Source organism: Kribbella sp. NPDC048915, from assembly GCF_040649595.1.
Taxonomy (GTDB): Bacteria; Actinomycetota; Actinomycetes; order Propionibacteriales; family Kribbellaceae; genus Kribbella.
This window is the reverse complement of the sequence record NZ_JBEZFT010000046.1, coordinates 1-53,976: the sequence shown is the minus strand read 5'-3', so window position 1 is coordinate 53,976 and position 53,976 is coordinate 1. Positions and strand designations below refer to the sequence as shown.

56 protein-coding genes and 1 riboswitch are annotated in these 53,976 nt (G+C 68.7%); of the genes, 34 read left to right on the top strand and 22 right to left on the bottom strand.

Features of this window, described 5'->3' with window-relative positions:
* Positions 1–174: 174 nt before the first annotated feature.
* Complete coding sequence (locus tag AB0B82_RS22550; RefSeq protein ID WP_360171711.1) at positions 175–681, bottom strand: GNAT family N-acetyltransferase; 507 nt, start codon at positions 679–681, stop codon at positions 175–177.
* Between the two features lie 65 nt (positions 682–746).
* Between AB0B82_RS22550 and AB0B82_RS22545 the strand changes: the two genes are divergently transcribed.
* Positions 747–1,850 (top strand): ionic transporter y4hA, encoded by a 1,104-nt coding sequence (locus AB0B82_RS22545; protein ID WP_360171708.1) that lies wholly within the window; start codon positions 747–749, stop codon positions 1,848–1,850.
* Here AB0B82_RS22545 and AB0B82_RS22540 read toward each other — a convergent pair.
* Both AB0B82_RS22540 and AB0B82_RS22535 read right to left on the bottom strand, forming a co-directional pair.
* Entirely contained in the window at positions 1,816–3,258 is a 1,443-nt protein-coding gene (locus AB0B82_RS22540; protein WP_360171705.1) for an ankyrin repeat domain-containing protein, read from the bottom strand. The genes AB0B82_RS22545 and AB0B82_RS22540 overlap by 35 nt on opposite strands.
* A 141-nt stretch (positions 3,259–3,399) precedes the next feature.
* Entirely contained in the window at positions 3,400–3,759 is a 360-nt protein-coding gene (locus tag AB0B82_RS22535; RefSeq protein WP_360171702.1) for a nuclear transport factor 2 family protein, read from the bottom strand.
* A gap of 122 nt (positions 3,760–3,881) precedes the next feature.
* Here AB0B82_RS22535 and AB0B82_RS22530 point away from each other — a divergent pair, with 122 nt between their 5' ends.
* Genes AB0B82_RS22530 through AB0B82_RS22520 form a run of 3 tightly spaced genes read left to right on the top strand, consistent with a single transcriptional unit; the run spans position 3,882 to position 5,377 of the window.
* Entirely contained in the window at positions 3,882–4,313 is a 432-nt protein-coding gene (locus tag AB0B82_RS22530) for a hypothetical protein (RefSeq protein WP_360171699.1), read from the top strand.
* A gap of 13 nt (positions 4,314–4,326) precedes the next feature.
* The gene (locus AB0B82_RS22525; protein WP_360171696.1) at positions 4,327–4,749 is read left to right on the top strand and encodes a DCC1-like thiol-disulfide oxidoreductase family protein; all 423 of its coding nucleotides are present in this window, start codon (positions 4,327–4,329) and stop codon (positions 4,747–4,749) included.
* A complete protein-coding gene (locus AB0B82_RS22520) occupies positions 4,709–5,377 on the top strand; it encodes a TetR family transcriptional regulator (RefSeq protein WP_360171694.1) in 669 nt (222 codons plus the stop codon). Before AB0B82_RS22525 ends, AB0B82_RS22520 begins: the two co-directional genes overlap by 41 nt.
* Before the next feature lie 3 nt (positions 5,378–5,380).
* Here the strand turns inward: AB0B82_RS22520 and AB0B82_RS22515 are convergent, their stop codons facing one another.
* Positions 5,381–5,890, bottom strand: coding sequence for a DinB family protein (locus AB0B82_RS22515; RefSeq protein ID WP_360171691.1), 510 nt, complete (start codon positions 5,888–5,890; stop codon positions 5,381–5,383).
* Between the two features lie 205 nt (positions 5,891–6,095).
* On the opposite strand from AB0B82_RS22515, the gene AB0B82_RS22510 reads away from it, so the two are divergent.
* The 9 genes from AB0B82_RS22510 (at position 6,096) to AB0B82_RS22470 (ending at position 13,991) form a co-directional block, all read left to right on the top strand.
* Positions 6,096–7,775, top strand: a complete 1,680-nt coding sequence (locus AB0B82_RS22510) for a DEAD/DEAH box helicase (RefSeq protein ID WP_360171688.1) — start codon at positions 6,096–6,098, stop codon at positions 7,773–7,775.
* A 179-nt stretch (positions 7,776–7,954) separates the two neighbouring features.
* A complete protein-coding gene (locus AB0B82_RS22505) occupies positions 7,955–8,866 on the top strand; it encodes a hypothetical protein (RefSeq protein ID WP_360171685.1) in 912 nt (303 codons plus the stop codon).
* 16 nt (positions 8,867–8,882) lie between these two features.
* Positions 8,883–9,248, top strand: coding sequence for a DUF1304 domain-containing protein (locus tag AB0B82_RS22500; protein ID WP_360171682.1), 366 nt, complete (start codon positions 8,883–8,885; stop codon positions 9,246–9,248).
* Between the two features lie 38 nt (positions 9,249–9,286).
* On the top strand, positions 9,287–10,651 hold the full coding sequence (locus tag AB0B82_RS22495; protein WP_360171679.1) for an MFS transporter: 1,365 nt from the start codon (positions 9,287–9,289) through the stop codon (positions 10,649–10,651).
* 95 nt (positions 10,652–10,746) lie between these two features.
* Positions 10,747–10,813, top strand: a riboswitch (cobalamin riboswitch).
* Positions 10,814–10,870: 57 nt separating this feature from the next.
* The gene (locus AB0B82_RS22490; protein WP_360171676.1) at positions 10,871–11,068 is read left to right on the top strand and encodes a CbtB-domain containing protein; all 198 of its coding nucleotides are present in this window, start codon (positions 10,871–10,873) and stop codon (positions 11,066–11,068) included.
* Between the two features lie 4 nt (positions 11,069–11,072).
* Positions 11,073–11,834: a CbtA family protein gene (locus tag AB0B82_RS22485; protein ID WP_360171673.1), complete on the top strand. Its 762-nt coding sequence runs from the start codon at positions 11,073–11,075 to the stop codon at positions 11,832–11,834.
* The gene (locus AB0B82_RS22480; RefSeq protein ID WP_360171670.1) at positions 11,831–12,385 is read left to right on the top strand and encodes a histidine phosphatase family protein; all 555 of its coding nucleotides are present in this window, start codon (positions 11,831–11,833) and stop codon (positions 12,383–12,385) included. The genes AB0B82_RS22485 and AB0B82_RS22480 overlap by 4 nt, the downstream gene beginning before the upstream one ends.
* A gap of 56 nt (positions 12,386–12,441) precedes the next feature.
* Positions 12,442–13,626: an alpha/beta hydrolase gene (locus AB0B82_RS22475; RefSeq protein WP_360171667.1), complete on the top strand. Its 1,185-nt coding sequence runs from the start codon at positions 12,442–12,444 to the stop codon at positions 13,624–13,626.
* Positions 13,623–13,991 (top strand): hypothetical protein, encoded by a 369-nt coding sequence (locus AB0B82_RS22470; protein WP_360171664.1) that lies wholly within the window; start codon positions 13,623–13,625, stop codon positions 13,989–13,991. Before AB0B82_RS22475 ends, AB0B82_RS22470 begins: the two co-directional genes overlap by 4 nt.
* Before the next feature lie 11 nt (positions 13,992–14,002).
* Here the strand turns inward: AB0B82_RS22470 and AB0B82_RS22465 are convergent, their stop codons facing one another.
* Genes AB0B82_RS22465 through AB0B82_RS22450 form a run of 4 tightly spaced genes read right to left on the bottom strand, consistent with a single transcriptional unit; the run spans position 14,003 to position 16,636 of the window.
* Positions 14,003–14,380 (bottom strand): VOC family protein, encoded by a 378-nt coding sequence (locus tag AB0B82_RS22465; protein ID WP_360171661.1) that lies wholly within the window; start codon positions 14,378–14,380, stop codon positions 14,003–14,005.
* 34 nt (positions 14,381–14,414) lie between these two features.
* Positions 14,415–15,023 carry a class I SAM-dependent methyltransferase gene (locus AB0B82_RS22460; protein WP_360171658.1) on the bottom strand — a complete coding sequence of 203 codons (609 nt, stop codon included), beginning with the start codon at positions 15,021–15,023 and terminating at the stop codon, positions 14,415–14,417.
* Positions 15,024–15,061: 38 nt separating this feature from the next.
* The gene (locus tag AB0B82_RS22455) at positions 15,062–15,913 is read right to left on the bottom strand and encodes a fumarylacetoacetate hydrolase family protein (protein WP_360171655.1); all 852 of its coding nucleotides are present in this window, start codon (positions 15,911–15,913) and stop codon (positions 15,062–15,064) included.
* A 15-nt stretch (positions 15,914–15,928) separates the two neighbouring features.
* On the bottom strand, positions 15,929–16,636 hold the full coding sequence (locus AB0B82_RS22450; protein ID WP_360171652.1) for a GntR family transcriptional regulator: 708 nt from the start codon (positions 16,634–16,636) through the stop codon (positions 15,929–15,931).
* A gap of 111 nt (positions 16,637–16,747) precedes the next feature.
* Between AB0B82_RS22450 and AB0B82_RS22445 the strand changes: the two genes are divergently transcribed.
* From AB0B82_RS22445 to AB0B82_RS22435, 3 genes are all read left to right on the top strand, one after another.
* Positions 16,748–17,839 carry a mandelate racemase/muconate lactonizing enzyme family protein gene (locus tag AB0B82_RS22445; protein WP_360171649.1) on the top strand — a complete coding sequence of 364 codons (1,092 nt, stop codon included), beginning with the start codon at positions 16,748–16,750 and terminating at the stop codon, positions 17,837–17,839.
* A gap of 59 nt (positions 17,840–17,898) precedes the next feature.
* A complete protein-coding gene (locus AB0B82_RS22440; protein WP_360171646.1) occupies positions 17,899–18,738 on the top strand; it encodes an amidohydrolase family protein in 840 nt (279 codons plus the stop codon).
* Positions 18,739–19,005: 267 nt separating this feature from the next.
* Positions 19,006–19,992, top strand: coding sequence for an aminoglycoside phosphotransferase family protein (locus AB0B82_RS22435; RefSeq protein ID WP_360171643.1), 987 nt, complete (start codon positions 19,006–19,008; stop codon positions 19,990–19,992).
* 30 nt (positions 19,993–20,022) lie between these two features.
* On the opposite strand, the gene AB0B82_RS22430 is transcribed toward AB0B82_RS22435, so the two are convergent.
* The 5 genes from AB0B82_RS22430 to AB0B82_RS22410 all read right to left on the bottom strand — a co-directional run bounded on the left by AB0B82_RS22430 (position 20,023) and on the right by AB0B82_RS22410 (position 24,889).
* A complete protein-coding gene (locus tag AB0B82_RS22430) occupies positions 20,023–21,024 on the bottom strand; it encodes an Abi family protein (RefSeq protein WP_360171640.1) in 1,002 nt (333 codons plus the stop codon).
* Positions 21,025–21,141: 117 nt separating this feature from the next.
* Positions 21,142–22,221 carry a DNA polymerase IV gene (locus AB0B82_RS22425; protein WP_360171637.1) on the bottom strand — a complete coding sequence of 360 codons (1,080 nt, stop codon included), beginning with the start codon at positions 22,219–22,221 and terminating at the stop codon, positions 21,142–21,144.
* Positions 22,222–22,239: 18 nt separating this feature from the next.
* Complete coding sequence (locus tag AB0B82_RS22420) at positions 22,240–23,061, bottom strand: ABC-2 family transporter protein (RefSeq protein WP_360171634.1); 822 nt, start codon at positions 23,059–23,061, stop codon at positions 22,240–22,242.
* On the bottom strand, positions 23,058–23,870 hold the full coding sequence (locus AB0B82_RS22415) for an ABC-2 family transporter protein (protein WP_360171631.1): 813 nt from the start codon (positions 23,868–23,870) through the stop codon (positions 23,058–23,060). Before AB0B82_RS22415 ends, AB0B82_RS22420 begins: the two co-directional genes overlap by 4 nt.
* A complete protein-coding gene (locus AB0B82_RS22410; protein WP_360171628.1) occupies positions 23,867–24,889 on the bottom strand; it encodes an ATP-binding cassette domain-containing protein in 1,023 nt (340 codons plus the stop codon). Before AB0B82_RS22410 ends, AB0B82_RS22415 begins: the two co-directional genes overlap by 4 nt.
* A gap of 327 nt (positions 24,890–25,216) precedes the next feature.
* Here AB0B82_RS22410 and AB0B82_RS22405 point away from each other — a divergent pair, with 327 nt between their 5' ends.
* The gene (locus tag AB0B82_RS22405; RefSeq protein WP_360171625.1) at positions 25,217–25,663 is read left to right on the top strand and encodes a PaaI family thioesterase; all 447 of its coding nucleotides are present in this window, start codon (positions 25,217–25,219) and stop codon (positions 25,661–25,663) included.
* Positions 25,664–25,913: 250 nt separating this feature from the next.
* Here AB0B82_RS22405 and AB0B82_RS22400 read toward each other — a convergent pair whose 3' ends face one another.
* The 3 genes from AB0B82_RS22400 to AB0B82_RS22390 form a co-directional block, all read right to left on the bottom strand.
* Positions 25,914–26,249, bottom strand: coding sequence for a zf-TFIIB domain-containing protein (locus AB0B82_RS22400; protein ID WP_360171622.1), 336 nt, complete (start codon positions 26,247–26,249; stop codon positions 25,914–25,916).
* Between the two features lie 215 nt (positions 26,250–26,464).
* The gene (locus tag AB0B82_RS22395) at positions 26,465–26,764 is read right to left on the bottom strand and encodes a hypothetical protein (protein WP_360171619.1); all 300 of its coding nucleotides are present in this window, start codon (positions 26,762–26,764) and stop codon (positions 26,465–26,467) included.
* A gap of 150 nt (positions 26,765–26,914) precedes the next feature.
* Positions 26,915–28,819, bottom strand: a complete 1,905-nt coding sequence (locus AB0B82_RS22390) for a penicillin-binding transpeptidase domain-containing protein (protein WP_360171616.1) — start codon at positions 28,817–28,819, stop codon at positions 26,915–26,917.
* A gap of 636 nt (positions 28,820–29,455) precedes the next feature.
* Here AB0B82_RS22390 and AB0B82_RS22385 point away from each other — a divergent pair.
* The gene (locus AB0B82_RS22385; protein ID WP_360171613.1) at positions 29,456–29,908 is read left to right on the top strand and encodes a hypothetical protein; all 453 of its coding nucleotides are present in this window, start codon (positions 29,456–29,458) and stop codon (positions 29,906–29,908) included.
* 55 nt (positions 29,909–29,963) lie between these two features.
* Here the strand turns inward: AB0B82_RS22385 and AB0B82_RS22380 are convergent, their stop codons facing one another.
* From AB0B82_RS22380 to AB0B82_RS22360, 5 genes are all read right to left on the bottom strand, one after another.
* Positions 29,964–30,815 carry a DUF6042 family protein gene (locus AB0B82_RS22380; RefSeq protein ID WP_360171610.1) on the bottom strand — a complete coding sequence of 284 codons (852 nt, stop codon included), beginning with the start codon at positions 30,813–30,815 and terminating at the stop codon, positions 29,964–29,966.
* A 918-nt stretch (positions 30,816–31,733) separates the two neighbouring features.
* The gene (locus tag AB0B82_RS22375; RefSeq protein WP_360171607.1) at positions 31,734–32,552 is read right to left on the bottom strand and encodes a mycofactocin-coupled SDR family oxidoreductase; all 819 of its coding nucleotides are present in this window, start codon (positions 32,550–32,552) and stop codon (positions 31,734–31,736) included.
* A gap of 25 nt (positions 32,553–32,577) precedes the next feature.
* Complete coding sequence (locus AB0B82_RS22370) at positions 32,578–33,069, bottom strand: nitroreductase family deazaflavin-dependent oxidoreductase (protein WP_360171604.1); 492 nt, start codon at positions 33,067–33,069, stop codon at positions 32,578–32,580.
* A gap of 46 nt (positions 33,070–33,115) precedes the next feature.
* Entirely contained in the window at positions 33,116–34,603 is a 1,488-nt protein-coding gene (locus AB0B82_RS22365) for an NAD-dependent succinate-semialdehyde dehydrogenase (RefSeq protein ID WP_360171601.1), read from the bottom strand.
* Positions 34,600–35,112: a VOC family protein gene (locus AB0B82_RS22360; RefSeq protein ID WP_360171598.1), complete on the bottom strand. Its 513-nt coding sequence runs from the start codon at positions 35,110–35,112 to the stop codon at positions 34,600–34,602. The genes AB0B82_RS22365 and AB0B82_RS22360 overlap by 4 nt, the downstream gene beginning before the upstream one ends.
* A 131-nt stretch (positions 35,113–35,243) precedes the next feature.
* On the opposite strand from AB0B82_RS22360, the gene AB0B82_RS22355 reads away from it, so the two are divergent.
* Together AB0B82_RS22355 and AB0B82_RS22350 are read left to right on the top strand one after the other, a co-directional pair.
* The gene (locus AB0B82_RS22355) at positions 35,244–37,421 is read left to right on the top strand and encodes a thiamine pyrophosphate-dependent enzyme (protein WP_360171595.1); all 2,178 of its coding nucleotides are present in this window, start codon (positions 35,244–35,246) and stop codon (positions 37,419–37,421) included.
* Positions 37,422–37,423: 2 nt separating this feature from the next.
* A complete protein-coding gene (locus tag AB0B82_RS22350) occupies positions 37,424–38,818 on the top strand; it encodes a dihydrolipoamide acetyltransferase family protein (protein WP_360171592.1) in 1,395 nt (464 codons plus the stop codon).
* 10 nt (positions 38,819–38,828) lie between these two features.
* On the opposite strand, the gene AB0B82_RS22345 is transcribed toward AB0B82_RS22350, so the two are convergent.
* Positions 38,829–39,509 (bottom strand): GntR family transcriptional regulator, encoded by a 681-nt coding sequence (locus tag AB0B82_RS22345; RefSeq protein ID WP_360171589.1) that lies wholly within the window; start codon positions 39,507–39,509, stop codon positions 38,829–38,831.
* A 310-nt stretch (positions 39,510–39,819) separates the two neighbouring features.
* On the opposite strand from AB0B82_RS22345, the gene AB0B82_RS22340 reads away from it, so the two are divergent.
* The 14 genes from AB0B82_RS22340 to AB0B82_RS22275 all read left to right on the top strand — a co-directional run bounded on the left by AB0B82_RS22340 (position 39,820) and on the right by AB0B82_RS22275 (position 53,885).
* Positions 39,820–41,394 carry an ABC transporter substrate-binding protein gene (locus tag AB0B82_RS22340; RefSeq protein WP_360171586.1) on the top strand — a complete coding sequence of 525 codons (1,575 nt, stop codon included), beginning with the start codon at positions 39,820–39,822 and terminating at the stop codon, positions 41,392–41,394.
* Positions 41,395–41,404: 10 nt separating this feature from the next.
* Positions 41,405–42,439, top strand: a complete 1,035-nt coding sequence (locus tag AB0B82_RS22335) for an ABC transporter permease (protein WP_360171583.1) — start codon at positions 41,405–41,407, stop codon at positions 42,437–42,439.
* Entirely contained in the window at positions 42,436–43,320 is an 885-nt protein-coding gene (locus AB0B82_RS22330) for an ABC transporter permease (protein ID WP_360171580.1), read from the top strand. The genes AB0B82_RS22335 and AB0B82_RS22330 overlap by 4 nt, the downstream gene beginning before the upstream one ends.
* 3 nt (positions 43,321–43,323) lie before the next feature.
* Positions 43,324–44,142, top strand: a complete 819-nt coding sequence (locus AB0B82_RS22325; protein WP_360171577.1) for an ABC transporter ATP-binding protein — start codon at positions 43,324–43,326, stop codon at positions 44,140–44,142.
* Positions 44,139–45,203, top strand: a complete 1,065-nt coding sequence (locus AB0B82_RS22320; protein WP_360171574.1) for an ABC transporter ATP-binding protein — start codon at positions 44,139–44,141, stop codon at positions 45,201–45,203. Before AB0B82_RS22325 ends, AB0B82_RS22320 begins: the two co-directional genes overlap by 4 nt.
* The gene (locus tag AB0B82_RS22315) at positions 45,175–46,566 is read left to right on the top strand and encodes an alpha-L-fucosidase (protein ID WP_360171571.1); all 1,392 of its coding nucleotides are present in this window, start codon (positions 45,175–45,177) and stop codon (positions 46,564–46,566) included. Before AB0B82_RS22320 ends, AB0B82_RS22315 begins: the two co-directional genes overlap by 29 nt.
* Positions 46,567–46,604: 38 nt before the next feature.
* Positions 46,605–47,303 (top strand): SDR family oxidoreductase, encoded by a 699-nt coding sequence (locus AB0B82_RS22310; RefSeq protein ID WP_360171568.1) that lies wholly within the window; start codon positions 46,605–46,607, stop codon positions 47,301–47,303.
* A gap of 31 nt (positions 47,304–47,334) precedes the next feature.
* Positions 47,335–48,513: an SDR family oxidoreductase gene (locus AB0B82_RS22305; RefSeq protein ID WP_360171566.1), complete on the top strand. Its 1,179-nt coding sequence runs from the start codon at positions 47,335–47,337 to the stop codon at positions 48,511–48,513.
* Positions 48,510–49,406, top strand: a complete 897-nt coding sequence (locus tag AB0B82_RS22300) for an amidohydrolase family protein (RefSeq protein ID WP_360171563.1) — start codon at positions 48,510–48,512, stop codon at positions 49,404–49,406. Before AB0B82_RS22305 ends, AB0B82_RS22300 begins: the two co-directional genes overlap by 4 nt.
* Positions 49,403–50,146, top strand: a complete 744-nt coding sequence (locus AB0B82_RS22295) for an SDR family NAD(P)-dependent oxidoreductase (RefSeq protein ID WP_360171560.1) — start codon at positions 49,403–49,405, stop codon at positions 50,144–50,146. Before AB0B82_RS22300 ends, AB0B82_RS22295 begins: the two co-directional genes overlap by 4 nt.
* Before the next feature lie 91 nt (positions 50,147–50,237).
* Positions 50,238–51,260: a sugar ABC transporter substrate-binding protein gene (locus tag AB0B82_RS22290; protein ID WP_360171557.1), complete on the top strand. Its 1,023-nt coding sequence runs from the start codon at positions 50,238–50,240 to the stop codon at positions 51,258–51,260.
* On the top strand, positions 51,257–52,300 hold the full coding sequence (locus tag AB0B82_RS22285) for an ABC transporter permease (protein ID WP_360171554.1): 1,044 nt from the start codon (positions 51,257–51,259) through the stop codon (positions 52,298–52,300). The genes AB0B82_RS22290 and AB0B82_RS22285 overlap by 4 nt, the downstream gene beginning before the upstream one ends.
* Positions 52,297–53,106 (top strand): ATP-binding cassette domain-containing protein, encoded by an 810-nt coding sequence (locus tag AB0B82_RS22280; RefSeq protein ID WP_360171551.1) that lies wholly within the window; start codon positions 52,297–52,299, stop codon positions 53,104–53,106. Before AB0B82_RS22285 ends, AB0B82_RS22280 begins: the two co-directional genes overlap by 4 nt.
* Complete coding sequence (locus AB0B82_RS22275) at positions 53,103–53,885, top strand: SDR family NAD(P)-dependent oxidoreductase (RefSeq protein ID WP_360171548.1); 783 nt, start codon at positions 53,103–53,105, stop codon at positions 53,883–53,885. Before AB0B82_RS22280 ends, AB0B82_RS22275 begins: the two co-directional genes overlap by 4 nt.
* Positions 53,886–53,976 lie beyond the last annotated feature (91 nt).

Here is a 53,976-nt window from a genome sequence, read left to right as displayed (position 1 = left end):
GCCTCCGGGGTGTGTCAATCAGCCCGCCCGCGAGCTCCTGACCAGCACAAACGCGAGCCCGACCTCGAAAACTCCGTCAGGTGGCACGAGTCAGGCCTGACGCGTCTCCGGCGCGAAGTAGGTGAGCGCGTGGTACGGCTCGAGCGCCTGCCACATCCGCCGCGCGGGTCATCGTCACGGGAGCGGGCGATACATGACGTGCAGGCCGACGTACCCGAGCTTGGGGTGGTCGAAGGCCTCCGGGACGGTGCCGGCGATCCGGAAGCCGAGCGACTGCCACAGGCGGACGGCCGGCCCGTTCGTCTCGACGACCGCGTTGAACTGGATCGAGCGGAACCCGGTCCGGGTGGCCCATGCGATCATGTCCTCGCAGAGCAGCCGGCCGACGCCGCGGCCGCGCGCTTTGGCGTCCACCATGAAACTCGCGCTCGCCACGTGCGCGCCGGGCCCCGGGCGGTTCGGGTACATGTTCGCGCTGCCGAGAACGGTGCCGTCGGCATCGACGGCGACCGTGGTCCGGGCCAGCGGTGATGCGGACGGCGACATCCACAGCGCCCGGGCCTGCTCCTCGGTCAGGTCGGGGTCGTACGTGTAGGTCTCGCGCGCGGTGACGATCTCACGGAAGAACGGCCAGATCGCCGGCCAGTCGTCCGCAGTCGCGTCTCTGATCTCGACAGTCATGTTAGGAGAAGCATCACCCGCCGGCTGCGGCTTGCCAAGCGGATTGCCCGATAGGCTGTCTGGGGATGACAAACTCCGTGATCCAAGGGCTGCCGCGCTGGACCCTGGCCGTGCCCCCGCTCGCTTTCGTCGTCCTGATCGCTACCTGGAAGCGTGACCTCGGAACGATTCTGCTGGTCCTGGTCTGCCTCGGTCTGGGCGCCGCGGTGATCGCGGCGGTGCACCACGCCGAGGTCGTCGCGCACCGCGTCGGGGAGCCGTTCGGCACGCTGATCCTGGCGCTCGCGGTGACGATCATCGAGGTCGCGCTGATCGTGACGTTGATGGCATCCGGCGGTACGAAGGCCGCGTCACTGGCCCGTGACACAGTGTTCGCGGCGGTGATGATCACGTGCAACGGGATCCTCGGGTTGTCACTGGTGGTGGGCTCGCTGCGGCACCGCGTGCAGGGGTTCCGCGTGCAGGCGTCGTACTCCGCGCTGTCGGTGATCACCGCATTGGTCACCCTGAGCTTGGTCGTCCCAACGTTCACGACGAGCGCCGCGGGGCCGCAGTTCAGCGGGCCGCAGTTGGCCTTCGCGGGCGTGATGTCCCTGGTGATGTACGGCGTGTTCGTGTTCGTGCAGACGATCCGGCACCGGGACTACTTCCTGCCGGTCACGCCCGACGGGGAGATCGACGAGGACGAGGACCATCACGCGGCGGGGCCGAGCACCAGGACCGCCCTGGTGAGCCTCGGCCTGCTGTTCGTCTGCCTGATCTCGGTCGTCGGCCTGGCGAAGACGGTGTCTCCGAAGCTGGAGGCCGCGGTGGAGTCGGCCGGCGCCCCGCTCGCGGTGGTCGGTGTCCTGATCGCGTTGCTCGTGCTGCTGCCGGAGACGGTTGCCGCAGTGCGCGCGGCACTGCGGAACCGTCTTCAGACCAGCGTCAACCTGGCGCTCGGATCGGCACTCGCCAGCATTGGCCTGACCATCCCGGCGATTGCGGTCGCCTCGATCTGGCTGAGCGGTCCGCTCGTCCTCGGGCTGGACAGCAAAGACATGGTGCTGTTCCTGCTGACCGTCGTGACCGGGCTGTTCACCCTGTCGACCGGGCGGGCCACCCTGCTGCAGGGTGCCATTCACTTGGCGGTGTTCAGCGCGTTCCTGTTCCTCGCGGTAAGTCCCTGAGGTAGTCGATCACGGCCTGCTGCCGGCTGTGTTCGGCCCAGCTCAATGCGTTGCCGCCGTACGTCGGGTCGCGGACCTCGGGGTCGGCGCCCAACTCGACGAGCTTGCGAACCGTTTCAACATGACCGTTGAGCGCGGCTCGGTGGATCGGCGCCGCGCCGCCGGAGACCGCGCCGAGGTCGTAACCCAGGCGTTGCAGCGCTTGCATCGCCTCCGTACGGCCGATCTCGGCGGCGCGGACCGGCAGGTGCGGCAGGCGAGCCAACGCGCGGGCAGCCAAGGCCGCGTCGACATCCGGCGTTTCGCCACGCATCGCTGCGGCGTACACCTCGTGCACCTCGTCCAGCGGCGCGGCGCCCTTTTCGCGAAGCAGTTCGGCGATCTCGGTATGTCCTTGCACGGCTGCGAGCTCGTACGGACGCTGCCCACCGAAGACGGGGTGCCGGGTGCCGACGCCTTCCGGGTCGGTGCCTTGGGCAAGCACCAGCTCGGCTCGGTGCAGCAGACCGGCCCAGGACGCGAAGACGAGTTCGTCCTCCAGCAGTTGCCGCGGCGTCGGATGGGCCGCGGTCAGTCGGGCATGCCACGGGCCGCCGTCGCCGCGCCCTAGCCCGTACTCCAGCAGGAGCTCCAGGTGGACGTCGTCGTACGGCGGCGGGCACCCGGGCCCGCAGTTGTACATCGTTTGGCTGTCGTTCGGATCGGCGCCGGCCTCGAGCAGGAGCCGCGCGAGCTCGACGCGGTGGCGATGCGGCGGTTGATCACCTTCGCCGCGGCCGAAAACGCCGGTGAGTGCGGTGAAGGGCGACGGCAGGCCGGACCACAGGTACCCGGCGTTGGGATCGGCGCCGTTGCCGAGCAGGAGCTGCGCGATCTCGAGCTGGTTCGGCGCGTCGAGGCGGCTGTAGGTGAGGTAGAGCAACGGTTCCCAGCGGTACGGTCCGCCTTCGACGCCCGCCTGATCGAGGTTCGCCCGGACGCCGTCCACGTCGCCGGCGACCACCTGCGTGTAGATGTTGCTCCGGGCAACCTCGGGAAAGCGCTGGAGGAGCGCGACGGCGGACCGTTGACGAGCCGGATCGTCCTGCCCGTAATGCAGCGTGGCCAGACGCAGGAACTCGTCGGCGCGCTGCTCGGGCGTGTCCAACGGGCCGCCGACGGGCTGCTGATGCGGGGAACGGCTGTACCGGTCGACCAGCTCGAGATGACGCACGAGCCGCGGCCAGCTGGGGAACCCGTAGCTGCGCGCGATCACCAGCTGGGCGTCGGCCAGCGTGCTGACCGGATGAAACTCGGCAGCGAGGGCAATCGCCGCGCTCGAGCCCGCGCGCACGCCTTTGAGCAGGGTTTTGGCCTGACCACGCAGGTGATCCAGGTGCGGGTCGTTCGGAAGGTTCCGGGTCGGCATCGCCGACCTCCTCTCTACGAGCCTGCTGTCCGCGTCGTCAGGCGAGAAAGGAGGTCGAACAGTGCAACGCCTTCGCTCTCAGGTGGGCTGAGCCCTTCCCGCGGACCGGTGGCACCCTGCGTGCCTACCGGCGAGGGTAGCTCACCGCGGCTTCTCCATCCACCATTCGGTGAACTCGTACGCCCGGTCCTTGACCATCCGGATCACCCACAGGTTGCTGAACTCGCCCGGCGGATTCGTCAGGTACGTCGTCCAGCCACGGACGAACCCGACGCCGTCGCCGAAGCCGAGTACCTCGTACTCGAACGCGGTCTCGCCCGGCGCGTCGGCCACCTCGAGCCAGGCCGCCACGATCGCGTCCCGGCCGACCACCGGGTCCTCGTCGGGCCGCCGGTACCAGCTCGCGTCCTCGGTCCAGAGCGCGGCGATGTCCTTGGGTGCGTTGCTCTCCCACGCCTTCCGGTACCGCTCGACCCACCGGTCGAGGTCCTTCTCCCTCATTCGGTCATTGTTGCGCCGGGCGAGACCCAGATCACGGAAGCGGCTACTTGAACACGTTCAAAAGATCGGCGTAGCGTGCGTGCCAGGACGAATTGAACGTGTTCAAGAAGTGGGGACGAAAAATGGACATGACCGTCACGACGTACCTGGCGTACCTGCTGATCGCGGTACCGCTGACGATCTGGGTGGCGCGCACGCTGAGCCGCAACGGCCGGGTCTTCCTGGTCGACGTGTTCCAGGGCAACGCCGACTTCGCCGATGCGGTGAATCGGCTGCTGGTGGTCGGGTTCTACCTGATCAACCTCGGGTTCGTGACGCTGTTCCTGCGCAGCGGCCGGCCGGTGCTGGCGGCCCGCGGCGTCTTCGAGCAGTTGAGCGTGAAACTCGGCATCGTGATGCTGGTGCTCGGCGTGGTGCACCTGACGAACGTCTGGATCTTCAACAAGATCCGCACCCGCAGCCGCCTTGACACGACCCCGCGGCCGCCGGTCCCGCCGAACGACAACGTCCAGCCGATCGCTGCGGCCGAGCAGACCGCTCGCTACGGCTACTGAAGGCTGCCGGCCCGTGCGTGAACTGACGGTGCTGTACGACGCGGGGTGCGGGCTGTGCCGCCGGTTCAAGGACTGGCTCGCCGCGCAAACCCCGGCGCCGGACGGGTACGGCGGGGTGGTGCGGTTGCGGTTCGTCGCGGCGGGGTCGACGGACGCGCGGGCGCTCTATCCTGCCCTCGACCACGCGGCGACGCTGCGGGACGTGACGGTGGTTGCCGACGACGGGGCCGTGTACGTCGGCGATCGCGCCTGGATCATGTGTCTGTGGGCGACCGCTACGCACCGGCACACCGCCGAACGGCTGGCGAATCCGGTGCTGCGGCCGGTTGCGCGAGCTATGGTCCAGGCCGCGGCGGGGCTGAGGAAGTTGAGTGGGGGTGATTACGCTGACGAGTGTGACGGACGGTGCGACCGCGAAGGGCGAGCAGACCCGTGAGCTGATCCTGTCGACCGCGTTGCGGTTGTTCCGGGAGCAGGGGTACGGCAAGACCACGATGCGCGCGATCGCCAACGAGGCCGGCGTGTCGGTGGGGAACGCGTACTACTACTATGGCTCCAAGGAACACCTGATGCAGGCGTACTACGACCTGCTGCAGGAGCAGCACCGCGAGGCGGTCGAGCCGATCCTCGCCGGCGAGCGGGCGTTCGTGCCGCGGTTGTCCGGCGTACTGCGGGCCTGGCTGGACGTCGCCGCGCCGTACCACGAGTTCGCCGGGACGTTCTTCAAGACGGCGGCCGATCCGCGCAGTCCGCTGTCGCCGTTCAGCGCCGACTCGCAGCCGGCGCGGGCCGCGAGTATCGACGTGTTCCGTCAGGTGGTCGAGGGTTCCGACCTGAAGGTCCCGGCCGACCTGCGAGCCGAGCTGCCCGAGCTGCTCTGGCTGCTGCAGATGGGCGTCGTGCTCTTCTGGGTGCACGACCAGTCCGACGACCTGCGCCGTACCCGGACCCTGATCGACCGCGCCGTACCGCTGGTGGACCGGCTGCTGCGCCTGACCCGCATTCCGGGGGTACGCGGTGTCACCACGGATCTGGTCGGGCTGATCCGCTCGATCAAACCCTGACAGTCACTCGCCGGTCGCGCCGTCGATCGCCTGCCGGAGCAGGTCCGCGTGGCCGTTGTGGCGCGCGTACTCCTCGATCATGTGCAGGTAGAGGTAACGCACCGAGTGCGGCGTGTCGTAGCCCGGACGGTCGAACGTGTGGTCCAGGTCGTACTTCGCGGCGAGCTCGTCCGAGGTCTTGATGATGGCGCGGAAGTCCTCGAGATCCTGCGCCGCGAGGGCCGGATCCACATGGTCGAAATCGCCGTCGGGGAACTCCCGGCTCCAGTACTTCGGCGGCGAGTCGTGATCGGCCAGCGTGCGGTGGAACCAGTACTTCTCCACCTCGCTCAGGTGCCGGACCAGGCCGATCAGCGAGATGTCGGCCGGCGGTACGGCGCGTTGGACGAGCTGCTCGTCGGTGAGCCCGGAGAGCTTCCACAGCAAGGTCCCGCGGTGGTAGTCGAGGAAGCTCTGCAGGAGGACACGTTCATCCGCGGCCGTCGGCGGATCGACCCGAAACTGTTCCGTCACGGAGGTGAACCTAGCCTGTGTGACGAGTATCCCGCGAGCCTCGGCCGTGTCGTGCCGTACACTGAGGTGGACGGCCCGCCCAGTTCTGCCTCGGGCCGGAGAGCGCAGCGACCGGCAACCGGTCGGGCGCCGGCAGTCGACCACCACGCGCCGCGGCCCTCGGCCGCGCCGGGCAGGACGACCCCACGATCTTTGGAGTACTGCTATGGCGGCCCGCCGCCCCACGTCTACATTCACGCCCAAGCAATCCCGTCAGTCCGCCGGCGGCACCACCAGCCGGCCGCAATCCCCCTCGCAGGCGCAACCACAGTCGCAACCACAGTCGCAACCACAGGCGCAACCACAGTCGCAATCGGCATCGCAGGGCCGCTCCCGGCGGCGGCGCCGGTCCGGTGCCGGTCGCGCCGCAGCGCTTGAGCTGACCGCTGTTGCCGAGGTCACCGATCTCGACGACCTCACCGAAGTCGCTGAGGTCACTGAGGTTGCTGAGAGCAACGAGAGTGTTGCTGTTGGCAACGGCACGTTCGCCGAGCTCGGCGTCCCCGATCGCCTCACCGCCGCGCTGGCCGCTGCCGGGGTGACCACGCCGTTCCCGATCCAGGCGGCCACGCTGCCGGATTCCCTGGCCGGGAAGGACGTTCTCGGACGCGGGCGCACCGGGTCCGGCAAGACCTACGCCTTCGTACTGCCCGTCCTGGCCCGGCTCGCCGCCGGCCGTGGCGACCGGCGGCCGAACCGTCCGCGCGCCCTGATCCTGGCGCCGACGCGTGAGCTCGCCACCCAGATCCAGGCGTCGATCACGCCGCTCGCGGACACGCTCGGGCTGCGATCGATGACGATCTTCGGCGGCGTCGGACACGGCCCGCAGATCAACGGCCTGCGGAAAGGCACCGACATCGTCGTCGCCTGCCCGGGGCGGCTCGAGGACCACATCAAGGCCGGTCACGCGAAGCTCGACGCGGTGGAGATCACCGTGCTCGACGAGGCCGACCACATGGCCGATCTCGGGTTCCTGCCCGCGGTACGGCGGATTCTCGAGGCGACCCCGGCGCGCGCGCAGCGGCTGCTGTTCTCCGCGACGCTGGACGCCGGTGTCGACGTCCTCGTCCGGCGGTTCATGAACGACCCGGTCACGCACAGTGTGGACTCGGCGCGTTCGCCGGTCGCGCGGATGACGCACCACGTGCTGCACGTCGACTCCGACGCCCGGCTGCCGGTGCTGCTCGATCTGACCGCCGCGCCGGGACGGTCGCTGGTGTTCACCAGGACGAAGTACGGCGCGAAGGCACTGACCAAGAAGCTGATCGCCCAAGGTGTGCCCGCGGTCGAGTTGCACGGCAACCTGTCGCAAGGCGCCCGGACGCGGAACCTGGAGGCCTTCGCCGACGGTACGGCGCGGACGCTCGTGGCGACCGACATCGCCGCCCGGGGAATCCACGTCGACGGGGTCACGCTGGTGATCCACGCCGACCCGCCGGTCGAGCACAAGGCGTACCTGCACCGCTCGGGCCGGACCGCCCGCGCCGGCGCCGAAGGCACCGTCGTCACGTTGATGACCGACGCCCAGGTCCGCGACGTCCGGGACCTGACGCGCAAGGCGGGCATCAAGCCCACCATCACCAAGCTCGACGCCACCCACCCGCTGCTGTCGGAGCTGGCGCCAGGCGAGCGCACGTACGTCACCCCGCCGCCGAAGGAGACGTCCGAGAAGCAGCAGACCTCGCGGAGGACGTCCGGCAAGCGCGGGACGGGCCGGCGGAATTCGGGTGACGTGGTGACGCGCGGTGCCGGTGCGCGGTCGGACGACGGCCGGGTGAACACTTCGTCCCGTCGTCCCTCCCGCCGCCGCGGTCGCCGCCGCACCCCCGGCCAGCACGCGGCCTGACACCCCGCACGCTCGACCGACACGCCGACTGACCGACACGCCGACTGACCGACACCAGGCCCGCCCGGCGCCACACCTTGGCCACCAGGGCTGTTCGAGACCGCGCCGCAGGACCGCAGGGGGTTCTGCGGCGCGGTTCGTCGGTCGGGATACGGTTCTGGTGTTCGGGAGGGGGAGTGATGCGGGTTCGGACGGTGTTGGGGGACGTGGCGCCGCAGGCGCTCGGGGTGACCGACGCGCACGATCATCTGTTCTTCCGGTCGGCCATGCTGCCGGGGCAGGATCTCGACGACGAGGTAGCGGCGACCGCGGAAGCGCAGGCGTTCGCCGCGGCCGGTGGCCAGGCGATCGTGCAGTGGACGCCGCACGGGCTGAACCGCCGCGCCGCCGCACTGCAGCAGATCTCGACCACCACCGGCGTGGCGATCGTCGCCGCCACCGGCCTGCATCGCCGCGAGCACTACCCAGATGGATATGTCGACAATGTCCGCGACCGGCTGGCCGAGCTCTTCGTCCGTGAGCTGACGACGGGCATCGCTGAGACCGAGGTGAAGGCCGGGCTGATCAAGGTGGCCGGCGGGTTCCACATCCTCGACGCGCACGCCGAGTTCACGCTGCGCGCCGCCGCCGAGGCCCACCACGCGACCAACGCGCCGATCGCCATCCACCACGAGCTCGGTTCTGCCGCGGACGCCGTACTCGATCTGCTCGTCGACACGCTCCACGTCCCGCCGACGGCCGTGGTCCTCGGCCATCTCAACCGCTTCCCCGACCATCGCCTGCATCGGGAGCTGGCGAACCGCGGCGCCTGGCTGGCGTTCGACGGCCCGTCGCGCGCCAACAACGCGACCGATCCGCGGCTGACCGACTGCCTCGCCGCGCTGGTCGACGCCGGGTACGCGGACCGGCTCCTGATCGGCGGCGACACCACCACGGCCCGCGCCCGCGCCGCGACCGGCGAGGGCCCCGGCATCCCGTACCTGCTGACCCATCTCAGACCGCGCATCACCCGCTACCTCGGCGCCGATGTCGCCGGCGCGATGTTCGAAACCAACCCGGCGCGCGCCTTCGCCACGGAATGGCGGGCGTAGCTGTACGTTCCGACGCATGAGCGTGATCGCGCAGGTCTTCGTCGTTCTTGCGGGTGTGTTCCACGTGGCCGTCTTCGTGATGGAGAGCGTGCTGTTCCGCAAGCCCAGTACGTACCGGCGGTTCCTGGTCAAGGACTCCGAGGTCGAGGCGGCGCGCCCGTGGGCGTTCAACCAGGGCTTCTACAACCTGTTCCTGGCGATCGGCGCGCTCGGCGGGCTGGTCTGGGGCGGTGACAAAGGCCACGCCATCGCGCTCTTCGCGTGTGCGTGCATGGCCGGCGCGGGCCTCGTGCTGGTCGCGTCGGACCGCCGGATGCTGCGCGCCGCGGCGACCCAGGCAGTGCCCCCGATTCTCGCGCTCGTCCTCGCCGCATTGCTGTAGTTGACTTCAAGTGCACTTGAACAGCGATGGTCTGACGCATGACCGTCGTTGCCGAGCCGACCGCTGAGACAGGCGGCGTCCTCTCCCCCCAATACCGCGCCCTGACCGTCGGAATGGTCGCGTTGATCACCCTCGTCGCTTTCGAGTCCCTTGCGGTGGCGACGGCGATGCCGACCGTCGCGCAGGCGCTCGACGGCCTCAACCTGTATGCGCTCGCCTTCGGCGGCCCGCTCGCGTCCGGTGTCGTCGCGATGGTGGTGTCCGGCACCTGGAGCGATCTGAAGGGCCCGACCCGCCCGCTCTGGCACGGTACGGCGTGGTTCCTGGGCGGACTGCTGATCGCCGGCCTGGCGCCGTCGATGGAGATCCTGGTGGTCGGGCGGATCATCCAGGGGTACGGCGCCGGGCTGCTCACGGTCGCGCTGTACGTCGTCGTCGGACACCTGTATCCGGCCCGCCTCCGGCCGCCGATCTTCGCCGCGTTCGCGGCCGGCTGGGTGGTGCCGTCGCTCGTCGGGCCCGCGATCGCCGGCCTGATCGTCGAGCACGCGAGCTGGCGGATCGTCTTTCTCGCAGTACCGGTGATCGCGGTTCCGGCCGCGCTCGTGATGCGGCCGGGGCTCGCGCGCGGCACGACGTACGACGTCCGCGACGGCAAACTGTGGGACAAGCGCGCCATGTGGTCGCTGGCGGCTGCGGTGGGAGTCGGGCTGCTGCACTACGGCGGCCAGCAGCGTGGCGTCGTCCAGATCGCGCTGCTGGTGGTCGGTCTGGCGGGTGTGGTGGTGTTCGGTCCGAAGTTGCTGCCGTCCGGAACCTTCACGTTCGGGCGCGGGCTGCCGTCGGTGATCGCGCTGCGTGGACTGGTCGCGGCCGCCGGGTTCGGCGCGGAGGTGTTCCTGCCGTTGATGCTCACCCGGGAACGCGGTCTGTCGCCGGCGCTCGCCGGTCTGGTCCTCACGATCAGCGGAGTCAGCTGGAGCGCGGCGAGTTGGTACCGCGGCCGGCCGAAGCAGCCGTTCTCGCACGCGGTCTTCCTGCAGGCGGGCATGCTCGCGATCCTGCTCGGCATCGCCACGGCGGTGCTCACGCTCCATCCGAACGTCCCGGTCGTCGTCGGCGTCCTCGGTTGGGCCCTGGCGGGTCTCGGCATGGGCACCGTGTTCCCGACGCTGTCGGTTCTGGCTCTGGAGTACTCCGAACGCGACGAGCAGGGCGCCAACAGCTCGGCCCTGCAACTGAGCGACTCGTTGTCCACCGCAACCATCCTCGCGATCGGCGGGTCGTTGTTCGCCGCGCTCGAGCCGCACTCCGCGGTCACCGCCTTCCTGGTTGCCTTCGGACTCCCCGCGCTGCTGGCGCTGCTCGGCGTACCCGCCGGACGGCGCACCGCCAGGGCCTGAGTCGGATGAGGGATTGGTCACCGGCGCGCCGGGATGCGTTGACCCCGGCGGGCTCGGGACCGTACGGTTCGGAGGTCAACCTGCGGTGCCATGAGGGAAGCCGGTGAGAGTCCGGCGCGGCCGCGCCACTGTGATCGAGTTTCGGCTCGTCAGTCAGGACGCTCGGGCACCAGCAGCCTTTCGAAGGGGACGCGCACTTCCCCAGGAGGTTCAGTTCTGATGGCAGCTCCTGCCCGGTCGGCCGCCGTACCGGCACTTTCCCCCAAGCTCTTCGCCGTCGCGCTGCTCAGCGTCGGCCTGATGCTGATGCTCGCGTACCTGGTCGCGTTCGACCAGGGTGCGGTCTCCCGCTCCGGGATGTTCCTGCACGAGTTGATGCACGACGGACGTCATCTGCTCGGCGTGCCCTGCCACTAGACCGATGCGCACCTTCGGGCAACTCCTGGTGCGCGGACTGATCGTCGGACTCTTCGCCGGCCTGCTGGCCGGAACTGTCGCCTACGTGCTGGGCGAGCCGCGTGTGGACGCGGCCATCGCGATCGAAGAGTCGGCCGGTCACGCGCACACCCATGACCACGGCGACAGCGCTGAGCCGCAGCCTGCCGCCGAAGCGGACGAGCCGCTCGTCAGCCGGGACGGCCAGCGGGCCGGCTTGTTCCTCGCGACCAGCCTGTACGGCGTAGCGCTCGGCGGACTGTTCGCCGTCGCGTTCACGCTGCTGCGCCGCAAGCTCCGGACCGGGAACGATGCGTACGCCGCGCTCGGACTCGCCGCCGCGGGCTTCGTCGGCGTCGTGCTGATCCCGTTCCTCAAGTACCCGCCGAACCCGCCGGCCGTCGGCGATCCGGACACGATCACGCGGCGCACGATCACGTACCTGCTGACGCTGGTGATCGGCCTGCTCGCGGTTTGGGCGGGCGTCGCGCTGTCGCGCTGGGCCGCCCGGTACGGCGAGGTCGCGCGACTCGCCGGCGGTGTCGCGGGCCTCGTCGTCACGGTTGTCGCGGCGTACCTGATCCTGCCGCGAATCAGCGAGGTTCCGGAGACGTTCCCCGCTACGCTGCTGTGGCAGTTTCGGTTCGCCTCGCTCGGTACGCAGGCGACGCTGTGGCTCTTGCTCGGATTCGGGTACGCGGCCGCGGTGGATCGCCGGCCGATCCGATCGAAGGTGGCGACCGCTTGACGGCTCTGACGCTGATCGCGCATGCCTTGACTCCCGCGCTGCGCGGCCTCGTGCTCGGTGGGGACGCCGAGCCGGATCCGGCGAGTGTCGAGGCGGCGCGCGAGGTGAAGCTGTCCGCCGACGTGGCGTACGCCGGTCCGGAGCGGGCCGCGGTACGTACCGCCGCCGCGCTCGGGCTCGACCCGGTGGTGGAGCCGGCGCTGCGCGACCGCGAGTACGGCGAGTGGACCGGACGCGGACTGGAGGAACTGCTCGGGTCCGATCCGTCGCAGGTCGGGGCCTGGCTCGAACGCCCGCACACCGCCACTCCCGGCGGCGAGACCGAGAACGACGTCCTCGCGCGGGTCGCGGACTGGCTCGGTGACCTGGCGGATCGCGACCACCGCTCGGCGGTCGCGGTGGTTCATCCCGCGGTGGTCCGCGCGATCGTGCTGTACGTCGTGGACGCACCGGCGGAATCACTGCGGCATGTCGACGTCCGGCCGCTGGCCACGGTCCGACTTACCCACAGCTCGCGCGCCTGGTCCCTTTCCTTGACCTCGTCGGCCTGACAAACTGCCTCTGGCCCGGTCACGCGCCCAGGTGACCGCTGTCACGGGGAGTCACGATGATCGATGCCGACCAGTTGGCCGAGCGGTTCCGTGCCAATCACGCCCGGCTGCTCGGTGCGCGCGACCGCCTGCAGGCGGCGGTCGACGCCGGGACAGCCGGTCGGGGCGACCAGCAGCGGCTCGACACGCTGAACGAGCTGCTCACCCCGGTCACGGTCTCCGAGGTCGATGCCAACGGCAACGTCGTCGAGGTGCAGCGGCCGCGGCAGTTCTACTCGGTGAATCCCGAGGGGCAGGGGCGCGCGGTCGAGGTGCTCGGCGATCTCCAGCAGGCGCGCAACGTCGCCGTCCTCGTCCCCGGGATGGGCAACAGCCTGGACACGTTCCGCGGGCAGTCCGACCGCGGCGACCTGATTCGTGACGAGGCCGGTCCGGGGACCGCAGTGGTGGTGTGGATGGACTACGACTCGCCGCACGGCCTGGTGCAGGCCGCGAGCAATGACGCGGCGATCGCAGGCGGTCCTCGGCTAGCGGGTTTCCTGAACGAGCTCAACGACCTCAAGGCGGAGGACGCCGACGTCACGGTCGTCGCGCACTCGTACGGTACGGACGTGGCAGCCCGGGCGGTGATGGCCGGAGCACACCCGACGCGGCTGGTGATGACGGGGTCGCCGGGCATCGCGAAGTACGTCGACGAGGCCGCGGACTTCGTCCAGCCGCCGACCCGGCTGTACACCGAGCGCGCGCCGCGGGACTACGTGTCGTACTCCGAATGGCACGGGCCGGATCCGGCGACGTTCCCGGATGCGGTCCGGATGGCGACGAGCGACCCGCGGGTCGACGACGATCCGGTGTCGGTGCACTGGCACAACCAGTACTACCGGCCGAACAGCGAGGCGCTGCGCAACATCGGGCGCGTCGTCCGCGGCGATCTGACGCGGATCACCACCACGAACACCAGCCGGTCGGCCGAGACGCAGCTCCTGCTCGGCGCATCGTGGGGCGATCCGCTGAACAAGGTCGCGAGCACGGCCTCGAAGGTGTACGACGGAGTTGCGGCGCTCACCAATCCGACCAAGGAATCGGCCGGTGCCGCCGCTGGGCAGAACGGTGCAGTGCATCCGGACGCGGCGACGCAGTCTCCGGCCGCACGGGCGGCGACGGGACGGACTGGGGCGGGGCGGGCCGGCGCGCCGCGGTCACCGGGAGCAGCGCGAGGAGCGGGAGGACGGCACCGATGAGCGACGACCGGGAGTTCCTGCGGAGCGAGCTGCTGGCGGTGGCGGCAGCCGTCGTACCGGACCAGCGGCCCGTGGTGACGCACGATCCGGGGCCGATCGCGCCCGGCGTCCTGTTCGACGGACGTGGGCCGGCCACGGTCGCGCGGGTGACCGTGCAGACCGGCAACCCGCGCTCACCCGACCCGGCGGCCGAGGTCGAGGCCGCCGCGAACGCGTTGCGAGCGCGTGGCTGGACCGCGGAGGTGGTCCCCGAGGAGGACGGGCACTACCGGGTCGCGGCGACGCGCGAGGGGTTCGACGTCGCCGTGCACGCGTGGTCGGCGGACTGGCGGATCACCTTCACCGGCGAGACCCCGGCCCCCTGACACCGACCCGGTCAGCTGGTGGCGGCGCGTTCCGACGCGCTGCGCAGTACGCAGAACTCGTTGCCTTCCGGGTCCCGCATGGTCACCCACCCGGTGCCGTCGGGTTCGCGGCGGTCGTACGCGATCGTGGCGCCGAGGGTGAGCAGCCAGGCGACCTCCTCGTCCCGGGTGGTGTCCGGCTCGAGGTCCAGGTGCGCGCGGTTCTTCACAACCTTCTCGTCGTCGTTCTTCTCGAACAGCACCGTGAGCCCGTCCGTGGGTACCGCCGCGTACGGGTCGCCGGGGTGGTCGTCGTCGGGGCGCTCGGCCCGCAGGACCTGCAGCCAGAAACCGGCCAGCTCGTACGGGTCGTGGGCATCGAAGGTCACCGTTCGCACGCGAGAAGTCATGCGCAGAGCGTACTTTCGGGACCCGTCTCCGGCCTCAGGAATTCTCCGTACTCACGAACAGCAACCGGTCCTCGGGAAGACCCGACCGGTACGGCGTGAGTCCCACGGCGAGCGCGATCTCGGTCAGCGCCGCCGCCGTCCACCGATGGACGTGGACGTTCATCGGGTGACCGCCGTAGCCGGACGTCTTGTGCGTCGTCTCGGTGCCCAGGTGGAAGCCGATCAGGAGCACACCGTCCGGCGCGAGCACGCGGCGGAACTCGGCGAACGCGCGCGGTACGACGTCGCGCGGCAGGTGGATGATCGACCACCAGGACACGATGCCTCCGACCGCGTCGTCCGGGAGATCGAGTGCGGTCATCGAGCCGACCCGGAAGTCGAGCTCCGGGTGATCGCGGCGGGCGACGTCGATCATGCCCGGAGACAGATCGATCCCGATGACGGGCAGGTCGCGGGCGGCCAGCAGGGCGGTCGTCCGCCCGGGGCCGCAGCCGACATCAAGCACCGGACGCCCCGCCGGGACGAGCTCGGCGAGCAGGTCGAACGAGGCGTCCTCCTCGACGGCGCCGTCCACGACGCGCTCGGCGTACGAGATCGCGACCGTGTCGTAGGACGTCCTGATGTCGGCGAGAAAGTCGGTCACCCGGCCGACCCTAGAGCCGGCCGGGGACAGTTTGTCGGCTACGCCTTGCCGAGGGTCTGGCGCTGGCGGCCGAGGCCGTCGATCTCCAGCTCCATCACGTCGCCGGGCGCCAGGTACGGAAAGCGGCCGGACAGTGCGACGCCCTCCGGCGTGCCGGTGTTCAGGATGTCGCCGGGGCTCAGCACCATGAACTGCGACAGGTCGCGGATCAGCGCCGCCACCGAGAAGATCATGTCCTGCGTGGTCGAGTCCTGCCGCGGCTCGCCGTTCACCCAGGACTTCAGTCGCAGGTCCTGCACGTCGGCGATCTCGTCGGCCGGCACCAGCGCCGGGCCGAGCGGGTTGAACGTCTCGCAGCACTTGCCCTTCGACCACTGGCCGCCGGAGACCTCGAGCTGGAACTCGCGCTCGGACACGTCGTTCGACACCGCGTATCCGGCAACGCAGGCGAGTGCTTCCTCGTCGGTCTCGACGTACCGCGCCTGCTTGCCGATCACGACCGCGAGCTCGACCTCCCAGTCGGTCTTCGTCGACCCGCGCGGCACCAGCACGTCGTCGTCCGGGCCGACGACCGTGTTCGGGTGCTTGAAGAACACGATCGGCTGCTTCGGGGGCTCCGCGCCGCCCTCGGCCGCGTGCGCCGCGTAGTTCATGCCGATGCAGACCACGGCACCCGGCCGTGCGACCGGAGCGCCGACGCGCAGTCCCTCGGTGTCGGCGACCGGCAGTTCGCCGGCCTCGAGCGCGGCGCGTGCCCGCGCGATGCCGTCGGCGGCCAGGAACGCGCCGTCGATGTCCGCGGTCAGCGGGCTCAGGTCGTGAACGGTGCCGTCGGCGGCGCGCACGTACGGGCGCTCCTCACCGACCGCGCCGAGGCGGAGCAGTTCCACAGGTGTCTCCCTGGATCAGTCAGTCGTGGGCGAGGCGTCGAACATCGGCCGCAGCCGAGCGCGGGAGGCCTCGATATGCGCCCGCATCGCCGCGGTCGCCTCCTCCGGATCGCCCTTGCGGACCGCCGTCACCACTGCCTTGTGCTCTCGCAACGCCTTCGTCGCGATGCCGCCACCGTAGTACAGCCGGAACAGGTGCAGGTGGCAGTGTGTCCGCTGGAAGGACAGCCGGGCGGTTTCGTTCCCGGACAGCTCCAGCACCAGGTCGTGGAATCGCTGGTCGTGCGCGGCCATCGCCCGGTAGCTCTCGTACGACGGCCGGTCCGGCACGTCGGTGTAGCTGAGCATCTCCGCCTTCAGCCGGGCCAGTTCGTCGGTGCCCGCCCGCTCGGCGGCCCGTCCGGCTGCCCACGGCTCGATCACCAGCCGGTACTCGAAAAGGTCCTCGAACTCCTCGCGGGTCAGCCGCGAGGACACCCGGTAACCCCGCAGTGGCTCCTTGATCACCAGACCGTCGGACTCCAGCCGGGCCAGCGACTCCCGGATCGGAGTTTGGGAGATGCCCAGTTCCCGCGTCAGGGCATCGATGTTCAACCGGGTCCCGGGCTCGACCACACTGTCCATGATCAGGCCCTTGACGGTCTCGTAGACGTCGTCGCTGAGCACCTGACGCTGGGGCAGGCGGGTGAGCTGCCCGGCCAGACCTACATGCGCATCTGTCACCTTTGCTCCTCCCGGAAGCATTCTGCCCGAGGTCGAGGTCCGTCTTGACGCGTCCAGTGTGAAGCGGGAGCATCAGGATGCGCAATATCCTATAGGATCGTTGGAGGCACTGTGAGTACGGCGATCGTCCGGGCCGAGGCCTATCTGGTCGACCTCGAGGTGGAAACCGTCCGTACCGACGCCGTCCAGGCGTTCCTGAAACAGGAGACGATCTTCGTCTCGCTGTCCACGGCGGACGGGCTGAGCGGCCTCGGGTACGCGTACACGATCGGTACCGGTGGCACCGCCGTCCTGGCGTTGCTCCGGGACCACCTGCTGCCGCGCCTGGTCGGTGCGGACGCGCGGAACGTCGAGGCGCTGTGGTCCGACCTGTGGTGGTCCACCCACGCCACGACGGTCGGGGCCATCACCTCGCTGGCTCTGGCAGCGGTCGATACGGCGTTGTGGGATCTGCGGTGCCTGCGGGCGGGCGAGCCGCTGTGGCGGCTGGCCGGCGGGTACCGGCAGCGCGTGCCGCTGTACGACACCGAGGGTGGTTGGTTGCACCTGTCGACCGACGAACTCGTGGCCGGTGCGCTGGCATCGCAGAAGGCCGGCTGGCCGGGGGTGAAACTCAAGGTCGGCAAGCCGCGCGTGCACGAGGACCTCGAGCGGCTGCGCGCCGTACGGGATGCTGTCGGGCCGTCGATGGACATCATGGTGGACGCCAATCAGTCGATGACCTATCCGGAGGCTCGGCGGCGGGCTTCGGCTTTCGAGTCAGTGGATCTGACGTGGCTGGAGGAGCCGCTGCCGGCGGACGATGTTTCCGGTCATGTGCGGCTCGCTGCGGGGACGTCGATTCCGATCGCCGTGGGGGAGTCGTTGTACTCCGTGTCGCAGTTCCGCGAGTACGTCGCGGCCGGTGGTGCCGGGATCGTACAGGCGGATGTGGCACGGGTCGGTGGGATCACGCCGTGGTTGAAGGTCGCGCATCTGGCGGAGACCTTCAACCTCGAGATTTGCCCGCACTTTCTGATGGAGTTGCACGTCAGCCTGACCGCCGCGGTACCCAACGGCCGGTACGTCGAACACATCCCGCAACTGCGCGCGATCACGTCGAGCGAGATGGATATCGTCGACGGGCATGCGGTCGCCCCGGACACGCCCGGGCTCGGCATCGACTGGAACCACGACGCCATCGACGACCGCCGGGTCGGATGAGTTGGGACGAGTTCGGGCGAGGCGGAGAGTCGGATGAGTCGGTTGAGGAGGCAGCTGTTGTGAGCAGGGTCGACGCACATCACCATGTCTGGGATCTGTCCGTCCGGGAGCAGTCGTGGATGGTCGGCCCCGCGATGGATCCCATCCGGCGGAGCTTCTCCTTGTCCGATCTGGAGCCGCTGGCCGCTGCGGCCGACGTTTCGTCGACCGTCCTGGTGCAGACCGTTGGTTCGGTCGACGAGACGGTCGAGTTCCTGGAGCTTGCTGCGGGCAACGAGCTGGTCGCCGGTGTGGTGGGCTGGGTCGATCTCACCGCTGCCGACGTGGCCGATCAGCTGGCGGGATTGCTGGCTCGGCCGGACGGGTCGTACTTGAAGGCGATCCGGCATCAGGTGCACGACGAGCCGGATGTCGATTGGCTGCTGCGTCCCGACGTACAGCGCGGTCTGGCTGCTGTTGCCTCGGCCGGGTTGGCGTACGACTTGCTCACGAAGACGCCGCACCTGCCCGCCGCCATCCGGACGGCTCGGGCGTTGCCGCAGCTCACCTTCGTCGTGGACCACATCTCGAAGCCCGTCATCGGCGAGCCGCTGTCACCGTGGGCCGATCACCTCCGCGAGCTGGCAGCGCTGCCGAACGTCACCTGCAAACTCTCCGGCATGGTGACCGAGGCACCGTGGTCGACCTGGAAACCGTCCGACCTCCAGCCGTACGCCGACGTCGTCCTGAACGCCTTCGGCCCCGACCGCGTCATGTTCGGCTCCGACTGGCCCGTCTGCCTCCTGGCCGCGACGTACGCCGAGGTCGTCGAAACCGCCGAAACCCTGACCCAATCCCTCACCCCCACCGAACAACAGTCCATCTTCACCACCACCGCCACCCGCACCTACAACCTGTAACCCCACCGCGTCGACAGTTCCTCGCGCGGTGGGTTCACCCACCGTGTTGTGGGTTCCGGACCGGTGTGAAGGGTGGGGAACCCACAACACCGTGGGTGAACCCACCTTCGAGCAGACATCTGGGTACTCCGACGACGGCGGTACCACCGTGCCGCACCACCACGTCCGCAACACGAGCGGATGTACGAGGGGTTCACACATCGTGGCCGGCGGGCTGGTGCCGACAGGCGGGCCGGGGAGGACCTGGGTCGGCGACAGAATGCGGGCATGGAGTTTCGGATGGTTGAGCGGGAGGTGGATGCCTTTCAGCGATCCCTCAGCGTGGAACAGGCGAATGCGATCTGTCGGCGGGCGTTCGGCGCGGACGTCGTACCGGTGGTGGCTGTTGAGTTGGGGTTCGGCGCGTACAACAGCGTCTATCGGATCGAGCTCGCGGGCCGGGACGAGTCGGTCGTACTGCGGGTTGCGCCGGAGGAGGGTCGGCAGTTCGGGTCGGAGCGGCGGATGATGCGGAACGAGTACGCCACCATGCCGTGGCTGGCGGCGATCGCGCCGCTGATGCCGCGGGTGCTGGCCGTGGACTGGTCGCACGAGCTCGTCGACCGCGACTGGATGATCCAGAGCTGCCTACCAGGGATCCCCGCGCCGGAGCACCTCGACCGGTATCCACGCTCGGGGCGTACGACGTTCTTCCGGCAGATCGGTGCGATCACCCGAACCGTTCACGACGTCCGTGGTCCGTACTTCGGCCGCGTCGACGGACCCGGGTGTCCGACATGGAGTGAAGCCTTCACCGGCACGCTCACGCAGATCGCCGACGACCTCGAGCAAGCGGGTCTCGACGCGGCCGACGTACGCGAGGCCGCCGCCATCGCACATCGGGGACGGGCGACACTCGACGAGATTCGGGAACCGCGACTGCTGACGGGCGATCTGTGGACGGTGAACTGCCTGCTGGACGCAGCCGCGCCGGAGCCCTGCATCACTGGGGTGCTCGACTTCGACCGGACCGAGTTCGGTGATCCGGCGGCGGACTGGACGATCCGGATGGCGCAGGCGAAGGACGATGAGCGGAAGTCGTTCTGGGAGACGTACGGCATCCTCGACCGCTCGCCTGCCGCGACGTGGCGGTCCGCGGTCTACGAGACCCGCCACATCGCGTCGATCCGCCTCGAGCGGCACCGCCTCGGCAAGCACGACGCCGTCCGCAACAGCTACACCGACCTGGCAACAGTCCTTTCCCGACTGACCTGAGCATGACTCTCGCCAGTCTGACCTCAGGGGCTATGTCGATCTCATCGTCCAGAGCGGCAGATCCGACCATTCCAGTGGAAATCCCATGTCTTTCACCGGGGAGACGCTAGGGATGTCGGGGAACTTCTTGACGAGTGTGCGGAGCGTCAGCGGCCAGTTCTGACGCGGATCGAGAGCTCGGACCAGGTACGCGAGCACGGCGAGGTGAACGTAGATCTTGTGACGTGGCTCGAGCTGACCGGCGTGGCCAAGGGAGGGGCCGACCTGTGCAGGGTTGAACTTCCGGGGCTTGTACGTCGGCTGCCGATTCCACAGGCGCGCATGATGCGCGCAGAGGTTCCGGATGTAGTTCATATCCCGCAGCCAGGCTGCCAGGAGCACGCCGCTGTGGACACCGACATCTCTCGCGATTGAGTTCTGATCCTGCCTGGTCAGCAGCGCGAACAGGCGGCTCAGCGCTCCGAAGTCGAAGAACTCCACAGCGATCCAGATTGGCAGAGGGCCGTCGTACTTCTGCTTGTGGTGGACGACGTAATCCTCGCTACGCGCCCCGTGCTCTAGTGTTTCGTACTTGGCAAGCCATTGCTCGAACGCATTGCGGTACCGGAGTGCCCCTGAAGGGTCTATTGGTCGAGCGCACGCGTCGGCGTCGAGGCTCTCACGGCGCACGTGACCGAGCCGGTCCCGGAGTCCGAGCACGTACGCCAGTCGACTGCGAAGTCCGATCTCGACCGTCTCGATCGCGTCGAGGCAGACCAGCCGGAGCTTCCGGTCGAATCTCCACAGGGACTCAATGTGGTCGAACGTGATGCCGTCGCGAATTCGGTCAGTGCGGTACGGCGCCGAGCGGCCGACGTTCAAGTTGTCCGGAATCAGCTCACGGAACGGATAAATGTATGCGCTTAACCGGTAGTAGCCGACGGTTTTCAGCAGTTCGATCGCTGCCGGTTCGTCAGAGCAGCCCAGCCCGCGCCCAACCAGCTGGCCGAGCTGCTGCTCATGCGTCAGGTGCGGTTTCGTGTACGCCACCACGCGCGTAGACCCCCAGGAACAAGAAAACCGACCCTTGTGGGCAAAGGCCAACAGCGGGGTCGGTGTTGATGCTTTGAGCTTACAGGCTCTCATGCGCCTACGTAAAGTTACTGAGGTTCAGGGCTCGGTGCCGGGGACGAATTCGACGCGGACGCCGAGGAGGCGGATGGGGCGTTTGAGGTCGAATTTTTCGAGGATGGTGAGGGCTGTGGTGGCGACCACCTCGGGGTCTTGGGTGGGTTGGGGGAGTTTGCGGCTCTTGATCGGGGTGTAGAAGGTGCTGAAGCGGACCTTCACCGAGACGCGTTGGACGGTGCGGCCCTCGGCGACGACCTCGCGGGTGACTTCTTCGGCGATGCGGCGGAGTTCGCGTTCGACGTCGGCGCGGTCGACGAGGTCGGTCTGGAACGTTTCCTCGTGGCTGCGCGACACGGGTTCGCGGGGGACGTCGGTGACTTCGGTGTCGCCGAGTCCGCGGCCGAGGGCGGCGTACCAGGTGCCCATTTTGGGGCCGAAGCGTTTCTTCAGGACTTCGAGGTCGGCGGCGGCGAGTTCGGCGACGGTGGTGATGGCGAGTTCGTTGAGGTTGCGTTCCATCCGGGGACCGATGCCCCACAGGTCGCGGACCGGGCGGTGGTCCATGACTTTGCGCCAGTTCTCGGCGGTCAGGCGGTAGATGCCGGTTGCCGGGCCGGCGCCTTCGAAGGGTTCGGCGTGCGAGCGTTCGTGTTTGGCGAAGCCGGTGGCGAGTTTGGCGCGGGTCTTGTTGTCGCCGATGCCGACCGAGCAGGTCAGACCGGTCCGCTCGACGACCGCGGCGCGGAGTTGGACGGCCAAGGCCTCCGGATCATCGGTCTCGGCGCCGACGAAGCACTCGTCCCAGCCCCAGACCTCCACCACGACGGGGAACGAGCGCAGCGTGTCCATCACCTCGGCCGACGCAGCGTCGTACGCGGCCGGGTCGGACGGCAGGAAGACCGCGTCCGGGCATTTCTTGTACGCCGCCCGGATCGGCATCCCGGAGCGTACGCCGAACGCGCGGGCCTCGTACGACGCGGTGGCGACCACCTGGCGGGGCTGGGTGGGGTCGCCGGACCCGCCCACCACGACCGGGAGGCCGCGGAGTTCAGGTCGGCGCCGGATCTCGACGGCCGCGATGAACTGATCCATGTCCACGTGCAGGAGCCACCAGCCCATAGCTGACAGGTAACCACATCAGCTCGACGCGCTGGAGTACGTCAGCAGCCCGCGTCGCCACATCAGCCGGGCCAGTCCCTGCGCCACGAGTGCCAGTACGACGCCCAAACCGACCGTGCCCCACCCCAGCTCACCCGACAGTGCCTGCACCGGGAACGTCGTCGCGAACGCCACCGGGAACGCGAACGTCAGGAACGTCCGCACCGCGAGGGGAAAGAACACCAGCGGGTACCGACCCGCCTCGACGAGGTTCTGGAACACGTAACCGATCGGCTCCACCGACTGCAGCCAGAACGCCAGGAACGCCAGCAGCGACCACACCGCCGTCAGCAGCACCAGACCGCACGCGACGAGTACGACGGCCTGCACAGCCTGAGCCGGTCCGAAACCGATGCCGGCCTGCATCAATCCGATGGTCAACACAACGATGCCACTGGCAACGTTGGTGAGCTCGGCGACATTGATCCACCGTAACGTCAGGTAGAACTGGCTCGACACCGGCCGGAGCAGAACGCTGTCGAGCTCGCCCTCGGTCAGGTACGACGTCATCCGGTTAAGGTTCGGCGCGACGAAGGTGGCGATCAACCCGGTGACGATCTGGAAGACGCCGACCAGCGCGATCACTTCCGCCCGCGTCCACCCGTGCAACTCGTCGGTGAACCCGAACAACAGCAGCGTCGGCACGATCCCGAGCCCGAGCTGGACGAGCCCGACGAGCAACGTGGTCAGGAAGTGCGCGCGGTAATGCGTCTCCCGGACGACGGCCTGCGCGAAGAACCTTCGCCACAACCGCAGGTGCCGCCACTGCTTGTGGAACCAGGTCCGATCCAGCGTGCTCATGCGCCCACCGCCGAGTACGAACGGATCCCCGCCAGCCACACCGCACGCGCGACCCCCGCGAACACCACGACGTACCCGCATTGAATCCCCAGCCCCGCCAGCAGTTCCGGCCCGCTCAACGAGCCCGCGACGATCTCGACCGGGAACGACACCGTGTACCGGAACGGCTGGTATTCGACGAATCCCTGCGACCACGACGGCATCAGCGCCAGCGGTACGACGGAACCCGACAGCACGCTCGCGATGATCGCGCGCGCCTGGACGAGCGCGCTGACATCGTCCATCCAGAACGCCACCGACGCGATCAGGATGTCGATCGTGAAGACCAGTATCGCCCCGAGCAGGATGCTGACCGCGAACAGTGCCCACTGCCCCGGGCCGGCCGGGATGTTCATCGAGTCGCGGAAGATCCACCACACGATGCCGATCATCGGCACCAGCGCGACCAGCTTCAGCAGCTTCTCGGACAGGTTGTTGGCGACGAATGTGACGAGCAGCGACGCCGGCCGGATCATCCAGGTCGACAGCTTGCCGAGCCTGATGTCCTGCGCGAGAAAGCCCGCCATCCACGACGACGTCGCCATCGTGACGAAGCCGAGCAGGACGAAGTACGTCGTTACGTACTGCTCGTCGATCGGCAGTTGCGCGCCGCTCGCGAGCGCCGTCCGCCAGATCAGCAGCGAGATGATCGGCATCGTGATGTTCGCCAGCATGAAGATGATCCAGGCGCCGCGGTAGACCGACTGCTGGGCGATCTCGGCCGCGGTCATCCGCCGCAGAACGCGAAGGTTGCGTACCGTCGTACTCACGATGCGCCTCCCAACGTGCTGCGGCGCAGGAACAGGTCGCGCATGATGTCCTCGACGTCCGCGTCGGTGACGTCGAGGTCGACCAGCGGGCCGATCCGGATCAGTTGCTCCATCACGACGCCGGCGCGTTCCCGCTCTGCTTCGAGCTCGACTGTCTGGCCGGACACCTCGACCTCGGTCACGCCGTCCAGTTCGTTCAGCGCGCCGGCATCGACGGTCGCCGCGTACGTCGCGCGCACCAGTTTGCGCGGTCGCGCCGTACGGACGAGGTCGTCCAGACCGCCGTCGAACTGCATCCGGCCGTGGTCGATGATCATCACCCGCGAGCAGAGCGCCTCGATGTCGTCCATGTCGTGGCTGGTGATCAGGATCGTCGTACCGCGCAACCGGTTGACGTCCGCGAGGAACGAACGGACGCGCGCCTTCGCGACCACGTCCAGCCCGATCGTCGGCTCGTCCAGGAACAGGATCTCCGGGCCGTGGACGAGCGCGGCCATCAACTCGAGCTTCATCCGCTCGCCGAGCGAGGTCTTGCGGACCTGGACGTCCAGTAAATGCTCGACCTCGAGCAGCGCGGCGAGTTCGCTGATGTTGCGGTCGAACTCCGCCGTCGAGAGTCCGTACATGTCCTTGTGCAGCAGCAGGCTCTCCATCGCCGGGACGTCCCACCAGAGCATGGTCTTCTGGCCCATCACCAGCGCGATCCGGCGCAGGTAGTCGGGTTTGCGGTCGGACGGGGTGTGGCCGAGGACCTGCAGCTCGCCCGACGTCGTGTAGAGCAGACCGGACAGCATCTTCAGCGTGCTCGTCTTCCCGGCGCCGTTCGGGCCGAGCAGGCCGACGACCTCGCCGCGTCCGACGGTGAAGCTGACCCGGTCGACCGCGAGCCGGGTCTGGTACGTGCGTTTCACCAGGCTTTTCAGGGCGCCGCCGAGACCGGCACGCTGCTGGTGGAAGGTGTAGGTCTTGGTCAGATCGTGTGCCGCGATGACCGGCGGCAGGTCGTGAACAGTCGTCACGGAATGCACCGCTTTCGAAAGATGTGTCGGACCGGGCAGCGTCCACGCGCAAACGCGCAGAGCGCAGGCCGCTCACGTCAGGTGAGATCGACCGGCGAACCTCGAGGTCCGTCCCGGCTACGCGGCCCGGTCCGACCGCGGGGGTTGAACGGATATCAACCCTTATCTCGACGACGTGTCGGCATCGCTCCCTGTGGGTCCTTCCGACGTGCGGCTGCCACCGCCCACGGTATGACGAACCGGAAAGCGTCGTCCAGCGCGTTTCGAAGGGCGCGCCACCGCCCGTGTCACACCGCGCCGCGGCCTCTGAGCGGTTAGTTTGGGCGGATGGAGTTGACTTTCGAGCTGGCCGAGAAGGTGCTGGCCGCGCAACCGTTCAGCGTGCTGCTGGGGACCCGGCTGACGGCCTTCGGTGACGGTGCGGCGACACTGGAGCTCACGATCCGCGAGGATCTCCTGCAGCAGAACGGTTTCCTGCACGGCGGCGTACTGAGCTACGCGGCCGACAACGCGATCACGTTCGCCGGCGGCGCGGCACTCGGGCCCGACGTACTGACGGGTGGCTTCACCATCAGCTACCTCCGCCCGGCGCGCGGTCGTTTGCTGCGCGCCGAGGCAACAGTCGTGCACGCAGGCAGCCGGCAGGCCACCTGCACCTGCCGGCTCCTCACGTTCGCCGGCGCCACCGACGGCTTTGATCACAGCGCTGACGGCAGCACCGACAAGGGCACCCTGTGCGCGATCGCGCAGGGCACCGTCGTGGCCCGCCGCTGAGGACCAGCCAGCCGACGAGCGGTTCAGGACGAGCCGTCGACGCAACACTCAGAGGCGGGTTCACCGCAGCGTCGCTGAGAACAGGCTGCCGCCGCGCGGTGCGGGCGAACTGGCACGAGGCCGTTCAGAACGAGTCGCCGACCCAAGGTCCGGGACGAGTTGCCGACCCGAGGTCCGGGACGAATCCTCGGCGCGATGCCGGCGACCGGTCGTCGCGGGATCTGCTGTCGCGGGATCTGCTGACGCGGGATCAGTCGAACAGTTCCTCGAGGAACGACTTCTTGCGCTTCTTGTGCGAGTACTGGTTGCCGTACCGCGGGTCGTAGCGGCGGTCGTCGTCGTACCGCTTCTCCTCGTACCGCTTCTCGTCGTACCGCCGGTTGTCGTCGTACCGGCCGTCGTCGTACCGCTTCTCCTCGGTCCGCTGCTGCGGTGCGTTGAACCGGAGCTCGGCGTCCACCAGGTGCTCGAGCTCACCCCGGTCGAGGAAGATCCCGCGGCACTCGGTGCACTGGTCGACGGTGATACCGCTGCGCTCGTACGTCCGCATCGCGCCGCGGCACTTCGGACAGATCAGGCTCTCCATCCGGCAACGATAAGTGACGAAATGCCACCGATCCGCCCTCCTCAGCCAACTCTCAGGAACTCCTTGCGTGGCGTTGAACAGGAACCCGGAGGTCTGCACACGAAATAACCTGTCCAAGCCCACCACGACCACCGAAACCCCCCGACTTCTGGCCCGCTGTGTATGGCGGGCCGGATCGTCCGCTGTCGCGTGGGGAGCTCAGCTGGACAGGCGGTCTACGGTCGGCGGGTGTAGTTCGGCCAGGTGTTCGCGGCCGGGGGTGGGGCGTACGGTTCGGGCCAGAAGTCGGTGATGTTCGTGACCAGCCGGTCGTGGAGCTCGAGGGACACCAGCGCGACCAGTCTTTGCTCACCGACGGTGAAGTTCAGCGAGCCGACGGCGCTGGTGCCGTCCACGGTCAGCCGGGTGAGCGTCGCCGTCCAGTCGCCTGGGTACTCGCGATTGAACTGCAGGTACTTCTCCCCGGCCGGTGATCCGCTCGCCGGTCTGCGGGAGCTCGTAACAGACGTCCGCACTGAGCAGCGCGCCGAACGCGTCCCAGTCGCGCGCCACCATCGTCGCGAAGTACCGATCCGCAACGTGCCGCGGCCAATCTCCGCCCGATCCGTCCATACCCCGAACAGTAGAGCGCCCGGCCGACAGTTTCGGCCGGGCGCACGCGAGGATCACTTAAAGCTGGACAGGAACGTTTTCAGGATCGGCCCCGCGGTGTGCGAGCCGGACTCGCCGCCCTCGACGATGACCGCGAACGCGACGTCACCGCGGTAACCGGCCATCCAGGCGTTCGTGGCGACCTTGCCGTTCACGACGACCTCAGCGGTACCGGTCTTGGCTGCCACCGCACCGTTCCCGGCGAGCACCTTCGCCGTACCGCCGGTGACCGTCGTCCGCATGAACGTCCGCAGCGCCGCAACAGTTGCTGCGGGCAACGGAGAGGCGGCCGGGCCAGCGGCGTCCTTGCCCGGGACGAGCACCGGCTTCATCGCCGTACCGTGGTCGACCGTCGCTGCGACCAGCGCGATCGCCAGCGGGCTCGCGGTGACGGTGCCCTGACCGATCATCGACGCGGCCTCTTCGACGTCGTCCTTCGGCGCCGGGACCTTGCCGCCGTACGCCGGGATCGACAGGTCGAGGTCGCGCCCGATACCGAACAGCGCCGCGGTCTTCGTCATCGCGTCCTTCGGCAGCCGCCCGTGCTGCGAGATGAACGCGGTGTTGCAGGACTCGTTGAACGCCTTCTGCATCGTGCCGTTGCCGTACGCCGCCAGACCGTCGTAGTTCTTGAACGTCTTGCCGAACACGTTGATCGTGTTCGTGCACGGCAGCGGGGTGGTCGTGGTCTCACCGCTGGCCAGCAGCGCGGCGGAGGTGACGATCTTGAAGGTCGATCCCGGCGCGTACCGGCCCTGGAAAGCACGGTTGTAGCTGGTCACCTCGGGCCCGTTCGCCGCGGCCAGGATCTGGCCGGTCGACGCCTGGACGGCGACCAGCGACGCCGGCAGCTTGCTGGTCGCCAGTGCGGCCTCGGCCGCCTTCTGCATGTTGGTGTCCAGCGTGGTCTTCACCGGCTTGCCGGCGGTGCCCTTCTGGCTGAACACGGTCTTGATCGTGAGCTTGGTGTTGCCGTCCCGCAGCGTGACCGTGCCACCCGGCGTACCGGCAAGCTGCTGCTGGAACGCGTACTGCAGTCCATTCGCACCGACCTGGTCCTGGGTCGACGCGGTCGGGCCCGCGTTCTTCAAGGTCTCCTCGGTTGCGGTCTTCATGGTGCCGAGGATCGAGCGGGCGAACGACGAGGTCGGCGGCAGCGACTGGGTGCCGCCCATGGTCAGTACGCCCGGCAGCTTGCTCATCGTCGGCCGGAGCGCCTCCCACTCCTCGGCGCGGATCGTGATCGCGTCGACGAACTGCCCGGCCGGTGCCGCCTTCGCGCGGGCGGCGAGCTTCGCGCCGTCGACGTCGAGGTACTTCGTGAATGCCGCGTACGTCGCCGGAGTGGCCTTGTTGCCCGACGCGACACCGACAATCACGACCGGGCGGTTCGCGGTCAAGGCGACGCCGTTGCGGTCCAGGATCGAGGCCCGGGCCGGCAGCGCACGGACCCGCTTGAGGTAGTTGTTCTCGCCGAGGCCCGGGTAGATCGTGTCACCGGACGCCTTGATCTTCCACGCCTCGCCGGTCTTCACCGCGGTCGCCGTACTGGTCCACTTCATCGCGCCGATGCCGCGCAACTGCGCCTCGACGGCGAGCTCCTGCGTGCAGTTGTTGTCGTCGGTGCAGTTCGGCCGGCCCTGCGGCGCGACCGTCACGGTATTCGCCACTAGTGCACTGTCGACATCGTCGAGCCGCTTCGCGAATGTGGTCGGGTCGTCGGTGAGCGCGCCGGCCGCATCCGGCTTCCCGTCCGGCGCCCACGCCTTCACCCAGGCATCGGCGAACTGCTTGATGACCGCACCGGCCGCCTGCTGCTCCTTGCTCCCGGAATCCTCGCCACCCCCGGACTTGCTGTCCGAACAACCGGCGGTGATCAGCAGACTACTGAGACAGACGATGGCAGTGGTTCGCTTCACGTTCTCAACTCTCGCACGTCGACGGATGGACACCGGGCACAGTCTTCGGCGTGTGACTGGCTCGCCACGAGGGCGAAACTACTCAACCCACCCAAGTACGACGCGCCCACCCGCCGCCGAGTTGGCACGAGTCTGCGCGTGCGCGCGGACTCGGGGATGGCCCGGCGGCACCCGTCCAAGCCCCGCCACCTGACGCCGGCACAGGCCGCGAACCTGGCGATTCTGGTGGGTGTGGACAGGTTCTGGTGGGTGTGGACGGGTTCTGGTGGGTGTGGACGGGTTCTGGTGGGGTGGCACAGGTAGTAACGGGTCTCCACGCACTGGTACCTGTTCACGCCCACGGTTTCTGGCGCTGGCGCTGCGCGCTGGCCTGGGCGGTTCCGGTGGGCGTGGACAAGGTCCGGTGGGGTGGCACAGGTAATAACGAGTGTCCACGCACTGGTACCTGTTCACGCCCACAGTTTCTGGCGCCGCGCTGCCCGTTGCTGGGGCGAGTCCGGTGGGCGTGGACAGCCTCCGATGCGCGTGAACAGGTCCTGGTGGCCGTGGACAGGTGGGCCTGATCACTGACGAAAAGGTCAACGGCGACAGCGGCATCCGGGCCAGCGACGAACTGTTCGACCCGAGAGGGCCGCGATGAACCCGCCGTTCCCCAACCTCCCACCACCGGGTGACCTGATCGTCGACGAACCCTTCTGGCAGTACCAGCCCCTGTACGTCACGAGTGGGGGAGCGGCGCACCTGCGGATCTGGGCGACCCCGGCGAGCCGCAAGCAGCTGCTCGCGATGGTCACCGAACTCGGCCTCGGACCGTCGATCACCAACAGCATCGAGCACATCTGGCGCGTGCTGGCAGGCCAGCACCCGGAGTCCGAAATCATTCTGCTCGAGCACTACCTCGCCGCCGAGAGCCTGGGCGAGGAACACCTCGACCAGGTCGTCGTCCACCAGGGCACACCAGACTGGCGCCGGATCTGGCCCACCTCACCGATCAACGCCAACGCCGCTGCGTTCAACCGGTGGATGACATCCTTCGGCCCGCTAGCGGGCATCCCCGCATTCCAAGCGAAACCCAGCGGTGGCCACTAGACCCAGGGGCGCCTCGCGATATGGACCAACCTGCCGGATCCGGACCGCAGGCGTTTCAGTCGTGAGATCCGTGCACGATGGTGATGCGCGAGCTACGGAACTTCTCCCAGTCGACAGTCAGCTCGAACACCTGGTGATCAAGCAGCCGCTCGACATCGACCGAGGCGGTGAAGTCGCCGTCGTTCAGCAGGTTCAGGACTCCCGCCCGCACGGACTCCACCGCGAGATCGAGCTGCCGCGCAAGCCGCTGCAAGCTCGTCGTCAGCGTCGTCGTCGACGCCTCGCCGGGGACGAACAGATCGATCAGCGCCTGAGCTGTCGACTCATGGAGTTGCTGCCAGCGCAGGTCGTCGTCGAAGCGACGATCCTCATCCGACAGCGTCAAAACCTCGCCCGGCAGGGGCGCGGTCTCGTTGAGCTGGACGAGCGCCCCCTCGCCGGTGCCCGTGGTAGTTAAAACGCCGGCAGCGATCAGAAACTCGAGCAGATGGCGCAAGGTCCGGACCGGCTCAACGCCTAGCTCCCGGCTCCACCGGTCGATCTCGTCCATGCGCTCCTGCCGGAGCCGGGCTTCTTCCGCCATCACGCCCTCGGCCGTGTCCGGCTCGTCAGGGCCGGTAGCGAATGGCGTGTCTTCAAACTCGGCGCGCAGCTCCTGCAAGCTCTCGTCGGTATAGACCTCGAGCGGTTCCCACGCCGTCGACTCCCATCCCAGATCCGGGGCCTGCGGCGATGGAATCAGGTGCCGTCCCAGCTCCTCCACGGACAACGGTCCGTGGAGAACCAACGGCTGAAGGACCGCGAGCCCTGTGGCCGGCACATGACGCGACCAGCCCAGATTGAACCAGGTCGTCGTGAAGAGGCTTGCCCGAGCTTTCCTGCTCGAGTTGTCATTCGCAGCGCTCATGCGCAGAGCGTATGTCCGGTGCACCGCCCGCGCGGGATGCCTCGCGGAGGCCGGCCTGGCCGGCGGGCCGCTGGCGCCGGAGCTCGTGCGCTCCACGGCGGCCACCACTGCTTCAACATCAGACCGGGTCGCGAGGTCGGCCAGCTCGTACGTGGCATGGCGCGCGGCTGTGAATTCTTCGCCGCAATCATGCCGCGTTGTGGTGGCCGTGACCGTGCTGCCATCGGCACCCATCTGAACCGGACACGGCAGGCGGTGACCGAGCCCGCACCGGGAGCAGGTACGCGGGCCGGCGTCCCACACCACCACGATCACCGAATGGGCCGACGTCCTCGCGGGCGAGCTCATGCACGCCCGCCAGTCAACGTCCTCACCTGCAGTGGCCGCGAGCCAACGCCAGACCTGTTCCAAGGAGGCGATCGCGCCGGCGGAATGCCCGGGGCGAACCGGTGAGCTCGTCACGATCACCTCTTCGATCGGCGGAGCTGCAGCTCCGCTCTCCCGGCCACGTTCTCCACGATGCACAGACTCTTCCAACAGCTCGCGGCCGCCGCGCCGAAGGACCTGCCGAGCGAGGGAGACCAGCGCTCGACCCCCCACTCAAATATCGTGAACCGCGTTCAGTACATCGTCGGGCAGTAAGGCAGGTAGCGGTTCGCGATTCCGAGGCCGACAGCAGCCGGCGCCCTCCGAGGCGCTGGACAACCTGCTGTGGCCGATCCCGCAGTTCCTCATCACTGGCGGTGGCCGTAGCGAGGTACTCGTTGTTGACCTACGGATCGAGACTCGCAAACGGTGGCTTCGTCGCTTCGGCAGCTCGCACGCCGGCCATCCGGTCGATCCGAAGACCGGGCTGCCGCGGGCGGTGTAGGCCAGTGAGCGTCGGTGAGATACCACGCCGGGTGATGCGAAACCGGATCAGGAGCCCGAGGCCCGACTGCCGAGGAGCAGGTTGCCCGCGTCGACGGGGAGGGCGGCGCCGGTGATGTAGCGCGCCTCGTCTGAGGCCAGGAACGCAACCAGCTTGCTGACGTCGGCCGGCTCGACCCACGGTACCGGCAAGGCGTTGAAACCGAGGTAGCGACCGGCGAGCTCGTCCTGACTCAGCTGCGGAGAGATATCGCGAAGCATGTCGGTCAGGACCGTCGTCGGGTGTACGGAGTTGACGCGGATGGAGTGTGGCGCCAACTCGACCGCGAGCGCCTTCGCGAGGCCGAGGAGCCCGTGCTTGGAGGCCGTGTATGCGACGGCGGTGCCGCTCGCGCGGATGGCGTAGATCGAGCCGACCATGATGATCGAACCTCCCCGGCCGCCATGGAGCAGATGTGGCAGAGCGGCCCTGCAGGTGTTCCACGCGCCGGTCAGGTTGACGTCGAGAGCCCGCTGCCAGTCGTCCTGGCTGGTCTCGAGAGTCGAGCCGGTGCTGATCACTCCGGCGTTCGCGACGACGATGTCCAGCCGGCCCAGCTCCTGCACGCCGCGGTCGACGAGATCGCCGATCGCGGTCGGGACGCGAACGTCCGCCGGTCCGGCCACGACGCGAGCACCGAGCTTCCGGGCCAGCTCGGTGGTTTGCACGAGCCGATGACTCTGCGCGTCCGTCGCGCCGAGGTCGGTCAGGATCAGGTCGGCGCCTGCATTGGCCAGGTGCAGTGCGTGGGCACGCCCCTGGCCGCCTCCCGCGCCGGTGATGAGGGCGACCCGGCCGTGCAGCTGTGACTCGGGGACGGTGTTCAACGCAGATCTCCGATCGATGCGGCTTTCAGGTTGTGGGATAGAGGAGGACGAGCGGGATCACCCTGTCCGTCGACGCCTGGTATTCGTCGTACCGGGGGAAGATCGACGTCATCAGCGGCCACAGGCGGTCGCGTTCGTCATGGGTCGCCGTCCTCGCCCATGCGACGAACTTCCGGGTTCGCACCTGGACATGGGCTACCGGCTCGGCAGACAGGTTGCGGTACCAGTGCGGATGGTTCGCGGAGGCAGCGTTCGAGGCCACGAGGACGTAGCGACCGGCGTCCTGGCCGTAGATGAGCGCGGTGCGGCGCCACAGACCGGATGTGCGCCCGCGCGTGGTCAGCAGCAGCGTCGGGAAGCCCAGAAAGTCATGGCCGTCCTCGCCGTCGGTCTCGAGGTAGCGGCGGATGTGTTCGCTCACCCATCCCGTCGGGGAATCGAGCACCGCACTGGTCTCGGGATCCGGCGCCTCGCCTGTTCTGGCGCCGGCGGAGACGTCGTCAGGTTCAGTGGTCATCCGTGCCTTCTTCCTGCCACGCTGGTCGGCGCGGCAATCGCTGCGTTCATTCCCAGTCGACGGAGAGGTACTGGACCTCGCAGAATTCGCGGATGCCTTCGCGGGCGCCTTCGCGACCGAGGCCGCTCTGCTTCACGCCGCCGAACGGCGCCGCAGGGTCCGAGACGACGCCGCGGTTCACGCCGACCATGCCCGCCTCGATCCGCTCGCCGAGGTGCAGTGCCCAGGCGAGATCCGTGGCGTACACATAGGCTGCAAGGCCGAGCTCGGATGCGTTGACCTGCTCGAGGAGGTCCTCGTCCGAGGCCCAGGAGACGATCGGGGCCACTGGCCCGAAGATCTCGTCCCGCAGGATCGATGCGTCCCCCGGTACGTCGGTCAGCAGCGTGGGCGCGACGAACGATCCCCCCGAGCGCGGGGCCGCAGCCATGTCGGCCAGGGTAGCCCCCTCGGCCAGCGCACCGTCGACCAGCGAGCCGATCCGGTCCGCCGCGCCGAGGCTGATCACCGGGCCGATCTCGGTACCCGGATCGAACGCGTGTCCAACCTTCAAAGACCGGATGGCTTGGCCGAACCGGGCTGTGAAGTTCCCAAGGACCTTCTCGTGGACGTAGAACCGGTTGGCAGCCGTGCAGGCTTGCCCGCCGTTGCGGAACTTCGCCACCAACGCCCCGGCGACCGCGGCGTCGACGTCCGCGTCGGCCGCGACGACGAACGGCGCGTTGCCGCCGAGCTCCATCGACGAGTTCACGACTCGGGCCGCGGCCTGGGCCAGCAGGGTCCGGCCGACCCCGGTTGATCCGGTGAACGAGATCTTGCGGACTCGCTGGTCCGACAGCCAGGCGGAGACCACGTCGGCGGGTCTTGTCGTGGGCACCACGTTCACCACGCCGGGCGGTGCACCGGCCTCGGTGAGGATATCCGCGACCGCCAATGCGGTCAGCGGTGTTTCCGCGGCCGGCTTCAGTACGACGGTGCAGCCGGCGGCGAGGGCCGGGCCCAGCTTCCTCGTGGCCATCGCGGCCGGGAAGTTCCACGGCGTGACGAGCGCCGCGACGCCCACCGGCCGGCTGGTCACCACGATGCGCGCGCCACCGTCGGGGGCCGGTCCGTAGTGCCCGTCCGGCCGGACCGCCTCCTCGCTGAACCAGCGGAAGAACTCTGCGGCATAACGCACCTCGGCACGCGCATCGGGTAGCGCCTTGCCGTTCTCCAGTGAGATCAGAGCCGCCAGCGTCTCGCTCCGGGAGACAAGGAGTTCGTAGGCTCGCCGCAATACCTCGGAGCGTCGTCGCGGTGGCATGGCCGCCCACGCCGGAAACGCGGCCGCGGCCGCATCGACCGCGGCGAGGGCGTCGGCCTCGTCGGCGTCCGCAATCTCGGCGACCGATGTGCCGGTGCCGGGATCCACGATCCTGGACGTCCGGCCGGCCGCCGCGCTGCGGCGTTCGCCACCGACGCGCACCCCATGCTCGGGGGCGAGCGAGGACAGGAGCCCGAGGACAGGCTGGGGGACGGCGGGATGCAGAGTCATGACAGAGCCTGACGACGCGGGCCCTGCTGCTGGTCGAACGCCTTGCCGCTGGGGTAGGAGACCAGTTCGAACTGCATCCCCCACGGTGCGAGGAAATACACCCACCGCTGGCCTTCGGAAGGTCCCCGGCTCGACGTGGGGTCACCGAGCACCGTTACGCCGCGACTCCGCAGATAATCCACCGCGCGATCGAGCTCCTCGACGTAGAGCGCGACGTGGTGGCCGCCGACGTCGCTGTTGCGAGGCGGGAGCGGGTGTTGCAGTGTCGCGTCGTACTGGAAGACCTCGAAGACGGCCTGCTCGCCGCAGCGCAGGAAGTCCAGTTTCCGCATCACTGTTCCGGGTGGCACGTTGAGGTGTCCCGCCATCCACTCGTCGCCGGCGTCGAACGGTCCGAGCGAGTAGAGGTACTCACACCCGATCACGTTCACCAGCCAGTCCCGGGCCGCTTCGAGGTCGGGGACGGTGAAGCCGACGTGATCGAGGCGGGCGAGACCCGGAATACTCATAGATAAGTCCAATCGGATCCGAAAGTGCTGGAGATCGCCGTCTTGGCGCGAGTTCTGGCCACCTCAGGATTGCCTTTGGATCCAATTCGTGTCAAGGTCGGCCCCGTACGCCATCACGGAAGGACCGGCCCATGCCAGAGAACCGCCGCCTTGACCCGGCCACCGAGTGGACTGAGTTCACCGTCGATCAGAACGACTGGGACCGCGCGCCCGCGCAGCTGCTGACGTCGATGTTCAGCCAGCTGGTCCTGATCCGTGCCTTCGAGGAGCTGGTCCTCCAGCTCGCTGGGGAGGGTCTCGTGCACGGCCCCGCGCACTCGAGCATCGGTCAGGAGGGCGGGGCGGTCGGATCCTGTATCGCTCTCGGCACACGGGACACCGTGAACGGCTCGCATCGTGGTCACCACCAGTTCTTGGCCAAGGCGCTGACTCACCTGCACCCCGACGGCATCGACCCGACGAAGGCCTGGTCTGGTGACGTTCGCACGCTGATGCTGCGCACCCTGCGCGAGATCTGCGGACTCGACGGCGGCTTCAGCCACGGTCGCGGCGGAAGCATGCACCTGCAGTGGCATGAAGCCGGCGCCATCGGGACGAACGCGATCGTGGGAGGTGGCGTACCGCTTGCGGCCGGCTCTGCCTGGTCGCACCGCGCCGCGGGTACGGATGCCGTCGCGGTGACGTACTTCGGAGACGGGGCGATCAACATCGGCTCGACGCTGGAGACGCTCAACCTTGCCGCGGCTTGGTCGCTCCCGCTCTGCTTCTTCGTCGAGAACAACCAGTACGCCGTCGCCACGCACGTCTCCGAGGTGACCGGCGAACCTCGTCTCTCCGGCCGCGGACCGGGCTTCGGCATTCGTAGCTGGAGGGTGGACGGGATGAACCCCCTTGCCGTCCACCTGGTCATGCAGGACGCCCTGAAACACATGCGCTCGGGCCTCGGCCCCACGCTGATCGAGGCGGACGTCTACCGCTACTTCCACCAGAACGGCCCGTTCCCCGGCTCCGCCTTCAGGTACCGGACCAAGGAGGAGGAAGCCCGGTGGCGCGAGCGCGACCCGATAGACACGACCGCCGCGCAGTTGCGCCGCCGGGGCCTGCTCGGCGAGCGCGAGGCCGACGACGCCGTGGCGCGCGCCAAGGCGCTGATGTCGGACCTCGCGTCGACGATCCTGGAGCCGAAGCCGAACGGCAAACCGCGCGAGCGGCGGATCAAGCCGGCCGAGTGGCCCGCCCCCGGCTTCGTCGACGAGGGGATCCGCGGTGATCTCAGCGAGCTCGCGGATCTGAAGTTCTCCGATACCGAGGACCACGCCGATCGGCTCGAGGAGGTGAAGTTCATCAACGCCGTCGCCGGAGTCATGCTGCGCCGAATGGAGTCCGATCCGCGCGTCGTCGTACTGGGCGAGGACATCCATCGACTGAACGGCGGGACGAACGGCGCCACCCGCGGGCTCAAGGAGACGTTCCCCGACCGGGTGCTGGGGACCCCGATCTCGGAGAACGCGTTCACCGGTCTGGCGGGTGGGATGGCGACCGACGGGCGCTTCCGGCCGGTGATCGAGTTCATGTACGCCGACTTCATGTGGGTCGCCGCCGATCAGTTGTTCAACCAGATCGGGAAGATGCGGCACATGTTCGGGGGCACCGGTGCCGTGCCGCTCGTCCTGCGCAGCAAGGTGGCGATGGGTACTGGCTATGGCTCGCAGCACTCGATGGATCCGGCGGGCATCTTCGCGACCGCTCCGGGGTGGCGGGTCGTCGCACCGTCAACGCCGTACGACTATGTCGGGTTGATGAACACCGCGCTCGCCTGCAACGACCCGGTGGTCGTGCTCGAGCACGTGGACCTCTACACCTCGTCGGGTCCGGGGATTCCTGACGAGTACGACCACTACCTGCCCGTCGGCCGGGCTGCGGTCCGTCGGCAGGGGAGCGAGCTCACCATCATCAGCTACCTGGCGATGACCGGTCACGTTCTCGAAGCGGTGGCGGCGGTGGGCACGGATGCCGAGGTCATTGATCTGCGCTGGCTGGACAGGGCAAGTCTGGACTGGGAGACGATCGAGGCCAGCGTCCGGAAGACCGGCCGGGTGCTGATCGCCGAGCAGGGGGCGAGTGGAACGTCGTACGGCGGGTGGCTGGCGGACGAGATCCAGCGTCGGCTCTTCGACTGGCTCGATGCGCCCGTGCACCGGGTCGCCGGAGGCACAGCGTCCCCGAGCATCAGCAAGGTTCTCGAGCGGGCGGCGTTCGCCGGGCGCGACGAGGTCGTCGCCAAGCTCCATGAGATCGCGGGTGAGTGAGGATGGGTGAGATCCTGCGCATGCCCGAGGTCGCGGCCGGAGCCGTCGAGGCGCTGCTGTCCAGCTGGGCGGTATCGCCTGGCACGCCGTTCCGCGCGGGGGATGTAATCCTTACCGTGGAGACGGAGAAGGCAGTCGTCGATGTCGAGGCGGAGTCGGACGGCGTTCTCCTGCTCACCCTCGCTGAGCAGGGTACGGTCGTCGAGGTGGGTGGCCCGATCGCGGTGTACGGCGCCGACGGTGAGTCGGCTGCCGATGCCGAGGCCCTGCTCACGTCAGCCGGCCTGACTGCCTCGCCGGCCAACGAGCGGGCCGACGAGCCGGTCGAGGGGCGTGCCGAGAGGCTGGGCGAGGGGCGGGGCGTGCGGATGGATGGACCGGTCCTGGCCAGCGGGGATGAGACTCGTCCCACCGCGGGACCCGCTACCCCGCGCGAGGGCGAACGACTGTTCGCGTCTCCGCTCGCGCGTCGGCTCGCTCGGGAGGCAGGGCTCGCGCTCACCGACATCCGTGGCACCGGTCCTCGCGGACGAATCCGCCGGCGAGACGTCGAGGCCGCGGCGGCTGCCCTTTCCGCCTCCGAGAAGCCGCTGCCAGCCACGACTACGACGCCGCCTCAGCCGGTGGAGTCTCTGGAGACGCTGGAGCCGCGGGAGAAACACGAAACGCAGGGGACCAGGCCGCACGACACCACGCTCACACCTCTCACGTCCTTGGCGCGAAGCCACGAGGACGTCCCGAGCTCCCGTCTGCGCCAGGCGATCGCGCGACGGCTGACCGAGAGCAAACAGAACACACCGCACTTCTACCTGCGCGGCTCGGCCCGGGTCGACCGGCTGCTCATGCTGCGTCAGGAGATCAACCGCGGCGGTCGTCGGGTGTCGGTGAACGATCTGGTGATCAAGGCCGTGGCGGGAGCGCACAGGGCGGTGCCGGCGATGAACGTCGAGTGGCGCGACGGTGCGATCCGGTGGTTCCGGCACGTCGATGTCTCCGTCGCGGTTGCCATCGACGACGGACTGGTCACGCCCGTCGTGCGGGATGCCGACGAACTGGACATCGCCCGGCTGGCGGCGGTCACCCGTGACCTGGCCGGCCGGGCCCGCGAACGCCGGCTTCGGCAGAGCGAGCTCGAGGGCGGTTCGATCTCGGTCACGAACCTCGGCATGTACGGCGTCGAAGATTTCGCGGCGATCATCAACCCGCCGCAAGCAGCAATCCTGGCGGTAGGCGCCGCCCGCGAGGAAGCGGTGGTGTCAGAGGGGCAGGTCAGCGTGGCGACCGTGATGCGGCTGTGCGTGGCGGTCGATCACCGGCCGGTGGACGGCGCGACCGCCGCGAAATGGCTCCAGAAGCTTGTGGACCTGCTCGAGAATCCGGTGGAGTTGCTTGTGTGACCGGCAGGGATCACCGGTTGAACAGGTCCCGGTGGTGGGCGAGCCGGAAGCGCGAACGTTCGATGTGCATCCGGATCAGATCCTCGCCCCGCCGGACCGATCCGTTCAGGGCCGCCTCGGCGATGAGCCGGTGCTCGAAGTTGTTGAGCTCGTAGTCGTCGGGGCTGAACGTCGCGATGAGGATGCGGCGATAGCGCTGCGTGGTGTTCCAGAAGTCGACGATCATCTTGAGCAATCGCGGTGTCGCCACCCCCGCGTAGCAGGCGAGATGGAATCTGCGGTCGGCCTCCAGGTAGGCCTGGGCGTTCCCGGTCTCCGCCTCGAGTTCGGCCAGTAGGCGGGTGATGTCGTCCTTCTGCTCGTCGGTCAGCCGACCGACGCTCTCACCGAATGCGAGCGGCTCCAGGCGCTCCCGCATCTTGTAGATCTCGGCGTACTCCTCGAAGTCGAGGACGGCGACCTTCGCGCCGCTGTTCGGCACGATGACCACGAGCCCTTCGCTCTCGAGCTGCCGCAGCGCCTCGCGCACCGGGATCCGGCTGACACCCAGTTCGGCGGCGACCGTCTCCTGCCGTACCCGTGCGCCGGGCTCGAGCTCACCGGAGTGGATTGCGTCGCGCAGGCTGCGGGCCACCACCTGGGTCATCGGCTCGCGTCCGGGGGCCGACGCCTCGTCGGGCATTGCTCCCATCTCCGCCCCCTTCACGGGCAAACTCGGCGACCTCACGACGGTCGAGTGGATCCAAACTAGCAGGACTCCGGGCACTGCATCGTGGCTACAGGACGTCATCATCGGACACAGTCGGCGCTCAATTGGATCCTACCAGTCAGTCTTGTCGGGGTTTTGAGGGCCTGAGTGGTTGACATGGACTTAAATCGGATCCAATCTGGCGACGGTGAACCGAGGAGGTGTCTGTCTGATGTCCGTTGACGACCGCAACCGAAGGATCCAGTCGATGCATTCCGTCTCTGCCGTCGCAGTGCGACGCCGTTCCATCGAAGTGAGGCTCGTAGCGCTCCTCTGCGCGCTTGTACTGGCCGTTCTGAGTGCCTGCAGCAGCACGACCGACGAGTCGTCCGGCGACCGGACGCTGCGGATCGTGACGCCGGACGGTGTGCCGGCTGACTTCTACCTCGGCACCGCCTACCCACTCGGCATCTTCAGCATGTACCAACTGGCCTGGCCGTTGTTCCTGCCCGGTGAGGACGACTTCAGCATCGTCAACGGGCTGGCCTCCTCCTACCAGGCCTCCAAGGACGGCCTGGTGCACACCATCGGCGTCCGGAAGGGATTCACCTTCCACGACGGGTCGGCGATCGACGCGACAGCGGTCGGAAAAGTGCTGAACTCGTACTTCTTCACCGGCGACCCGCTCCGGGACCAGGGTCCCTACGGCGTGGTGTCGGCTGCCTTCGGGAGCCCGTCGATCGTGCGGGAGGTGAAGGTCGTCGACCCGGAGACGCTCCGGATCGCGCTCAGCCAGCCGCGCTCGGATATCCGTGATCCGCTCTTCCAGATGCCCATCCTCAACCCGGCCGTCCTGGCGAAGCCCGGGTACGGGAAGAACGTCGAGGACCTGCGCAATGCCGGATCCGGGCCCTTCCGGATCACCGCGTTCTCGCCCGGTGAGTTCGTCGAGTTCGAGCGATACCCCGAGTTCCCCGAGCAGGTGTCGCTCGACCGGCTGCGGCTGCAGCAGGTTCCCGACCCGGCGGCGCGCGCCCTGGCGCTGCAAGGCAATGACGCGGACGTGGTGCTCGACCTCGCGCCGGAGGATCACGAACGGCTGGCCAAGATGGACGGCAACAAGGAATACACGGCTACCCCGAGCAGCAACGTCTTCCTCAGGTTCCTCACGCCCAAGCCCCCCCAGCTGCAGGACCCTCGGGTCCGCCGGGCGATCTGGCTCGCGCTGGACCGGGATGCGTACCGCGGCACCTTCTTCAACCCGTCGAACTCCCAGGAGATCGACCAGCCTGTTGTCGTCGAAGGTGTCGACGGGTACGCCGACGGGCTCACCGACCTCGACCACGATCTGGCCAAGGCCAAGGCGTTGCTCCAGGAAGCCGGCGTGCAGCAACTGACGCTGCGCACGCTGACCATGGAATCGTCCGGGCCGATCCTCTCCCTCCGCCGGCTCCACGAGGCGATCGCGGCCGACCTGAAGAAGATCGGGATCGAGGTGAAGATCGACGTGGTCGACTCGGCCACCTACTTCAGTGACCGCTACAAGTATGACTACGAAGTGCTCTGGTACGGCAACTCGTTCAACCCCGACTTCATCTTCCGGCTCTTCTACCTGGGATATCCCAAGCCCTGGACCGCCCCGAACCCGCTGGCCGACCGCCGGGTCGCGGACTTGGTCACGAAGGCGTCCACCGAGGCTGACCGCGCCAAGCAGGTCGCCGCCTGGCAACAGCTCCAGCGGCTGAACAGCAACGAACTGCTGATGGGAATCCCGATCGCGAGTGTCGGCACCGCTGCGGTGGCAAGCAACCGGGTCCAGGAGTTCAACCTGGGCTGGAACAACCGCGGCGCGTTGGTCTGGCTGTTCAAGAACGTGTCGGTTGGTTGAGATGCCGACGATGACGGCCTCCATCCGCTGGGGCAACGGTCTGGTGGGCGTTGTGCTAAGACGGCTGCTCGTGCTCCCGCTGGTGCTCCTCGGGATCGCGGTGATCGTGTTCACCCTGAACCGGCTGGTCCCGGGCGACCCCGCCCAGGTCCACGCCGGGGGTGATCGCGCGAACCCGGCGGACGTCGCCCGTCTCCGGGAGGAGTGGGGGCTGGATCTGCCGATTCTCGAGCAGTTCGTCCGCTACCTCGGCCGGTTGCTCAGTGGTGACCTCGGCTGGTCGTTCACGCAGCGGGCCGATGTGGTCGACGTACTCGCCGAGAAGGCGCCGCCGACGGTGGAGCTTGCCCTCACCGCCCTGCTCATCGGGGTCCCGGCCGGTATCGCGCTCGGGATCCTGTCGGCCCGCCGCCCCCGCTCCTGGGTCGACCGGTTGTCGTCGAGCCTGGCCGTGACCGGGATGTCGGTGCCGGTCTTCTGGCTGGGGTTCGTGCTCGTGTTCGTCTTCTCGGTGACGCTGGGCTGGTTCCCGATGAATGGGCGGTTCTCCTCGTTCACCCGGTTGGAGGACGTGACGGGGTTCATGACCCTGGACGCGATCCTCGCGGCTGACGGCGGTGCCTTCCTGACCGCCGTACGGCACCTCGTCCTGCCGGCCGCCACACTTGCGGTGTTTCCCGCGGCCGTCCTAGCTCGCTTCACCCGCGCGAGCTTCGTCGAGGTGCTCGGGTCGCAGTACATCCTTGCTGCCGAGGCATTCGGCGTCCCACCGCGGACGATCCTGTGGCGGCTGGCGGCGAAGAACGCCGTACTGCCGCTGATCAATCTGCTGAGCCTGATCGTCCCGAGTCTCATCGTCGGAGCGGTGCTGGTCGAGATCGTGTTCTCCTGGCCCGGTATCGGGCGCTTCATGCTCGAGGCACTGCAGTCGCGCGACTACATCGTCGTCCAGTCGGTCACGCTGCTGATCGGCGTCCTGTACGTCCTGCTGAACCTTTTCGCCGATGTGGCGCACGGCGCCGTCGACCCGAGGACCCGCCGATGAGCACCTTGACGACGCATCCTTCTACAACGACGAGCCGGTCCGGCCCAGCCAGGGTGCTCAGGGACGTACTCCGCCGCATCGTCACGAACCCGACGACGGCTCTGGGTGTCACGCTGCTGGTCCTCATCGTGCTGGCCGTCCTGGTCGGCCCGCTGCTCTGGCCGGCTGACCCGAACGCCCAGGATCTTGTTGCACGCAACGCCGCCCCGAGCTGGGCCCACCCACTCGGGACGGACTCACTCGGCAGGGACACCCTGAGCCGGCTGCTGGTCGGTGGGCGCTCGTCCCTGGGGATCACCGCGCTCGCCGTCGCGGCCAGCGGCCTGGGTGGCGCCGCAGTCGGGTTGACCGCAGGATTCCTCGGTGGCTGGGTCGATGCAGCCCTGATGCGCTTGTGCGACGTCTTCCTCGCACTGCCGTTCCTCCTGCTCGCTCTGATGATTTCCGTCACGCTCGGGCCGGGCGTAGTCAACACGGTGATCGCACTCACGCTGCCGGCCATCCCCAGGGACGCGCGGCTGATCCGCGCGGCGGTCATCACGGTCCGGCAGGCCGACTACGTGTTCGCCGCTAAGGCGGCCGGCGTACGGCCGTGGCGGATCGCCACCCGCCATGTCCTGCGGAACTGCGTGGGCATCGTCGTCACCGTGCTGTGTGTCGGAGTCGCGTACACGCTGCTTGCTGTCGCCGGCCTCGGCTTCCTCGGTCTCGGTGTCCAGCCGCCCGACCCCGAGTGGGGCGCGATGCTCACCGACGCGCAGACCAGCATGATGAGCAACCCTGTCGCGGCGCTGGCTCCCGGTGTCGCGGTGCTGCTCACAGCGCTCGCTGCCAACTGGTGCGGCGACGGACTCGGCGACCTCACGGAACCGGTGAGGTGAGCGATGGTCTCGTTACACGTCGAGCACCTCAGCGTCTGTTTCGACACTGCCGCCGGACAGGTCGACGCGGTCCGCGACGTCTCCTTCGACGTCGCTCCCGGTGAGATCGTCGGCATCGTCGGGGAGTCGGGATCCGGGAAGTCGGTCACCGCGCGGGCGGTCCTGGGCCTGGTCCGCCGGCCCGGACGGGTTGTCGGTGGCGCTGTCCGCTTCGGTGACGTGAATCTGCTGACCCTTCCCGAGCCTGGCCTGCGAGACCTGCGGGGCCGCCGGATCAGCATGATCTTCCAGGATCCGCGCAGTGCGCTGAACCCGCTCTTCACGATCGGCGACCAGCTGCTGACCGTCATGCGGGCCCACGGGAACAAGGGCGGCAGGCGTCGTGCCGCCGAGCTGCTGCGGGACATGGAGATTCCAGCGTCCGAACGTCGGCTCGATCAGTATCCCCACGAGCTTTCCGGCGGGATGAGACAGCGGGTGATGACTGCGATGGCCCTGGCGAACGAGCCTGAGCTGCTGATTGCCGACGAACCGACGACCGCGCTCGACGTGACGGTCCAGGCACAGATCCTCGACCTGCTCGGCCGCTTGAACGAGCGGCACGCGATGGCGATCCTGTTCATTTCGCACTCACTTGACGTAGTGGCCGAGTTCGCCGCCCGGGTGCTCGTCTTCCGCGACGGTCGGCTGGTCGAATCCGGTCCGTGCGCCGACGTGTTCGCCAACCCGCAGCATCCGTACACCCGGACCCTGCTGGCGGCGTCCCGCCGGACCATGACCGGTGTGGAGTCGGCGGCCGGTGCGAACGGGGGATCGCGATGAGCGCTCCGCTGTTGAGCCTGCAGGCGGTCGGGTGCCACATCCCCACCCGCCGCGGCGTCGTACGCGCTGTGGACGGCGTGTCCTTGAACCTGCTCCACGGCGAGGCTGTTGGGCTGGTCGGAGAGTCCGGCAGTGGCAAGAGCACTCTCGGGCGGATCGCCCTGCGGATGCAGGATCCGACGTCTGGGCGAGTGATCCTGGACGGAACGGACATCACTGAACTTGCCGGACGTCGACTCCGGCTGATGCGCCGAGAAGTGCAGACGGTGCTGCAGGACCCGCACGCGGCCCTGAACCCACGGATGACGGTGCGGCAGCTCATCGCCGAGCCGATGGTCGAGCTCGGCCTGGTTCCCCGGGCCGAGGCCGGCGCCCGGGTCGACCAGCTGCTTGCGCGCGTCCACCTGCCCGAGGGAATCGGTGACCGCTCTGCGCGCCAGCTGTCCGGTGGCCAGGCGCAGCGGGTCGCGATCGCGCGCGCACTGGGTGTGCAGCCGAAGGTCCTCATCGCCGACGAACCGGTTTCGGCCCTCGACGCGTCAGTGGCGGCCCAGGTGGTCGACTTGTTCGCGGAGCTGAAGGCAGCACTGGACCTCGCGATCCTGTTCATCTCCCACGACCTGTCCGTCGTGCGGCAGCTGTGCGACCAGGTCGCGGTCATGTACCACGGGCGGATTGTGGAGTTCGGGCCGACCGCGGAGGTCTTCGCACGGCCGCTCCATCCGTACACGGTGGCCCTGCTCTCGGCCACGCCCAGCGCTCAGCGGCAACCCGGCTCTCGCCGGCTCCTGCTGACCGGCGATCCGCCGGACCCGGTGACCGTCGCGGCCGGGTGCGTCTTCGAGCCCCGTTGCCCGTTGGCCGGCGATCTCGATCCGTCGAGGAGGTTGTGCCGCGAGCGGCATCCGGAGCTGATGAGCCGATCGACCGGCCACCAGGCGGCGTGTCACTTCCCGGATGAGACCGGCCTGCTCATCGAATCGGCAGTCTCGGATGCAGACCTGCCCACGATGACTCAAGGAGGAGACAGCGATGACTTCCACGCCCTCGACCGCGGCTGAGAGTGCCTGGTTCACGACGGCGCGGTTCGGGCTGTTCATTCACTGGGGACTGTTCAGCATGACCGGCCGGGACTTCGCTCACCAGCGCGAGACCGCGATGACCGCCACGCAGTACGCCGATCACTATTTCCCGCGCTTCGACCCGGACCTCTACGACCCGGAGGCCTGGGCGGACGCGGCCGCCCAGGCGGGCATGAAGTACGTCGTGATCGTCGCGAAGCACCACGAAGGCTTCTGTTTGTGGGATTCGCAGTACACCGACTTCACCGCGGTCAACGCACCGGCCGGTCGCGACCTGCTGCGGCCCATGCTCGAAGCCTTCCGCTCCCGAGGTCTACGGACCGGTCTCTACTACTCGCTGCTCGACTGGCACCACCCCGACTTCACAGTCGATCAGGTGCATCCGCAGGCGCATGGGGACCGTGAGCAGCTCAACGCGGGGCGGGACATGGCCCGCTATCGCGAGTACGTCCACAACCAGGTACGCGAACTGCTCACCGACTACGGCCCTATCGACGTGTTCTGGCCCGACTACAGCTACGACGACGCGGCCTGGGACCACCGGTCGTCCAACCCGCGGAACAAGGCGGCGTTCCTCGACGCGGTGAAGACCGGATGGACCAGGTTCGACCCTGCCGTCGATCCCGGAAAGGGCGCTGAGGACTGGGACGCGACGGGGCTGATGAAACTCATCCGGGAACTCCAGCCACAAATCCTGGTGAACGACCGACTCGGCAACGACTTCGATATCGTCACGCCCGAACAGGCGGTGCCGGGCAGTTGGCCGACCCTCGCGGACGGGACGCCGGCGGTGTGGGAGACCTGCGAGACCATCTACGGCGCCTGGGGCTACACCCCGACCATGCCGAACCTGAAGTCACCCGAGCAGCTGGTCACACTGCTGATCGAAGTCGTCGGTAAGGGCGGCAACCTGCTGCTCAACCTGGGCCCCAACGGCCGTGGCGAGATCGATCCGCCGAGCCTCGAGCGGCTGGCGTCCGTCGGAGAGTGGATGGGACTGCATGGACGGTCGATCCATGGTTGTACGCAGGCGCCGATGGAGCTGGTGAGCTCGCTGCCGCTCGGGACTGCGGCCACCTACAACCCGCAGACGCGCCGTCTCTACCTTCACCTCCTGCAGTGGCCGTCCCACCCTCTGGTCGTGCCCGGCCTGGGCACGCAGGTCGAGTACACCCAATTCCTCCATGACGGCGCGGAGGTGCGGCCCCCGTCGCATCCGTTGGCGTTGCTGCACGCACCGGATCCCGACGATCTGTGGCTGGAACTTCCGATCGTCAAGCCTGACGTCACCGTCCCCGTCATCGAGGTCTTCCTCAGCGCGGGAAGCGGTCGAACCCGATGACTCCGAATCAGCAGCCGCTGACCGGCCGGTTCGCGCTGGTGACCGGCGCAGGGCGGGGCATCGGAGCGAGCGTCGCCCGTGCCCTCGCCGATGCCGGAGCGCACGTCGTCCTGGCCGCACGCTCGGCCTCCGAACTCGACCGGGTCGCGGCGCAGATCGCACAAACGGATGGGTCCGCCGAGAGCGTCGCCGGTGACCTCACCGCTCCAGGCTTCGTCGATGACCTCTTCGACGGGATTCAGGAGCGTCACCAACGGTTGGACATCCTGGTGAACAGCGCGGGTGCAGCGCCGTTCGGGCCGATCGAGGACGTAAAACCCGAACAGCTACGGGCCGTGCTCGAAGTGAACACCGTCGTGCCGTACGCATGCATGCGCCGGGCCATCATGCTCATGCGCGAGCGCGCGACGACGGGACACGTCGTCAACATCGGGTCGGTCGAGGCGCATTGGACCGCGCAGGGGGAGTCAGGAGCCTATCCCGCCTCGAAGTTCGCACTACGCGCGCTCACCCTGGCGGTCTCGAAGCAGCTGAGCCTCGAGCGCAGCCCCATCCGGGTCTCGCTGCTGAACCCCGGTGGCACCGATACCGCGCTGGTCAACCCGGCCGGTGAGCACCGGACCGACCTTCTAGATCCGGACGAGGTCGCTCGATCAGTACTTCACATCGTCACTGCGCCGGCCGGCTCACATGTGTTCGAGCTCGGCGTCGTCGCCACGGGCCGGCACTACTGGTAGCCGAGCAGGTATCGCATCCGAGGAGACAAGCATGCCCACCATAGAAGAGATCGCCCGCGCCTACTGGCAGGCCGAGGAGTCGCGCGACGTCGACCGCATCCTGGAGTTTTTCACCGATGACGCCACCTGGGTGGGCCCGGGTGTGGTCCTCACCGGGCACGAGCAGATCCGCGGGTACTACGCCGGCAGCGCGGAGGCCTATCCCGGCCTCGCGGTGCGCCTGGGCCGAGTTCACGGTGACGACGACGTCGCGTCGCTGGAGTGGCACGCCCGCTTCACCGGACCGTCGGGCGAGGTGACCGAACTGGACGGCGTCAACATCATGCGGCGCCGCGGCGACAAGATCGCCGCTCTGACGGCCTACTACGACAACTCCGTCATGGCCGAGGAGCCGAGGCGCCCGCAGCAGGTCGCGATCTCCGACCGCTTTCGCGACAAGCGGGTCCTCGTCACCGGAGGAGGCAGCGGCATCGGTGCCGCGACGGTGCGGCAGTTCATCGCCGAGGGTGCGTCGGTCACCACGGCCGACCTCAACGGCGCCGGGCTGGCGGCCGTGCGCGACAGCCTGGGTGCGGACGCCCACCGGCTGGCCACGCTCGAGCTGGACATCACCGACCCGGCACGGCAGACCGAGCTGATCGAGACCGCCGCCGGACCCGACGGGCGACTCGACGTGCTCGTCAACAACGCGGCGGTGTTCCTGCTCGCCGGCGTGGGCGCGACCGAGTACGAGTGGCAGCGCACCTTGGAGGTCAACCTGATGGCTCCGGCACACCTGGTCTCCCATGCCACCGACGCACTGGCCCGTTCCGATGCCGGCGCGGTCGTGAACATCGCCAGCATCTCCGGCCACGTCTCCCAGGCCGGCCGGTGGACCTATAACGCCAGCAAGGGCGGCGTGCTCTCGCTGACCCGCTGCCAGGCGCTCGACCTGGCGCCGCGGGGAATCCGGGTGAACAGCGTGAGCCCGGGCTACATCTGGACCGAGGTGCTCGACCGCGGTGCCGACGGTGACCGGGCCAAGTGGGAGCCGATCTGGGGACGGTTCTGCCCGCTGGAGCGGTGCGCCGAGCCGCACGAGGTTGCGGCCGCGGTCGCCTTCCTCGCCTCCGACGCCGCGTCGTTCGTGACCGGCGCGGATCTCGCCGTCGACGGCGGCCTGACCTCGATGAGCCCGGACGGACTCTCGACGTACGAGTTCAGCTCATGACCGCGTTCGTCGACACGCACTTCCACCTCTGGGACCTCGGCCGGTTCCGGTACCCCTGGCTCGACGACCCCGGCGGCGACCAGTTCGCGTTCGACTACGTGCTGGATGACTGGCGCCGCGATGTCGGCGACGCTGACTTGGTCGCGACCGTGCACGTCCAGGCCGAGATGGACCATGCCGCGGACCCGCTCGCCGAGACCGCCTGGCTCGCCGAGCTGCGCGCTCAGGGGGATCCGGCCACTCCGACGGTCTGTGTCGGGTACGCGGACCTGCGCGCGGCGGACCTGGAGGACGTGCTCGATCGGCATATGGAGTACGACTTCTTCCGGGGGATCCGGCAGGAGCTTTGGTACGATCCGGCTTCCCAGCGCTCCGATGTGCTCACCCACAACCTCCTCGACGACCCGGCCTGGCCGCGCGGGCTGGAGCAGCTCGCCGCGCGCGAGCTGACCTTCGACCTGCTGGCCTGGCCCAGCCAGCTGGCCCAGGCTGCCGAGGTGTTCCGGCGGGTGCCCGAGCTGGTCGTCGTCCTCGAGCACCTGGGGCTGCCGCCGGCCGATCCGAACGCTCGGGTCCGGTGGCGCGCGGCGCTCGAGAGGTTCGCGGACGAGGTCCCGAGCTCGTGGCTGAAGATTTCTGCGCTGAGCTTCCTCTCGCCGCACTGGGACGCCGACCAGATCGGTGTCGTGGTCAAGGAGGCGCTCGAGGTCTTCGGCCCGCAGCGGTGCCTGCTGGGCAGTAACTTCCCGGTGGACCGGCCGGCAGTCGGCTACCGGGAGCTGTGGCAGGACATGGAATGGTGGACCGAGCACCTGAGCCCGGACGAGCAGCACTGGGTCCGGGTCGAGAACGCCCTGCAGGTCTACCGGATCGACACCGGAGCGGCCTCATGAGACTCGGTCTGGACGGTCGGGTGGCGGTCGTCACCGGTGCCGGCAGCGGGATCGGCGCCAGCGTGGCCCGGGTGCTCGCGCTCGAGGGCTGCGCGATCGTGGCGGCCGACCTTCGCGAGGACGGCATCGAGCCACCGCCCGGGCACGCAGATCGGTGGCTGGCGGTCCCCGGCGATGTGTCCACACCCGAGGGCGCCCAGCGGCTCGTCGAGGTCACGGTGGAGGCATTCGGCCGGTTGGACGTGCTGGTCGCGTGCGCCGGCGTCTACGAGACCGGCTCCCTCGACGAGGTCGACGAGAAGGTCTGGGACCGGGTCCATGACGTCAACCTGCGTGGCTCTTACCTCTGCGCCCGGGCCGCCATCGGCGAGATGGCCAAACACGGCTACGGACGGGTGATCCTGTTCAGCTCGATGGCCGCGCAGACCGGAGGCGGCGTGGCCGCCGGTCCGGCGTATGTCGCCGCCAAGGCCGGCATCATCGGCCTGACCCGCTCGCTGGCCCAGAAGGCCGGCCCGCACGGCATCACCGTCAACTGCGTCGCGCCCGGCGTCATCGACACCCCGATGACCGAGGTGATGGGCGCGGATGTGAAGCAGGACGTGGTCGGCAGGGTGCCGATGCGACGTACCGGCAGCCCCGGCGACGTGGCGTTCGTGGTGGCGATGCTGGCCGCCGAGCCGGCCAGCTACCTGTCCGGGACGCACCTGGACGTCAACGGCGGCCTGCATATGGCCTGAGCACCTATCGGATCCAGCTACGCCATCTCGAATTCGGCCGACCCGCACCACAATCCGCGCCAGTTCGGTGGCGCCACCCGAAAGGAACGACATGACCCACAGCCACACGCGACACCGCTGGGGCCGGTCCGGGGGAGTCGGTCGCCGGCTTCGTCTCGGGGCGTCCCTCGTCCTGGTCGCCTCGCTCGGACTCGCCGGCTGCAGCTCGGACCAGGGCGGGTCGGACGACGCCGACGCGCCGAAAGCGGAGGGCAAGCGCCTGACCATCGGCGTCTCGCTGATCAGCCAGCAGATCCCGATCCTGGCGAAGATCACCCAGGACTTCAAAGCTCTCGGCGATCGCTACGGGTACGACGTGATCATCACCGACCCGAACAACGACGCGGCCAAGCAGATCCGTCAGGTCCGCGCGCTGATCGAGCGCAAGGTCGACGCGATCGTGACCGGCGCGGTGAACCCGGAGTCGTTCCAGCCGGTGCTGGACGAAGCGGTGGGCGCCGGCATCCCGACGGTGCTGGTCGGGATCCCGCCAGTGGAGCAGAAGCGCGGCCTGGTGACCGTGGACTTCAATTGGTACGACTACGGCTACTCGGTCGGCGAGGCGTTCGCCGAGTGCATGAACAAGCGCCAGAACGGCAAGGGCCAGGTCGGCCTGATCACCACCACCGCGGTCAGCGGGCCGGTGGTGGCCGACCGGATGAAGGGCGAGCGGGACGCCATCAAGGCGCTGGCGCCCGGCGTCGAGATCGTGGCCGAGGCCGACGGCAAGAGTGACCGGGTCAAGGCGGTGCAGGGCGCCCGCACGATGCTGCGCGCGCACAAGGACATCGTCGGCTTCACCGGCATCGGCGACTCCGAGGTGATGGGCGCGATGCAGGCCTTCCGGGAGGCCGGCAAGGACCCCAAGAAGGGTTGCTTCGTAGGTCTCGACGGCAGCGAGGAGGGCATCAAGGCCCTCAAGGACGGCACCCTGTACGCCGAGTTCGACCCGCAGTACTCCAACTGGATGGGCGCCGCCGCGGTGATCCTCCCTGAGATGGTGCGCGACAAGAAGTCGGCGTTCTGGAACAGCAAGACGGTGCTGTTCACCCCGGCCCGGGCGACCGCCGAATGAGCACGGTCACCCGGCCCGACCGGTCCTCCTCCGCAACGCCCGGTGCGGGCGCCGCGGAGTCCGACCCGCGCGAGCGCGGCGGCGTCCTGGTGCTTCGTGACCTCGCCATCGTGCTGGTGCTCGCCGTCACCATCGCGGTCTTCGTCGCCTGGTACGGCTGGGACTTCCTCAGCGCCGGCAACCTGGCCGACATCGCCGACTCGGCGTCGCTGACTGCGATCTTCGCCGTCGGTGAGGCGGTGGTTGTGATGGCCGGCCGGATCGACCTCTCCATCGCGCCGATCGCGGCTGCCTCGGGGATCGTCGCCGCCAGGCTGCTCGAGGCCGGAGTGCCCAGCTTGCCCGCCTTGGCGCTGACCCTGGGCTTCGGGGCGGCGCTCGGAGCGGTCAACGGTCTGCTGGTGACCAAGGCAGGGCTCTCCCCGCTGGTGGCCACACTGGGCACACTCAGCACCTACAGCGGTCTCGCCTTCATCCTTGCCGGCGGCAACCAGATCTTCGGCGTCGACGGGTTCGACTGGCTCGGCCAGCACCGGTTCGGGGGCACCCTGACCGCCCCCGCCGTGGTCATGATCGGCGTCGTCGTGGTCACCGCCGTGTTCTTGCGGTCGACCGTCTGGGGACTGCGGCTGCTCGCCGTCGGCGGCAACGAGGAGGCCGCCCGCCGCTGCGGCATCCGGACCAACGCCTACACGATCGGCGCGTTCGTCTTCTCCGGCTGCGCCGCCGCGCTGGCCGGTTGCATCATGCTCGGCTTCCTCACCACGGCCGAGCCGACCGCCGCGAGCACCGCGGTCTTCGACGCGATCACCGCGGTCGCCCTCGGTGGCGTGGTGCTCTCCGGCGGCCAGGGCAACATCCTGCGCGTGCTCGCCGGCGCGCTGGTGCTCGGCGTGATCTCCACAGGCCTGCTCCTCAACGGGGTGGCGCCGTACTACGCGCTCGTGGTGACCGGCTGCCTGCTGGTGCTCGCGATAGTGCTGGAGAACCTGCTGACCGGCGCCGTCGAACGGCGCCTCGAGAAGGGACGGCGCTCGTGACCGAGCAGCCACTGCTCCGGCTGGACGGAGTCTCCAAGAGGTACGGCGGCCTGCAGGCGCTCGACGGCATCTCCATCGAGGCCGGCAGCGGCGAGGTGGTCGCTCTGCTCGGCGACAACGGCGCCGGGAAGTCGACCCTGATGAAGGTGCTCGCCGGCGCCGAGACCGCCGACGGCGGCACCATCAGCATCCGCGGGGTGGCCCGGGAGATCCGCTCACCCCGGCATGCCGAGCACCTCGGCATCGAGATGGTGTACCAGGATCTGGCCCTCGTGGGCACCCTGGACGCCGCCGCGAACCTGCATCTCGGGCGTGAGCCGCGCCGGCGGGGGATCGCCGGCCGCCTCGGCTTCATCGACCGCGCGACCATGCGCCGCGAGACCGTCGAGCAGATGCAGCGGCTCGGCGTCTCCCGGCTGTCGCTGCGGCGCACCGTGACGATGCTCTCCGGCGGGCAGCGCCAGGCCATCGCCATCGCCCGGGCCACCAGCCGAGGATCGGGCACCGACTCCGAGCGGATCCTGCTGCTCGACGAGCCAACCGCGGCGCTCGGCGTCGGCCAGCAGCGGCGGGTCCAGGAACTCATCACCGGGCTGCGCGAGCGAGGGATGCTGGTCATCGTGATCTCCCACGACCTGGCCGCGTGCTTCGAGGTCGCGGACCGGCTGGTCGTGCTCCGGCAAGGACGCAAGGTCGCCGACGTGTGGACGGCGTCGACGAGCCCCCAGGAGGTGGTTGCCTGGATCACCGGTGCTGCCGCCGGCCGTCAGGATTCCTTCCGCGACGCCGAGGCGGTGGGCCGATGAGCGCCTTCGACAACAAGTCCGCAATCGTCACCGGCGCCGGCCGCGGCATCGGTGCCGGGGTCGCCCGGATGCTTGCCGCCCGCGGCGCCCGGGTGGGTCTGGTGGACATCGACACCGCCAACCTCGAGCGCGTCCGGAGGAGCATCGAGGACGCCGGCGGGAGCGCCGTGATCGCGACCGCCGACGTGACCTCAGAGGACCAAGTCCGGTCCGCCATCGACTCGCTGGCGGACCGGCTGGGCGGGCTGGACATGCTGGCGGCCTTCGCCGGCATTGTCGGCTACGCCGCGGCGCCGGACACCGACGCCGAGGCCTGGGACCGCATCATGAACACCAACGCCCGCGGCGCTTTCCTGTGCGTCAAGCACGCGATCCCGCATCTGCGCGACCGTGGCGGTGGGTCGATCGTGCTGACCTCCTCGATCATGGCCTTCGCGACCGAGAAGGCCGCGGGCGTCTACTCCGCGTCCAAGGCCGCAGTGGCCGCGCTGACGAACACACTCGCCCTGGACCACGCCGAGGAGGGCATCCGGGTCAACGCCCTGGTACCGGGGGTGATCCGCACCGAACTGCTCGAGGACGCCGCGCAGGCGCTGGCCGAGCCCGGGCAAGACCCGTCCGAGCTCGTCGAGTCGTGGGGCCGGCGGCAGCCGATCGGCCGGAGTATCGACCCCGACGAGGTCGCCGAGGTGGCGCTGTTCCTGCTGTCCGACGCCGCCAGCGCAGTGACGGGTTCGTGCTACCGCGTCGACGGTGGCCTGTTGAGCCGTCTGGGCTAGATGATTGATGCACGGCTGGGCCTGGGATCTCAGTGGTCGTAGGCGGTTATGGACCGGAGTACGGGTGCTCCGATTCGGTCGTTGTGCCAGA

Excerpts from the sequence above, each read along its gene's own strand:
- AB0B82_RS22345 (WP_360171589.1), bottom strand. The coding sequence starts at position 39,509 with ATGGGAGCAATGCCCGACGAGGCGTCGGCCCCCGGACGCGAGCCGATG.
- AB0B82_RS22315 (WP_360171571.1), top strand. The coding sequence starts at position 45,175 with ATGACTTCCACGCCCTCGACCGCGGCTGAGAGTGCCTGGTTCACGACG.
- AB0B82_RS22420 (WP_360171634.1), bottom strand. The coding sequence starts at position 23,061 with ATGAGCACGCTGGATCGGACCTGGTTCCACAAGCAGTGGCGGCACCTG.
- AB0B82_RS22510 (WP_360171688.1), top strand. The coding sequence starts at position 6,096 with ATGGCGGCCCGCCGCCCCACGTCTACATTCACGCCCAAGCAATCCCGT.
- AB0B82_RS22405 (WP_360171625.1), top strand. The coding sequence starts at position 25,217 with ATGGAGTTGACTTTCGAGCTGGCCGAGAAGGTGCTGGCCGCGCAACCG.
- AB0B82_RS22295 (WP_360171560.1), top strand. The coding sequence starts at position 49,403 with ATGAGACTCGGTCTGGACGGTCGGGTGGCGGTCGTCACCGGTGCCGGC.
- AB0B82_RS22360 (WP_360171598.1), bottom strand. The coding sequence starts at position 35,112 with ATGAGTATTCCGGGTCTCGCCCGCCTCGATCACGTCGGCTTCACCGTC.
- AB0B82_RS22495 (WP_360171679.1), top strand. The coding sequence starts at position 9,287 with ATGACCGTCGTTGCCGAGCCGACCGCTGAGACAGGCGGCGTCCTCTCC.
- AB0B82_RS22530 (WP_360171699.1), top strand. The coding sequence starts at position 3,882 with ATGGACATGACCGTCACGACGTACCTGGCGTACCTGCTGATCGCGGTA.
- AB0B82_RS22370 (WP_360171604.1), bottom strand. The coding sequence starts at position 33,069 with ATGACCACTGAACCTGACGACGTCTCCGCCGGCGCCAGAACAGGCGAG.
- AB0B82_RS22365 (WP_360171601.1), bottom strand. The coding sequence starts at position 34,603 with ATGACTCTGCATCCCGCCGTCCCCCAGCCTGTCCTCGGGCTCCTGTCC.
- AB0B82_RS22305 (WP_360171566.1), top strand. The coding sequence starts at position 47,335 with ATGCCCACCATAGAAGAGATCGCCCGCGCCTACTGGCAGGCCGAGGAG.
- AB0B82_RS22285 (WP_360171554.1), top strand. The coding sequence starts at position 51,257 with ATGAGCACGGTCACCCGGCCCGACCGGTCCTCCTCCGCAACGCCCGGT.
- AB0B82_RS22325 (WP_360171577.1), top strand. The coding sequence starts at position 43,324 with ATGGTCTCGTTACACGTCGAGCACCTCAGCGTCTGTTTCGACACTGCC.
- AB0B82_RS22475 (WP_360171667.1), top strand. The coding sequence starts at position 12,442 with ATGATCGATGCCGACCAGTTGGCCGAGCGGTTCCGTGCCAATCACGCC.
- AB0B82_RS22490 (WP_360171676.1), top strand. The coding sequence starts at position 10,871 with ATGGCAGCTCCTGCCCGGTCGGCCGCCGTACCGGCACTTTCCCCCAAG.
- AB0B82_RS22290 (WP_360171557.1), top strand. The coding sequence starts at position 50,238 with ATGACCCACAGCCACACGCGACACCGCTGGGGCCGGTCCGGGGGAGTC.
- AB0B82_RS22465 (WP_360171661.1), bottom strand. The coding sequence starts at position 14,380 with ATGACTTCTCGCGTGCGAACGGTGACCTTCGATGCCCACGACCCGTAC.
- AB0B82_RS22505 (WP_360171685.1), top strand. The coding sequence starts at position 7,955 with ATGCGGGTTCGGACGGTGTTGGGGGACGTGGCGCCGCAGGCGCTCGGG.
- AB0B82_RS22535 (WP_360171702.1), bottom strand. The coding sequence starts at position 3,759 with ATGAGGGAGAAGGACCTCGACCGGTGGGTCGAGCGGTACCGGAAGGCG.
- AB0B82_RS22550 (WP_360171711.1), bottom strand. The coding sequence starts at position 681 with ATGACTGTCGAGATCAGAGACGCGACTGCGGACGACTGGCCGGCGATC.
- AB0B82_RS22330 (WP_360171580.1), top strand. The coding sequence starts at position 42,436 with ATGAGCACCTTGACGACGCATCCTTCTACAACGACGAGCCGGTCCGGC.
- AB0B82_RS22500 (WP_360171682.1), top strand. The coding sequence starts at position 8,883 with ATGAGCGTGATCGCGCAGGTCTTCGTCGTTCTTGCGGGTGTGTTCCAC.
- AB0B82_RS22425 (WP_360171637.1), bottom strand. The coding sequence starts at position 22,221 with ATGGGCTGGTGGCTCCTGCACGTGGACATGGATCAGTTCATCGCGGCC.
- AB0B82_RS22385 (WP_360171613.1), top strand. The coding sequence starts at position 29,456 with ATGAACCCGCCGTTCCCCAACCTCCCACCACCGGGTGACCTGATCGTC.
- AB0B82_RS22275 (WP_360171548.1), top strand. The coding sequence starts at position 53,103 with ATGAGCGCCTTCGACAACAAGTCCGCAATCGTCACCGGCGCCGGCCGC.
- AB0B82_RS22545 (WP_360171708.1), top strand. The coding sequence starts at position 747 with ATGACAAACTCCGTGATCCAAGGGCTGCCGCGCTGGACCCTGGCCGTG.
- AB0B82_RS22300 (WP_360171563.1), top strand. The coding sequence starts at position 48,510 with ATGACCGCGTTCGTCGACACGCACTTCCACCTCTGGGACCTCGGCCGG.
- AB0B82_RS22400 (WP_360171622.1), bottom strand. The coding sequence starts at position 26,249 with ATGGAGAGCCTGATCTGTCCGAAGTGCCGCGGCGCGATGCGGACGTAC.
- AB0B82_RS22355 (WP_360171595.1), top strand. The coding sequence starts at position 35,244 with ATGCCAGAGAACCGCCGCCTTGACCCGGCCACCGAGTGGACTGAGTTC.
- AB0B82_RS22320 (WP_360171574.1), top strand. The coding sequence starts at position 44,139 with ATGAGCGCTCCGCTGTTGAGCCTGCAGGCGGTCGGGTGCCACATCCCC.
- AB0B82_RS22350 (WP_360171592.1), top strand. The coding sequence starts at position 37,424 with ATGGGTGAGATCCTGCGCATGCCCGAGGTCGCGGCCGGAGCCGTCGAG.
- AB0B82_RS22380 (WP_360171610.1), bottom strand. The coding sequence starts at position 30,815 with ATGAGCGCTGCGAATGACAACTCGAGCAGGAAAGCTCGGGCAAGCCTC.
- AB0B82_RS22540 (WP_360171705.1), bottom strand. The coding sequence starts at position 3,258 with ATGCCGACCCGGAACCTTCCGAACGACCCGCACCTGGATCACCTGCGT.
- AB0B82_RS22485 (WP_360171673.1), top strand. The coding sequence starts at position 11,073 with ATGCGCACCTTCGGGCAACTCCTGGTGCGCGGACTGATCGTCGGACTC.
- AB0B82_RS22435 (WP_360171643.1), top strand. The coding sequence starts at position 19,006 with ATGGAGTTTCGGATGGTTGAGCGGGAGGTGGATGCCTTTCAGCGATCC.
- AB0B82_RS22335 (WP_360171583.1), top strand. The coding sequence starts at position 41,405 with ATGACGGCCTCCATCCGCTGGGGCAACGGTCTGGTGGGCGTTGTGCTA.
- AB0B82_RS22470 (WP_360171664.1), top strand. The coding sequence starts at position 13,623 with ATGAGCGACGACCGGGAGTTCCTGCGGAGCGAGCTGCTGGCGGTGGCG.